The organism is Enterobacter sp. SECR19-1250 (genome assembly GCF_013391025.1).
GTDB lineage: Bacteria > Pseudomonadota > Gammaproteobacteria > Enterobacterales > Enterobacteriaceae > Enterobacter > Enterobacter cloacae.
Window position 1 is genome coordinate 1 of the sequence record NZ_JACASJ010000001.1, and the last position, 57,671, is coordinate 57,671.

Consider the following 57,671-nt stretch of genomic DNA (forward strand, 5'->3'; position numbering starts at 1 on the left):
TGGCAGCAAAGTGCGCCGGGGAACTGAACTGTTCCAGCAGATAGCATTCCAGCGGGTGAAGTATTGCCATTTTTATTCTCCTTATTACTCAAACCATTTATGTTTGTTTTCCAGAGCGGGTAGACCAAGATAGGGTTCAGCCAAATCTGACGGGGCATCCTGATAACCCCACCCCGTCCTCATACGCTTTCCTGTATACTCTTTATCCAAATTTTTTGGGTCTACCACAATCTGTACCGCACCACCTTCCAATGAATACTCCGGAGCTGTCTTGTTAATTTGCGTCCCCGCCCGCCCTTCCCACACCTTCAGCGGCTTACCGGGTGGTACGGTATACACCACATATTCACCATTCTCATTCCAGCTTTTCCATACCGCAAGACGGCGTCGCCAGTCGCTTTTCGATTTTAGCGAATTAAATACATCTTCCCGCATCCAGCAAATACTATTATCGCCGGAGGCAGGATCAAGAATACGATAAATTTTCTCGCCAGGAACAATTTCAGCAGCACGCATAGAAGCATCAAAGGTATTGAATTTACCATTCAGCGGGGACCTGCTATTTTCAACATAGCGAATATCAGGCCATTTATCTGCAATTTTATTCAAGTCTCTATCACGTAATTTTTCCAATGCAGGATATTGCGCCTCAATACCCTTATCTACCCATCCTGGTTTTTCATTCTCAAAAAACTGAATTTCTTTATTAGCCCGCTTTTGATAATTCCCTAAAACATGGGTATTATCTCCTACCCGCGCACGATAAAGGTTATCGCCTTCAATCCTCAGGCGGTTAGCCAGTTTTTCCAGATAGTCGCTTACCGGCCCCAGCGCTTTCGCCAGCATTCTATCCGCCTGCCCGCGCACCTCCATCAGCATATCCCAGAGATCTGCTATCGGACGGCGCAGTGATTCCGGCCCCCATGACATTACCGTATCCAGCAGACTACGAGTTGCAGATAATAGTTCATCAAATGCCTTCAGTAATGGGGCTACCGCAAGTGTACTTTTCAGCGCCCGTAACTGCTGCTCAAGATAGTGGTAGGCATTGTAAATTTTCTTCGATTTAAGCGTATAGCGTACTGCGGGTATCGACAGAAAATCATCCAACAAGCTGATACTCTTCTCAATAGATGCCGCAATCAGACTTTCATTAGTCGTTGCTTTTAGAAAACCTTTTCGCCCTGACAATAACAAAACTTTCACTCCTCCTTTTAGGAGGGAACCAAGTGTCGGGAAGAGTCCAAGTAGTGTCAGTACTAATGCCACCCACGACCAGATATTGTTGTTGTCCTCTTTAATCTTTTTACTGTTAGCTACCAGATCACGAATATCACAAATCTGATCCACTAAAGGGATCATTGATATAAGTGTCCCCGTCACCACCTGTCCGGTAGTCTGATTATCGTTAAAGTCACCCTGAATAGTTTCCCATACCCATACCCCTGCTGCTTCCATTTTCCGGGATAAGCCCGAAAACCAGCCATCCGGCGCAGGCTGATAAAATGCCAGCGCATTCTGAAGATCCTGATCCATGTTATCCTTCCAGTTAACCGATAAATGATGAAGAAGTGGCCTGAGTCAGCTTTGAATATGGAGGCCATGGGGTATCTGGTAATGGTTCGGGCAACTGATAAACAACTTTTGCCCCTTCTTCCGGAACATTTTTATGCAGAGCATAACCATTCTTATCAAGCTGTCCCTGTAGTACCTTTCCACCATCAAACGTCACCGTATAGGCAGCATCTGCTATCGGCTGATTACCCTGGTCAAAAAAATTCAGGGCAAGATTTACCATTCCGGTGATTTCACCTGGAAGCGTTGCCAGTGCCATTTTCTGGTTCGCTTTCTGCTGTCGATCATAATGCCCGGCTCTTGTTCGGTAATCCCCGAGCGTCGCAAATTCAATCGCGTTCGCATCCAGCGTGATATAACTTCCCCCTCCGTTCAGCGTGATCTTCTTCTTCGCAAGGATCTTGATTTCATCTTCCGTGCAGACGATGCTGATTTCTTTTCGTGCCATCAATTCCATCATATCGTTCTGAGCCTGCACCTGCACCGGCCCCTGGTTGGCGATAAGTTTTATACCGAGCTTTCTCACAAACACGCTCAGCGTGTTCCCCACCCCGATAAAGAAATCCTTCACCACGCTGAGATCGGCATTTTTCCCTGCCGCCGCTATCAGGTTCTGGCCCGCCGACAGTTGCAAGTGTTCACCGCTGGCTATCCCTGCCCCCTGTGGCGCGCTCAGCAGAATCACCGCCTGCTTCAGGTCCGCCAGCTTCTCCTCCAGCAATGTCACCTGCGCCTGTAAATCTGCCGGGTTTGCCGTCGCCATCTGCGCATCATCCGATATCGCCTGCATCTGCGCCCGGGCATTACTCAGCAGGGCTGTCGCCGCGGCCATCTCACGCACCTGGCCCTGCGCCTTCGGCTGCCCGTCCGCGCTGATGAAGATCCCCTTCTGCGCCCGTATCGCGCCCCACGCATCTGTACGCAGCTCAAATCCCTCGCCACGGGGCTGTTTTTCACCGTCAACCAGATGCCCCAGGTTCAGTTGGCTCTTGCCTCCGTACTCTGTGCTGACCTTGATATGCTCTTTTCCGCGCGTGTCATCGAGACGGATTTTATTGTTCGCTGGGGTGCGCAGGACGTTACGTCTGTAGTTCTGGATGGTGACGTGGTCGGCGTGCGCCGAGTCGTGCAGTACGCCAGCAATGTACGGCCGGTCAGGGTCACCCTGCTCAAAGGCTATCGCCACTTCCGTTCCTGCCAGCAGCGGCAGGTGCAGGCCATATGTGTCCCCCGCATACGGGCGTGCCTGACGCACCCACAGACTCTCCTCACCGGGCTGCCAGTGGTCGCGGTCCAGCAGCAGGTTCACCCGGTAGCGGCCGTCCCGGTCAATATGACCGTAGATATCGTTCTTCTTCGTGCTTGTCACCCGCGCCGGCAGCGTGCCCGCCATCACCGGTTTGTTACCCGACTGTGGGCGGAAGCAGTAATTCTCCGAATACGGGATTGCGTCAAATTCCACTTCATAACTGCGGTCGCGCCGGGCGAGGCAGTGCATGCCGGTAATCACCACGCCCTTGCGGAAGGTGTCCGTCACCTCCAGCCCGCCGGTCACCTTCAGCTCCAGGCCCGGTGCCAGCGTCGCGCAATTTGTTTTCCCGTTCAGCCGGGTCTGGTTGTTCAGGTAGCGCTCGTGACGTAGCCGGGCATACAACGCCCCGCTCTCTGGCGCCGGGTTGCGCTGCCCGACGCTGCCCGGGGTCAGGTAATTGTCACCCCAGTGGTACGCCTCGCCGTAGGTGGTGCTGTCGCCAGAAGTGACATCCGCGCTCAGGCTCATATCCTCAGGCGCGTTTCGGTAGTTGTAGTCGCGGGTGAATACCGACTGCTCCACCACGTTGTGGTGGCTCACTATCTCCCATACCGACTCCGTGCCGCTGTCGTGCTGCCCGGACGGCGGCACTGACGGCAGCGTAAGCCCCCGCTCGTAGTGCTGTGGGTCGTCGTGAAAAGCCACAACATCGATGTGAAGCCGGGTGTCAGCGGTGAAACGGAACCAGATACCCACCTCCCCGAGCAGGCGGGTGATAAAGCGCAGGTCGTCCTCGCCATACTGCATCACCTGTTCGCGCCTGGGATACTCATTCGCAAGGGTGAAGACAAAATCCTCCCCGCGCATGCCGTGGCGGGTGCGCAGGATATGCTCCACAATCTGTGGTACCGACATGTCCTGGTAAATCCGGTTCTGGTGGCTGCGTGAGAGCAGCGCAAGCCGCGGCTGAAGGGTCAGGGAGTAGCGGGTTTCATCTTTTGATGTTGAGAGACGTTCAAACGCCGTCACTACGCCCTGAATCGTGCGCACCGGCTGCCGGAATTTAATTCCGAAGCCCTGATCCACCGGTGCCTGAAGGATGAAGGTTGCGTCCTGCATCAGCATCTGCTGCGCCGTGATGGCGTGGTCGGTGCTGGTGAACTCTGTCACGTAACGGAACGGCTCGCTCAGTGCCTCATGGCCTTCAAAGGCCAGCACGTCCAGGGGAGAAGAACAGCCACGCACTGTTAACAGATGGTGGCTGTGATCGAAACTAATCTTATTAAGCATGGTGGATAATATTTCCCTAAAAATCCAACAGCTCATTTATAAGACTAAAAAAGTGCCAGGTAAATATAAAACTTAAATATTATCAAATATTTACGTGGTGCATGTTTATATAAAAAATATCACCATCAAGAATAATTTATTCAATGCTTTCAGCCTCTGCTCAAAAATAAATAATCAAGTTTAGTACTTGATTATGATATTAATCATATACAGGTGATTGATTTAACCGCCGCGGCAAAGCGGGTTAATCCATCTTCAATATCGTTCTCTTCGACCACCAGCGACGGCGCAAAGCGCATCACGTCCGGGCCAGCGTTGAGCACCATCACCCCTTCGTGAGCAGCGGCGTGCAGGAAATCGCGTGCGCGGCCTTTGTACTGCGGCTTCAGCTCAGCGCCAATCAGCAGTCCCATGCCACGGATCTCGCTGAAGACGTCGTAGGTTTCGTCGATCTGCTGCAGATGTTTCACGAACAGCTCGCGCTTCGCCTGAACGCCGCTTAATACCTCCGGCGTATTGATGATATCAAACGCCGCACCGGCGATGGCGCAGGCCAGCGGATTTCCGCCGTAGGTGGAGCCGTGTGAGCCGACATGGAACGCGGAAGCGATCTCCTGGGTGGTGAGCACCGCGCTGACCGGGAAGCCGCCGCCGAGCGCTTTGGCGCTGGTCAGAATATCCGGCGTCACGCCGTAGTGCATATAGGCGAACAGGGAGCCGGTACGCCCCATCCCGCTCTGGACTTCATCAAACACCAGCAGCGCCTGATGCTGATCGCACAGCGCGCGCAGCCCTTTGAGGAATTCCGGCGTTGCCGCCGTCACGCCACCTTCACCCTGAATCGGCTCAACCACGACCGCGCAGGTATGGTCATCCATCACCGCTTTCACCGCATGCAGATCGTTAAACGGCACATGAATGATATCGGCGGGTTTCGGACCAAAGCCGTCGGAATACTTCGGCTGGCCGCCAACGGAAACGGTAAACAGTGAACGACCGTGGAAAGCGTTATGGAAAGCGATGATTTTGGTTTTGTATGGGCTGTGGCGTGTGGAAGCGTAGTAGCGCGCCAGCTTGAAGGCGGTTTCGTTGGCTTCGGTCCCGGAGTTCATAAACAGCACGCGCTCGGCGAAAGTCGCGTCAATGATCTTGCGCCCCAGGCGCAATGCCGGTTCGTTGGTAAAGACGTTGCTGGTGTGCCACAGGGTTTCGCCCTGGGTTTTCAGTGCCTCGACCAGTGCAGGATGGCAATGCCCCAGCGCCGTCACCGCAATCCCCCCGGCGAAATCCACGTACTCTTTCCCCTGCTGATCCCAGACGCGGCTGCCTTTTCCCTTTACCGGGATAAACTCGGCCGGTGCATAAATCGGCAGAATGACTTCATCGAATGTCGCGCGGGTAATTGCAGATTGTTCAGTTGCCATGTCATGACCATCCATTTTATGTCACATTGATTGTGAAAATATAATCACAAAATATGCATAAAAAATCACAGCAAGGCAACAGATATTCAGCGATTGAGGAAATTAGCCAGCAGCTGGTGCCCCTGTTCGCTGAGAATACTCTCCGGGTGGAACTGCACCCCTTCGAGATCCCATTCACGATGGCGAATGCCCATGATCTCCTGCGTCTCGCTCCAGGCGGTCACCTCAAAGCAGTCGGGCAGCGTCGGCGGGTCAATCACCAGAGAATGGTAGCGCGTGACGGTTAACGGGTTATTTAACCCGCTAAACACGCCCGTGCCGGTGTGGGTAACCGGGGAGGTTTTACCGTGCATCACCCTGGCAGCACGGACGATGGTGGCGCCAAACACCTGCCCGATGGCCTGATGGCCAAGGCAGACGCCAAGAATCGGCAGCCTGCCAGCGTAGTGGCGGATCACATCCAGAGAGATTCCCGATTCCGATGGGGTACACGGCCCCGGCGAGATAACGATTTTCTTTGGGGCCAGCGCGTCAATCTCGGTCAGGCTGATGTCGTCGTTACGGCGGACAACCACCTCTGCACCCAGTTCACAAAAATACTGGTAAAGGTTCCAGGTGAAGGAATCGTAGTTATCAATCAGCAGAATCATGGCGGCTCCCGAAAAAAATGCCGCCCTATTCTACTCAGATTCCCGCGCTTCGCTCACTACTTTGGCAAAGATAGCGTTCAGGGCGGACAAATCTCCCGTTGCGCCGCTCTGGTTAGCCGCGACCCACTGCTCAGGATCGATATCGCGCCAGTCCAGCAGGTAACCCGCATGGATCGCCAGCTGTTCAAAGAAAACACGCTGCGCAATGCCATTACCGCTCGCAAAAGGATGCAGCATATTGATTTCACACTAGTAATGGCTTATCCGCTCGATAAACTCCTCTTTCTGAAGACCCACCAGGTACCGGTCGCTTTCCAGTGCCGACATCAATTCATTGCCCATCTTCTCAATGTATTCGAAATGACAAAAAGGAATGTCCCCTTTGAAAATATCGTCCGTACGGTATTCACCTGCCCGTTTCATCTCTCTGCGATACAGATGGCGGTGAATAAGGCACAGATGGGGCAACCCAGGCGCTGAAGGCCCAAGTTCCAGCGTCTCAATCTGGGGATCTGAAGGACCATGACCCTTTTCAAGGAGACAACTGGCCTGAAAATTGACGTTACGCTGCTGCTCCCAGAGACGGGATTTTTGCTTATCGGTGAGTTTTTTCACTTAACGCCTCCCTGAATATGTCCGTTTGCCAAAGTATAAGCAGCAAAACGCGCTTTCGCAGGGAGGGCTAACAACACGGGCGAGACGCGCCCGTGTCAAAGAGGATTACGGCAGTACTTTTGCAGAGAGGATCACGACCGGTTTGGATGGTACATTCTGGTATGGCCCAACGTCGTGGGTCTGTACCTGAGAAATCTTGTCCGCCACATCCATCCCTTTTACCACTTTACCAAACACCGCATAGCCGAAGTCACGCTGGCCGTGGTCGAGGAAGGCGTTATCCGCCACGTTGATAAAGAACTGGCTGGTAGCGCTGTCTTTATCCGCCGTACGCGCCATGGCGATGGTGCCACGGGTGTTCAGCAGGCCGTTGTCCGCTTCGTTTTTGATCGGTGGATTCGGCTGTTTCTGCTGCATCTGCTCGTTGAAACCGCCGCCCTGCACCATAAAGCCTGGGATCACGCGGTGGAAGGTGGTGTTGTTGTAAAAGCCGCTGTTTACGTAGTCGAGGAAGTTTTTCACAGAAACCGGGGCTTTCTGGCTATTCAGTTCCAGCTCAATATTCCCTGCGGAGGTGGTCAGCAGAACATGAGGGTCCCCTTTTGCTGCCAGCGCAGCCGGGGAAACGGCAGAAAGAGCAAACACAGCTGCGACAGCCGCCAGTGTTGATTTGAGCATGAGAATTCCTTAACAAAGCGCAGTATAAAAAGCGAATGGCTTGATTCTAAAGAGCAGTATGAACGGAGACCAGCCTTTTACCTAATTTTACGAAATTGAAACAGTTGTTACCGCGCAAACGATTGGTTGTGACGCAATTTTATGTGATCACGATCACATAAAAACCTGCAATGAAGCTCATATTTTCTTTAAAAGATATGAATGGATCACTTTCGCGACTAAAATCTGCCCGCTCTCAGCGCCTATCCGGCGCTTTTCTTTTCCTGAACAGGCCAGACATGACTAACAGCAATCGTATCAAGCTCACATGGATCAGCTTCTTCTCCTACGCCCTGACCGGCGCGTTGGTGATCGTCACCGGGATGGTGATGGGAAATATCGCAGACTACTTCCAGCTGCCCGTTTCCAGCATGAGTAACACCTTCACCTTCCTCAACGCGGGGATCCTGATCTCCATTTTCCTGAATGCCTGGCTGATGGAAATTGTTCCGCTGAAAACGCAGCTGCGTTTTGGTTTTGTGCTGATGGTCGCCGCCGTGGCGGGTCTGATGCTGAGCCACAGCATCGCCCTGTTCTCCGCCGCCATGTTCGTGCTCGGTCTGGTCAGCGGGATCACCATGTCGATTGGTACCTTCCTGATTACCCATATGTATGAAGGCCGTCAGCGCGGCGCGCGCCTGCTGTTTACCGACTCCTTCTTCAGCATGGCCGGGATGATTTTCCCGATGGTCGCGGCCGTTCTGCTGGCGCGCAGCATTGAGTGGTACTGGGTCTACGCTTGTATCGGCCTGGTTTACGTGGCCATCTTCATCCTGACCTTCGGCTGCGAATTCCCGGTTCTGGGTAAAAAAGCACAGACCACGGCAGAGCCTGTGGCGAAAGAGAAATGGGGTATCGGCGTACTGTTCCTCTCCATTGCCGCACTGTGCTACATCCTGGGTCAGCTGGGCTTTATCTCCTGGGTGCCGGAATACGCCAAAGGTCTGGGCATGAGCCTGAACGACGCGGGTAAACTGGTGAGCGATTTCTGGATGTCTTACATGTTTGGCATGTGGGCGTTTAGCTTCATCCTGCGCTTCTTCGATCTGCAGCGCATCCTGACCGTGCTGGCAGGCCTGGCTACCGTGCTGATGTATCTGTTCATCAACGGTTCCCCGGACCACATGCCGTGGTTCATTCTGACCCTGGGCTTCTTCTCCAGCGCCATTTATACGTCGATCATCACCCTGGGCTCCCTGCAGACCAAAGTGGCCTCGCCGAAGCTGGTGAACTTCGTACTGACCTGCGGCACCATCGGCACCATGCTGACCTTTGTGGTGACGGGCCCGATCGTCGCCCACAGCGGTCCGCTGGCGGCGCTGCACACCGCTAACGGCCTGTACGCCGTGGTGTTCATCATGTGCTTCATCCTGGGCTTTGTAACCCGCCACCGCCAGCATAACGCTGCAGCGGCGTCGCACTAATCCCTGCGCCCCTCTGCGCTACGCAGAGGGGCTGTTTCTGGCAAAACTTATCTCTTCTCCCCCGCTATCCATCTGGATCCAGGTCTGCGCCAGCTGCGTGGTGGCAATAATCCGCCCCTGTCGAATGGACCAGCGCACCGGCACCTGACAGCGTACCGCCTCAAACCCACTCTCTGCAGGCAAAATCACCAGGTTCGCCGGGTTCCCCGTCTCAATACCGTAATCGCTCAGGCCAAAGGTGCGGGCGCTGTTATGGGTGATCAGGTTCAGGCCGCTGTCAATTTGCGGATAGCCCATCATCTGACAGACGTGCAGTCCCATATGCAGTACCTGCAGCATATTGCCGGTACCGAGCGGATACCATGGATCAAACACATCATCATGACCAAAGCAGACGTTAATGCCCGCCGCCTGTAGCTCCTTCACGCGGGTAATGCCCCGACGCTTCGGATAGTCGTCAAAGCGCCCCTGCAGGTGGATATTCACCAGCGGATTCGCCACGAAGTTAATACCCGACATCTTCAGCAGGCGGAAGAGCCGCGAGGTGTACGCGCCGTTGTAAGAGTGCATGGCGGTGGTGTGGCTAGCCGTGACCCGCGCGCCAATGCCAGCTTCATAGGCCAGCGTGGCGACCGTCTCCACAAAGCGGGACTGCTCATCGTCGATTTCATCGCAATGAATATCCAGCTGACGGTCGTATTTCTTCGCCAGGTCAAAGGCGATATGCAGGGACTGCACGCCGTATTCCCGGGTGAATTCGAAGTGCGGGATGGCACCCACCACATCCGCGCCCAGCGTTAATGCCTCTTCCAGCAGCGCCGCGCCGTTCGGGTAAGAGAGAATGCCTTCCTGCGGGAATGCCACGATTTGCAGCGTCACCCACGGGGCGACCTCCTGTTTAACCTCCAGCATCGCCTTCAGGGCGGTAAGCGTCGGGTCGGAGACATCCACGTGGGTGCGGACAAACTGGATCCCGTTGGCAATTTGCCACTTCAGCGTTTTCCATGCGCGCGCTTTGACATCTTCATGGCTGAGCAGCGCCTTACGCTCCGCCCAGCGTTCAATCCCTTCAAACAGCGTGCCGGACTGGTTCCAGTGTGGCTCGCCCGCCGTCTGCGTGGTATCCAGGTGAATATGTGGCTCAATAAACGGTGGAATAGCAAGTCCGCCGCGGGCATTCAAGACCTCATAGCTTTCGCTGTGGGTCTCGTCCATGGGCGTGATAGCACCAAACCGACCGTTCTCGATGGCGATCTGCCACAGCCCTTCGCGATCCGGTAAACGAACATTCTGCACAAGCCAAAGCGGTGTTGTAGACATACCTTTCCCCTGAAAAACGCGGCTGAAATTAAGGAGTACCTGTTTTTCCAAAAATAGCCACTCTTTTTGTACATAAATCGACGACAACGAAAAGCCAGCGATTTCCATAACTTATAAAAATCCTGACAAATCATACATCTACCACCTAGGGAGTAGGCGAAGGCGTATTTGATTTGCATCAATAAGTGCCCCTGCTGAATCGTTAAGGTAGGCAGTAATAGAAAAGAAATCGAGGCAAAAATGAGCAAAGTCAGACTCGCTATCATCGGTAACGGCATGGTCGGCCACCGCTTTATTGAGGATCTTCTCGATAAAGCCAGCGCTGAGCAGTTCGATATTACCGTGTTCTGTGAAGAACCCCGCAAGGCGTACGACCGTGTGCACTTGTCTTCCTACTTCTCCCATCATACCGCCGAAGAGCTCTCTCTGGTGCGTGAAGGTTTCTATGAGAAGCATGGCGTAAAAGTGCTGGTGGGCGAACGCGCTATCACCATCAACCGTCAGGAGAAAGTGATCCACTCCAGCGCTGGCCGTACGGTTTTTTACGACAAGCTGATCATGGCGACTGGCTCATATCCATGGATCCCGCCTATCAAAGGTTCGGAAACGCAGGATTGCTTCGTTTACCGTACCATTGAAGATCTCAACGCCATCGAATCCTGCGCACGCCGCAGTAAACGCGGCGCGGTGGTCGGGGGCGGCCTGCTGGGTCTGGAAGCAGCCGGAGCGTTGAAAAACCTCGGCGTTGAAACGCACGTCATCGAATTTGCCCCGATGCTGATGGCCGAACAGCTGGACCACATGGGTGGCGATCAGCTGCGCCGTAAGATTGAAAGCATGGGTGTGAAAGTCCACACCAGCAAAAACACCAAAGAGATTGTGCAGGAAGGCACCGAAGCGCGTAAAACCATGCGCTTTGCCGATGGCAGCGAGCTCGAAGTTGACTTTATCGTCTTCTCAACCGGTATTCGCCCACGCGACAAGCTGGCCACCCAGTGCGGTCTGGCAGTTGCCCAGCGCGGCGGGATCATGGTGAACGATACCTGCCAGACCTCCGACCCGGATATCTATGCTATCGGCGAATGTGCCAGCTGGAATAACCGCGTGTACGGTCTGGTGGCGCCGGGCTACAAAATGGCGCAGGTCGCCGTTGACCATATCCTCGGAAACGAAAACGCCTTCGAAGGCGCGGACTTGAGCGCCAAGCTGAAGCTGCTGGGCGTGGACGTGGGCGGCATCGGCGATGCGCATGGCCGCACGCCGGGCGCGCGCAGCTACGTCTATCTCGATGAGAGCAAAGAGATCTATAAACGCCTGATCGTCAGCCAGGACAACAAAACCCTGCTCGGTGCGGTGCTGGTGGGCGACACCAGCGACTACGGCAACCTGCTGCAACTGGTGCTGAACGCCATCGAACTGCCGGAGAATCCGGACGCGCTGATCCTCCCGGCGCACGCTTCCAGCGGCAAGCCGTCTATCGGCGTCGATAAACTGCCGGACAGCGCGCAGATATGCTCCTGCTTCGACGTCACCAAAGGCATGTTGATCTCCGCCATCAACAAAGGCTGTCACACCGTTGCGGCGCTGAAAGCGGAAACCAAAGCCGGAACCGGCTGCGGCGGCTGTATTCCTCTGGTCACACAGGTGCTTAACGCCGAACTGGCGAAACAGGGCATCGAAGTGAACAACAACCTGTGCGAGCACTTCGCGTACTCTCGCCAGGAGCTGTATCACCTGATCCGCGTGGAAGGCATTAAATCCTTCGACGAACTGCTGGCCAAGCACGGCCAGGGCTATGGCTGCGAAGTGTGTAAACCGACCGTCGGCTCCCTGCTGGCCTCTTGCTGGAATGAGTACATCCTCAAACCAGAACATACGCCGCTACAGGACACCAACGACAACTTCCTGGCAAATATCCAGAAAGACGGGACTTACTCCGTTATCCCACGCTCTGCGGGCGGTGAAATCACCCCGGAAGGGCTGGTGGCCGTGGGCCGTATCGCGCGTGAATTTAACCTCTACACCAAAATCACCGGTTCCCAGCGTATCGGCCTGTTTGGTGCACAGAAAGATGACCTGCCGGAGATCTGGCGTCAGCTGATTGAGGCGGGCTTCGAAACCGGTCACGCGTATGCCAAAGCGCTGCGCATGGCGAAAACCTGCGTGGGCAGCACCTGGTGCCGCTACGGCGTGGGCGACAGCGTGGGCTTCGGCGTCGAGCTGGAAAACCGCTACAAAGGCATTCGTACCCCGCACAAAATGAAGTTCGGCGTCTCCGGCTGTACCCGTGAATGTGCCGAAGCGCAGGGGAAAGACGTGGGGATCATCGCCACCGAGAAAGGCTGGAACCTGTACGTCTGCGGTAACGGCGGGATGAAACCACGCCACGCTGACCTGCTGGCGGCCGATCTTGACCACGACACGCTGATTCAGTATCTCGACCGCTTCATGATGTTCTACATCCGTACCGCCGACAAACTGACCCGTACCGCTTCCTGGCTGGATAATCTGGAGGGTGGCATCGACTACCTGAAGTCGGTCATCATCGACGACAAGCTGGGGCTTAACGAACATCTGGAAGCCGAGATGGCGCGCCTGCGCGCGGCGGTGATTTGCGAGTGGACGGAAACCGTCAACACGCCAGCGGCACAGACACGCTTCAAACACTTCATCAACAGCACCCAGCGCGACCCGAACGTGCAGGTAGTAGCAGAGCGCGAACAGCATCGTCCGGCGACACCTTATGAACGTATTCCGGTGACGCTGGTGGAGGAAAACGCATGAGCCAGTGGGTAAACATCTGCAACATTAACGACATTCTGCCGGCAACCGGCGTCTGTGCGCTGCTGGGAAACGAGCAGGTCGCGATTTTCCGCCCTCGCCACGACGAACAGGTTTTTGCCATCAGCAATATCGACCCGTTTTTTGAGGCCAGCGTCCTCTCCCGCGGGCTGATTGCCGAGCATCAGGGTGAACTGTGGGTCGCCAGTCCGCTGAAAAAACAGCGTTTCCGTTTAAGCGACGGACTGTGCATGGAAGATGAAAGCTACTCGGTGAAGCACTACGACGTTCGCGTGAAGGACGGCCAGGTGCAGTTAAAAGCCTAACCCCCCGCCTTTCCTATAGGAAAGGCTTATGACCCCTTATGGGTAACGGCAGGAAAAACCGTATGTTTCCGGCGATTCCTGCTGTTATTCTGACGTCAATTCTTACCCCCTCCATGAATGCTGTGAGGTAATGTCGTGGACCACCTGCCGATTTTCTGTCAATTACGCCATCGCGACTGCCTGCTTGTGGGTGGCGGCGATGTGGCTGAACGCAAAGCCCGCTTGCTGTTAGAGGCAGGTGCCCGTCTTACGGTTAACGCCCTCGCCTTCGCACCACAGTTTGAAGCCTGGGCGAAGGAAGGGATGCTCACGCTGAATCAGGGGGAGTTTAACGAGTCCCTGCTGGATACCTGCTGGCTGACTATTGCCGCGACGGATGACGATGAAGTGAATCAGCGCGTTAGCGATGCCTGCGAAGCGCGCCGTATATTCTGCAACGTGGTGGATGCGCCGAAAGAAGCCAGCTTTATCATGCCGTCGATAATCGACCGTTCACCGCTGATGATTGCGGTGTCGTCAGGTGGCCGCTCGCCGGTTCTCGCCCGCCTGCTGCGGGAAAAACTGGAAGCACTGCTGCCGCAACATCTTGGACAAATTGCCCACTATGCAGGGCAACTGCGTTCACGAGTGAAGCAAACCTTCGCGACCGTGGGCGAGCGCCGTCGCTTCTGGGAAAAATTCTTCGTCAATGACCGGCTGGCCCAGTCGCTGGCCAATCAGGACGTGAAGGCGGTTGAAGAGACGACCGAGCAGTTACTCTCTGAACCGCTGGATCATCGTGGCGAGGTGGTGCTGGTAGGCGCAGGCCCCGGCGATGCGGGATTACTGACGCTGAAAGGACTCCAGCAGATCCAGCAGGCCGATACCGTTGTGTATGACCGTCTGGTCTCCGATGAGATCATGAATCTGGTACGTCGCGATGCGGACCGGGTGTTTGTGGGTAAACGTGCGGGTTATCACTGCGTGCCGCAGGAAGAAATTAACCAGATCCTGCTGCGGGAAGCGCAAAAAGGAAAACGTGTGGTGCGCCTGAAGGGCGGGGATCCGTTTATCTTTGGTCGCGGCGGCGAGGAACTGGAAACCCTGTGCAACGCAGGTATTCCGTTCTCTGTGGTGCCTGGCATTACGGCGGCATCCGGCTGTTCGGCATACTCCAGTATTCCATTGACCCATCGTGATTACGCGCAGAGCGTGCGTCTGGTAACGGGGCACCTGAAAACCGGCAGCGAACTGGACTGGCACAACCTGGCTGCCGAAAAGCAGACGCTGGTCTTCTATATGGGGCTGAATCAGGCCGCTACGATCCAGGCGAAATTACTGGAACACGGCATGGAAGCGCATATGCCCGTCGCGCTGGTGGAAAACGGCACCTCCATTAAGCAGCGCGTGGTAAATGGCGTGCTGACACAGCTGGGTGAGCTGGCGCAGCAGGTTGAAAGCCCGGCGCTGATTATTGTCGGCCGCGTGGTCGAGCTGCGCGATAAACTCAACTGGTTCTCAAATCACTAGCGCATATTCTCCCCCCTTCGAGTAGTCCTTAACCGGACTACTCCCCTGTTACCGCTGTCGATAACATACCTCCCGCGAAATGGAACTTTTCCATTTATTCCCTCGTGTTACATCCAATTTAGTTTTTTTAAGACAAGGAATGCGTATGTTCAAACTGGCTAAAGCTGCCGTTCTGGTAGGCCTGTTATCGACTCTGACGGCCTGCACTGGCCACGTGCAAAACACCAAAAACAACTGCAGCTACGATTACCTGCTGCACCCGGCGATCTCCATTTCGAAGATCATCGGGGGTTGTGGCCCGGCGGCACAGCAGTAAGCTGTTTTACAGGTGTAAAAAAACCGGGGATTCCCCGGTTTTTTTGTTTAGAAAAGTGCGGCGTGGGCCCTATCCCACAGGGAGAGGGTACAAACCCTAAAACGGTAACGCCGTTACCGTTTTGCTTTTACCTACGGCTTCGCAACAAACCCAATCGCTTCGTACACCGCTTTCAGGGTTTCTGACGCGCGCGCGCTGGCTTTTTCAGCGCCCTCTTTCATCACCTTCTGCAGGAAGGCTTCATCGTTACGGTAGCGGTGATAACGCTCCTGCAGCTCGGTCAGCATACCGGAAACGGCATCCGCCACTTCGCCTTTCAGGTGGCCGTACATCTTGCCTTCAAAGTGCTGCTCCAGCTCAGGAATGCTCTGGCCGGTCACACCGGAGAGGATATCCAGCAGGTTGGAAACCCCCGCTTTGTTCTGTACATCGTAGCGCACAACAGGCGGCTCGTCGGAGTCGGTCACGGCACGCTTGAGCTTTTTAACCACCGATTTCGGATCTTCCAGCAGGCCGATAACGTTGTTGCGGTTATCGTCAGACTTGGACATCTTTTTGGTCGGCTCCAGCAGCGACATCACGCGTGCACCAGATTTTGGAATAAATGGCTCTGGCACTTTGAACACTTCGCCATACAGGGCATTAAAGCGCTGGGCGATATCACGGCTCAGTTCAAGATGTTGCTTCTGGTCTTCACCCACCGGTACCTGGTTAGTCTGATACAGTAGAATGTCAGCCGCCATCAGCACCGGATAGTCAAACAGACCGGCGTTGATGTTCTCGGAATAGCGCGCGGATTTATCCTTGAACTGCGTCATACGGCTCAGTTCACCAAAGTAGGTGTAGCAGTTCAGCGCCCAGCCAAGCTGTGCATGCTCCGGCACGTGAGACTGAACGAAGATGGTGCTCTTTTCAGGATCGATCCCGCAGGCCAGATAGAGCGCCAGGGTGTCCAGCGTGGCTTTACGCAGCTTCTCAGGATCCTGACGGGCGGTAATAGCATGCAGATCCACAATGCAGTAAATGCATTGGTAGTCATCCTGCATGCTAACCCACTGACGTAACGCACCCATGTAGTTACCAATGGTCAATTCACCTGACGGCTGGGCGCCACTAAAAACGATGGGCTTAGTCATTTTTCAATTCCTGATGTTCACTGTATGAAAGCCCGAGTGCGGGCAACAAATCTTTGAAGCGATCGAACACGACGTCCGGCTCACTCAAGGTAATGGCCTCACCGTAGTTGTAGCCATAGGTTAACCCCACGGAGGGACAACCCGCCGCTCTGGCAGCCAGAATATCATTGCGTGAATCACCGACAAAGAGCAGCTCAGCAGGTGTTAAGGATAATTTTCCTGCCACCAGCAACAGCGGTTCCGGGTGCGGCTTTTTATTCTGTACGTCATCACCGCCCACAATCACGGTGAAGTATTTCGCGATATCCAGCGCGTCCAGCAATGGCGCAACAAACGGCGTCGGCTTATTGGTAACCAGCCCCAGCGGAATGCCTTTCGCATGCAGCGCGCTCAGCGTTTCCTTCACGTCCGGGAACAGGAAGCTGCCTTCTTCAACGGTTTCTTCGTAGAAACGGTCAAACAGTTTGCGCAGAATCCGTAGCTGTTCTTCCTGCGGGATATCCGCGTGATCAACGCTCGGTTTGCCCTGTGCGGAACGTTGTGACGCACGCTCCTGCCGAGCCCACGTCAGGGCGCGCTCCATCAGGACATCTGCGCCATTACCAATCCACGTCACGACGCGATCTTCGCCCGCGACGGGCAGTTCAAGGGCATACAGCGCCTGGTCGACGGCGCTCGTTAAGCCCGGCGCGCTGTCGACCAGCGTGCCATCGAGGTCAAATGCAATACCCCGGGTTGCCTGCAATTTATCCATGACTTACCTTCGCCAGCTCGCGGCGCATTTCATCAATGACTTTTTTGTAATCCGGTTGGTCGAAAATTGCCGAACCTGCAACGAACATATCCGCGCCCGCAGCCGCAATTTCACCAATGTTATTCACCTTCACGCCACCATCCACTTCCAGACGGATGTCATAACCGGACTCATCAATACGACGGCGCACTTCACGCAGTTTATCAAGCGTGTGAGGAATGAATGACTGCCCGCCAAAGCCCGGGTTAACGGACATCAGCAAGATAACGTCCAGCTTATCCATCACATAGTCGAGATAGCTCAGCGGCGTTGCAGGGTTAAAGACCAGGCCCGCTTTACAGCCGTTTTCTTTAATCAGCTGCAGCGTGCGGTCAACGTGTTCAGACGCTTCCGGGTGGAAAGTAATGATACTGGCGCCCGCCGCGGCAAAATCAGGCACGATGCGGTCAACCGGTTTCACCATCAGATGGACGTCAATGGGCGCGGTAATACCGTAGTTACGCAGCGCCTTGAGCACCATGGGGCCAATGGTCAGGTTAGGAACGTAGTGGTTATCCATAACGTCGAAATGGACGACATCCGCACCCGCGGCGAGCGCGTTAGCAGTGTCCTCACCCAGGCGGGCAAAATCGGCCGACAGAATTGAGGGAGCAATCAAAAACTGTTTCATCCGCATCTCCTTGAAATGTGTTTACCGGCGGGCAAAACGGCTCAGGGGCGATAAAGAGCCAGGAGTTCGTCCACCTTTTTACGTGTGCCGCCGTTGCTGCTAATGCTACGCCGCACTTTGACCTGAAAATGCTTCGCGGCTTTGTACCATTCGCGCGTATCAGGGGTATCGTGATTCGAAATTAACACCGGAATTCTTTTGCTGACCAGCTTTTCCGCCATCTCCGCCAGACGGGCCTGCTCGGCCGGACTGAAGCTGTTGGTGTGATAGGCGGTAAAATTCGCCGTCGCAGACAGCGGGGCGTAAGGCGGATCGCAGTAAACCACCGAGTCTACGCCCGCCAGTTCCATACACTCTTCATATGAGAGGCAGTGGAATTCTGCATTCTGCGCTTTTTCAGCAAAGTGATACAGCTCGTCCTGCGGGAAGTAAGGGCGCTTATAGCGGCCAAACGGCACGTTGAATTCCCCGCGCAGATTATACCGGCACAGGCCGTTGTAACCATGGCGGTTGAGATAGAGGAACAACAGCGCCCGACGGAACGGATCCTGGCTCTGGTTAAACTCAGTGCGCAGCTGGTAGTAAACATCCGGATGATTGTTCTCGGGCGTAAACAGCTTGCGCGCCTCTTCCACATACTCATCGGTACGCAGTTTGACGATGTTATAGAGGCTGATGAGATCGCTGTTGATATCCGCCAGGATATAACGAGAAAAATCGGTGTTCAGGAACACCGATCCTGCGCCCACAAAGGGCTCGATAAGACACTCGCCTTTAGGCAGGTGCTTTTTAATATCATCAAGCAGGGGGTATTTCCCCCCTGCCCATTTCAGAAAAGCGCGATTTTTTTTCATGCTGACTAACTGATTACACCTTCTCCGGCTGTGGAGAAAGCTCCGACAGCATCCTGCGCTTTAAACATTACTTAAGATCGGCCTGAACCTGATGAATGGGCTTCGCCCACGGGTTTTTCGCCTGAACGTCTGCTGGCAGTGTCGCCACGGCACGTTTCGCTTCATCTTTAGAAGCATACACACCGCTCACCAGCACATACCACGGCTGCCCGTTACGGGTCGTCTGATAAACCACGTAGTTTTTCAGATTCGATTTCTTCGCCCAACCGTTGAGGTTGTCATAGTTGGACGAACTGCTCAGCTGCAGCGTGTAGTTACTGGATGGCGCAGATTTCAGTGAACCGACGTTACCCGTCGTTTTACCGGCTGTGCCAGCCGATGCTGTGGCGGTTGCAGCTGGAGCCGTTGTCGCCGCAGGTGCAGTGGTGGTGGCCGTGGCTTTCGGTGCAGTCTGCGTCACTGGCGCTTTTGCAGGCTCGCTTGCCGCAGCGGTTTCAGTCCGTTTCGGCTGCGCCGGGGTCGCTTTGACTTCTGGTGCTTTTACCACAGCCTGAGGTTTGGTTTCACGCTTAGGTTCAATGACCGCCTGCTTACGTTCCTGACGTGGTGCAGTCTGAGTCTGACGCGGCTTGCTTTCGGTTGCTGCGGTTTGTGGCTGAGCGTTGCCACCGCGAACAGGCGCAACGGTTGCAGGTTCAGTTGGCAGCGTAGAGTTCACCACGACGTTATCCACCTGCTGCTGGTTTTGCGGCTGCATCAGCGCGTTGTTCAGATCGCCCTGAACTTCTACACGCTGCTGGCCTTCTGGCGTGGCAGGTGCCTGATTCTGAGCGGGAGTAGAAGAGACTGGCGGCAGGGAAACATCCTGCGGCGTCGTTGTGTTACTGGCGGTCTGCTCTGCGGAGGTGGTCCCCGGCGCTGGCTGTGCACCATTTGCCTGATCTGCCGCATCGTTACCGGAGAGGTTGATGCTCTTCTCAGTGGAAGCCGTTTGCTCGCCAGAATTCGTGGAAGGCGCTTTCAGCGCGGAGCCAATGCCGACAATCAGCAGCACAAGCACCAGAACGCCCAGTCCCATCATGATGTACTGGCGGGAGGCCGGTTTCTGCGCGGCCGCTTTTTTACGTTTACGCGGGCGACGCTCTACTGGCTCTTCGTCCATTGAATCTTCTTCGGACTCATAATCCTCTTCTTCTCGCTCATCACGCGCATTGCGGCTACGTGAAGGGCGACGATCGTCTGCATCCAGATCAACATCGTCAAAGTTGATCTGCGGCTCGTTATCACGTTCTGAAGATTGACGAGAACGACCAGTACGACGATCGCTGGGATCGGGTTTCAGCTCGTCTTCTGGTTTGAATTCATCCATTTAACACCCCACTCAAAGGCTTATGCCTACGACTTTGCATTTCGCCTGAAGCTAAACGACCACTGATAACAGTGGCCTGACCTTTCTAGTTGTTACGCCTGCTGACAATCAGCGATAGCGCCAAGAACGACATCGTGCGGCACTCCGCCGCGCACTTCACTCTTCCCTATTGCAAGCGGGAGTACAAGACGCATCTCACCTGCCAATACTTTTTTATCGCGCATCATGTGGGGTAAATACGCTTGCGCCGACATCTCCTGCGGCCCGGTTACCGGCAAGCCAGTACGTTCCAGCAGTGCGATGATACGTGCCGTCTCTTCCGGTTTGAACTGACCCAGACGTTCGGAGGTACGGGCAGCCATCACCATGCCAGCAGCGACAGCTTCACCGTGGAGCCAGTTTCCGTAACCCATTTCGGCTTCAATCGCGTGGCCAAACGTATGCCCAAGATTCAGTAAAGCACGTAAGCCCGTTTCACGCTCGTCTGCTGCAACAACTTCTGCTTTCAGCTCACAACAACGGCGAATGCAGTATGCCAGTTTAGCCTCATCCAGGCGCAGCAGCGCATCCATATTCTCTTCCAGCCAGTTAAAGAACTCGCCGTCGAGAATAATGCCGTATTTGATCACTTCAGCCAGGCCAGAGGCCAGTTCGCGTGCTGGCAGGGTTTTCAGACAGTCGAGATCCACCACCACCGAAGCAGGCTGGTAGAACGCGCCAATCATGTTTTTGCCGAACGGATGGTTGACCGCGGTTTTGCCGCCAACGGAAGAGTCGACCTGAGACAGTAAGGTGGTCGGAATCTGAATAAAACGGACACCACGTTGATAGCTTGCTGCCGCAAAGCCCGTCAGATCGCCCACAACACCGCCGCCGAGAGCAAGCAGTGTCGTATCGCGACCATGGGGTTTTTGCAGCAATGCGGTAAAGACGGTATCCAGTACCGTCAGGCTTTTATACTGCTCGCCATCGGGCAGAATTACACTGTCGACCTTCACGCCCGCCTGCTCAAGCAGGTGGCGAACGCGGTCAAGATAAAGCGGAGCTAGCGTCTCATTGGTGACCAGCATCGCCTGATCACCCGCTTTCAGTGGTAAAAAGGAAGCTGGGTCGTTAAACAAACCAGCCGCGATGGTGATAGGGTAACTACGTTCCCCGAGAGTAACTGTAATCCTCTCCATGACGCGACATCCACCTTTAATGCTTTTACCCGCAGGCGAGTGTATATAAAGCCAGAATCAGTTGCTTTCCAGCATATGAATAATCTGGTTTGCAACCACTTTAGCGCTCTGATCATCAGTACGAATGGTCACATCAGCAATCTCTTCGTACAGAGGATTGCGTTCATCGGCCAACGCTTCCAGAACTTCGCGTGGTGGCGTTTCAACCTGCAGCAGCGGGCGCTTTTTATCGCGCTGCGTACGTGCCAGCTGTTTTTCAATGGTCGTCTCAAGATAGACCACTACGCCACGGGCGGAGAGACGGTTGCGGGTTTCGCGAGATTTTACAGAACCGCCGCCGGTCGCCAGCACGATGCCCTGTTTTTCCGTGAGTTCGTTGATCACTTTTTCTTCTCGGTCACGGAAACCTTCTTCGCCTTCTACATCGAAGACCCAGCCCACATCAGCTCCGGTTCGTTTCTCAATCTCTTGATCAGAATCGTAAAATTCCATATTGAGTTGTTGAGCTAACTGACGCCCAATAGTGCTTTTGCCGGCACCCATAGGCCCAACCAGAAAGATATTGCGTTTCTCTGCCATTTTTTCGGTACTACTAAGACTATTCGTTAATGGTAATCCCCGCTTCGCAGACACCCGGCGTAGCAGGACATGAACTGAAACCTCATATGCAATAGAGCGAGAGTCAGACTAAAAATTATCTCAATACTCCGGCTTGTTTGGCAACTGATTAAATCACCGCACCAGACGCATAAGACAACAAGACGTCAGTCCAACTCAAATCGGTACTCCTTGTATGCTAATTCATGCCCCACGTCAAACATCTGCAACAAACTGAATGCAAAATCATTGCGGGGATCGTTACCCGTCAGTGAATAGCCACCAGACGTGGTGTTATAAACACCACTAATTCACGCCGTTCGTTGTCTTTACCGTCATGACGAAAAAGCTGCCCAAGCCAGGGGATTTTACCGAGCCCGGGTACGCTATCACTTCCGGTTTTATTCTTTTGCGAGAAAATACCGCCCAGCGCCAGCGTTTCTCCACTTTTTACCTCCACCTGAGTCTCTATTTCTTGTTTGTCGATAGCCAGCGTTTCGCCATCAGCCTGTTGCAACACCTGCCCCGGCATATTTTCACTAATATGTAATTTCAGGCGCACGCGCCCGCCCGGTAGCACCACTGGGGTGACCTCCATACCTAATACCGCCTCTTTGAACTCCACAGAGGTGGCCCCACTCTCCCCGCTGGAGACCTGGTATGGGATCTCACTGCCCTGTTTGATACTGGCTGGCTGCATGTGTGAGGCCAGCAGTCGTGGGCTGGCAATGATATCGACCTGCTGTTTTTGCTCCAGTGCTGACAGCTCCAGATCCAGCAGCCTGCCGTTAATACGCCCGATGTTAAACCCCACATGGCTGGTGGCGCTGGCCACGGACAAATCACTGCCAAGGGTTGTCATTTGCCCAACCTTGCCCACTTCAGTGGCCTCGGCAAGATTCCATTTCACCCCCAGCTCCCGCAGACTTTTTTCGTTGATGGTGACGATATGCGCCGCCAGTTCGACCTGCTCGACGGGAATATCCATCTGTGTTGCCCAGCGCTGTAGCGTCTCCAGTACGGCTTTATTATCCCTGACCAGCAGCCGGTTGGTGCGTTTATCAAGAGACAGACTGCCCTTCGGACTGAGCAGTTTTCCCGCTGCGTTTTGCAGCTCCCCGGCATCTGCGTATGAAAACGAAATGCTTTGCGAGAGCAGCGGAGCCTCAAGCTGCCTGCGGGCCCGGTCCTGTGCGTTACGCTCCTGCTGTTCGCGCTACCAGGCCGCCGTATTGACATAGAAAATGCCACCCTCCTCGCGCAGAACCAGCCCTGCGCTGGCGATCACCGTCTGTAAGGCCTGTCGCCACGGAACATGCGTCAGACTGAGCGATAATGTGCCGCTTACGTCGGGTGACACCACCAGATTACGATTCTCCTGCGCCACCAGCGCCTGCAGGACCTGAACCACAGGAACGTCATCCACCACCAGCGTGACCGGCTTCGGTGCGGCGGCCAGCGGAGTGACGATCGTCAGTAACAGCAGCGTTATCCTTAAATTCATATTTTTTCGTTCCTTCTCGTTGCCATGTCCATTGCGCTGGCTCACAGGTTTCACCCACGTTTATGAAGAGTTGCGTCTCATTCATTGCGCTGACCCGCCAGCCCGCCGGTAAACGTCCCTCTAAGCTCAGGCGATACCAGCGCTGTTTCCCGTCCTGCAACAGGCCAACCCCGCCGACCATGCCGCGATAGTGCCACTGCGTCAGCTCGCCAACGGCACAGGGATCGTCAGGCGGACGAAACGGATCGCGCATCCCGGTGAGTAACAGCACTGAGCAGAGCAGCAGGTAGCGCAGGCTATTTCGCATGGTCTTGCTCCAGCTGCACTCGCAGACGTAACGCCGCGCCCTGGGGCGCAAGCGTAAAGGCGGCAATCCGGACATCTTGCTGCGCCAGCCGGGCGAAAGCCGTCAGGATTGCTGGCCACTCGGCATCCAGCGCCAGCTCTCCACCGCCCGGAAGGGGTTTCCAGTGCACCAGCGTTGCGCCATCAGCCTGAAAATCCAGCGGGGAAAAGCGCACCACCGGGCGTGCGTCAGGCTCAGGTGTCCGGCGCGGCGCGTTGCTGGCGACAGGCCAGAGCGTCGCATGGCGCTGTACGGCGTCGGCCATTTGCTTCTGAAGCGCAGCAAGCTGTGAATTAAGCGGCCTCAGGAACAGGCCCCATGCGGTTCCCCACAACAAGGCAACGCCCAGCCCACCGCACAGGAGCCGGTACCGGCGACGGCTCTCAGACCAGCGTTCCAATATTCTGTTCACACGTTACCCCTGGCCTGTGAGCTGAAAAGTGAACATCCAGCGCCCGTGATTATCCTGCCGTATCTCCCCTGCTGACCCTGGGGTAAAACCCGCTATTTGTCGCAGAGCATCACCCATTGCCGACAGGGCGGGCAGTGCTGAGGCATAGCCGTTAATTATCAAAAAGGGCGGTTGGTAACGAAGCTCAGTGAACCATGCCTGCGCCGGAATGGCATCGGAGAGTGACGCCAGCACCGGGTGCCATGCCATACGCTGTGGCTGGCGCGTGGGAGCCGGTGTGGCAAGAGGTAGACGAGAAGACAGCGCGCGCTGCACGGTTTGCATGCCCGCCAGTTCAGCCTGTAGGGCGTGCAGTTTCAGGTGGGCGTGCATGCTCAGACTGAAGACCGTTGCCAGCGTCAGAATACAGGTGGCCGCAGACAGCCCTCCCCAGAACCGCAGGCGGCGCGCGCGTCGTTGCTGTCGCCACGGAAGAAGATTGGTCATGCTCATTCAGGCACCTCGCTCATGGCCAGCGCCAGCGCGACGGTATAATCGGCACCGCACTCCGGCAGCGGGGGCTGACAGCGAGAGAGGAGCTCCCACGGGTCGCGCTGGCTATCAAACAGCGCGATATCGTCCGGCGCGAGAGCCAGCAGTGCCGCCAGTTCAGCCACGCTTTTGGCCTCGGTAGCGAAGCGGCGCCCCCACTGGTGGCGCATTGCCCACAACCACTGATGTTCGTCTCGCCACGCGACACACTGCGCCGGTGCCACCGCAGGAAGAAAATTTGCCAGCGCGCTGGCATCCGGAGTAATCGTCACCAGCCGTAAATGCAGCGTTTTCGCGAGCGTCAGTAGTGTTTCAACCTCTTTGTTTTGTGCAGCGGTGACATGAAATGTGTTGCTGAACGTGTCCTGTGCGTAATCGAAGCACAGCGCATCAGGGGACATCTCCAGCTCACGCGAGAGCGCAGCCCCTAGCCAGGAGAGCTGTTCGCTGTCGCGCAGGGCGATAGCCGGGCGGGGCAACGATCTTTGCAGGGTACGCGCCGCCGGAAATGAGAGAAACACCCGGTGCTGATGCGGCAACGTACGCCGCCAGCCGCGTAATGCGTCAAACAATTGTTCTGGCTGACAAATTTTCCCGTCGAGGATGATGCCTTCCGTCAGCGGTATCGCCCACCAGCGGCGCAGACACCAGCTGAGACGCTCACGAACCAGCGCGACAATCAGCACCCTATCTTGTTGAATATGAACGCCCGTTTGCCATGTTTTGAAAGCCATGCTTCACGATCTCCTTATCGCCCGTCGCCGTGACGGCTATATCAATGAATCAGGCTTGCCTTTATACTACCGCGCGATTGTTTAGAAACTGCCCAAGTGAAACCAGATGGGAAATCTCCGGTGAAGTTCGTAAAGTATTTATTAATCCTTGCAGTGTGTTGCATTCTGCTGGGAGCAGGCTCGATTTATGGTTTGTACAAATATATTGAGCCGCAGCTACCTGATGTCGCTACGCTTCGTGATGTGCGGCTCCAGATCCCAATGCAGGTCTACAGCGCCGACGGCGAGCTGATGGCGCAGTACGGCGAAAAACGCCGTATCCCGCTGACCTTAAACCAAATTCCCCCTGTGATGGTGAAGGCCTTCATCGCCACAGAGGACAGCCGTTTTTACGAGCACCACGGCGTTGACCCGGTGGGGATTTTCCGTGCCGCAAGCGTTGCGCTGTTCTCCGGGCATGCCTCTCAGGGGGCAAGTACCATTACGCAGCAGCTGGCGCGTAACTTCTTCCTCAGCCCTGAAAAGACGCTGATACGTAAGATAAAAGAGGTGTTCCTCGCGATCCGTATTGAGCAGTTGCTGAGTAAAGACGAAATCCTTGAGCTTTACCTCAACAAGATCTATCTCGGTTATCGCGCCTATGGCGTGGGTGCTGCGGCACAGGTGTACTTCGGCAAGCCCGTGGAGCAACTGACCTTAAGCGAAATGGCGACCATTGCCGGCCTGCCTAAAGCCCCGTCCACGTTTAACCCGCTCTACTCGCTCGATCGCGCCACCGCACGTCGCAATGTCGTTCTGTCACGTATGCTGAGCGAAGGCTACATCAGCCAGAGTGAATATGAGCAGGCACGCAACGATGTCATCGACGCCAACTACCATGCACCGGAGATCGCCTTCTCTGCCCCGTATCTGACCGAAATGGTTCGCCAGGAAATGGTCAGCCGTTATGGGGATAAGGCCTATGAAGATGGTTATCGCGTATACACCACGGTTACCCGTAAAGGGCAGCAGGCAGCACAGGATGCGGTGAGAAATAACGTGATGGACTACGATATGCGTCACGGCTATCGCGGCCCGTCCAACGTGCTGTGGAAGGTGGGCGAAAGCGCCTGGGACAGTAAAAAAATCACCAGTACGCTGAAAGCGCTGCCTACCTACGGCCCGCTGCTGCCTGCGGTGGTGACGCAGGCCACGCCTCAGGAAGCCGTTGCAACGCTTGCGGATGGCACCTCAGTCTCCTTGCGCATGGACGGGATCCGCTGGGCGCGTCCGTACCGCTCTGACACCTTACAGGGACCAACGCCACGCAAAGTGACCGATGTCGTACAAACCGGACAACAAATCTGGGTGCGTCAGGTGGGCGATGCCTGGTGGCTGGCGCAGGTGCCAGACGTCAACTCCGCGCTGGTCTCCATTAACCCGCAAAACGGTGCCGTGCTGGCGCTGGTGGGTGGGTTTGATTTCAACCAGAGCAAATTCAACCGCGCGACGCAGGCGCTGCGTCAGGTCGGTTCGAATATCAAACCGTTCCTCTACACGGCGGCGATGGATAAAGGCTTAACGCTTGCCAGTATCCTCAATGACGTGCCGATCTCTCGCTGGGATGCCGGTGCCGGTTCCGACTGGCAGCCGAAGAACTCGCCGGCGGAATACGCAGGTCCTATTCGCCTTCGTCAGGGGCTGGGTCAGTCGAAAAACGTGGTGATGGTGCGTGCAATGCGTGCGATGGGCGTCGATTACGCGGCAGAGTATCTGCAACGTTTTGGCTTCCCGGCACAGAACATCGTGCGCACCGAATCGCTGGCGTTAGGTTCGGCATCGTTCACGCCGCTGCAAGTGGCGCGGGGGTATTCGGTCATGGCCAACGGCGGCTTCCTGATCGACCCGTACTTCATCAGTAAAATCGAAAACGACCAGGGCAGTGTGCTGTTCGAAGCGAAACCGAAAATTGCCTGTGCGGAGTGCGATATCCCGGTGATTTACGGCAATACGCCGAAGTCTGACGTGCTTGAAAACAAGGACATGGAAGATGTCGCCGTGTCGCAGGAGCAGCCGAACGGCGTGGTGCCGCAGCCACAGCTGGAACAGGCAAACCAGGCGCTGGTGGCGCAGAGCGGTACGCAGGAGTATGCCCCGCATGTGATCAACACCCCGCTGTCATTCCTGATCAAGAGCGCGTTGAATACCAACATCTTCGGTGAACCGGGCTGGCAGGGTACCGGCTGGCGTGCCGGGCGTGATTTACAGCGCCACGATATCGGCGGTAAAACCGGGACCACCAACAGCTCGAAAGATGCCTGGTTCTCCGGCTACGGTCCGGGCGTGGTGACTTCGGTCTGGATCGGCTTTGACGATCACCGCCGCGATTTAGGCCGCACCACGGCGTCTGGCGCGATCAAAGATCAGATTTCCGGCTACGAAGGTGGGGCCAAAAGTGCGCAACCGGCCTGGGATGCCTATATGAAATCCGTTCTTGAGGGCGTGCCGGAGCAACCGCTGACGCCACCGCCGGGCGTGGTCACGGTCAATATCGACCGCAGCACCGGGCAGTTAGCCAACGGTGGCAATAGCCGTGAGGAGTATTTCATCGAAGGTACGCAGCCAACCACGCAGGTGGTACATGAGGTGGGTACAGAGATTATTGATAACGGCGAGACGCACGAGCTGTTCTGACACCAAAGCAAAACGGCAACCTCGGGTTGCCGTTTTTGTGTTTGCTCCCTCTCCCGTGGAAGAGGGTTGGGGCATCAGGCCACTACAGCCGCCCCTGCCCCTTCAGCCATTCCCGCACCAGGAACAGCGCGCTCACGTTACGCGCCTCATTGAAGTCAGGATCTTCCAGCAAATCCATCAGGTGCGCCAGTGGCCAGCGAACCTGGGGCAGCGGCTCCGGCTCGTCACCTTCCAGCGATTCAGGGTAAAGATCTTCAGCCACCACAATATTCATTTTGCTGGAAAAATAGGAGGGAGCCATGCTCAGCTTTTTCAGGAACGATAGCTCTTTCGCGCCAAACCCAACCTCTTCTTTCAGCTCGCGGTTTGCTGCTTCAAAGACCGTTTCACCCGGATCAATAAGCCCTTTCGAGAAACCCAGTTCATAAGATTCCGTGCCCACTGCATACTCGCGGATCAAAATCAGATGGTCATCAACAATGGGGATGATCATCACCGCTTCACGCGATGAGGGGCGCATACGTTCATAAACGCGACGCACGCCGTTGCTGAACTCCAGGTCCACACTTTCGACATTAAACAGCCGGGATTTCGCGACAGTTTCAACACTCAGAATGGTGGGTTTTTGTAGTGGTTTGCTCATCTTGACGGGTCTTTGAAGTGTGAACTGACTTTATTGTGCGATACGCCGCACGGTTTCGGCAATGTCAATTGTTCTTTATTTACATTTGTGCAACCTGACAGGAATCAATCCTCAAATCAAAACAAATGTCAAGAGGTTGAAATGTTTCCAGGAATTTGCTGATATCGCGCCATGACAGGCTTTGCTATCATCATCGGTCACTGGGATGCGCTGCAGAATGCTCAAGTTCGACTCCATGCTTGCCGATAGCCAACCACAGACTCTCATTCATTGTTAAAGGTGCACTGACTACACCTGTAAGAAGATAAAGTAAGATGGGGAAAGCATGAGCACCATTTTGATCGTTCTCGCTGCTATGCTGGCCGGCGCTTTAGTTGCAGGGTGGGTATACAGGCGTCGCGTACAGCGTCGTTTCAGGCTGCCCTTTTTAACGGCCTTTGCCGGTGCCACAACGCGTAAACTCACGCAAGAAGAGCGCGATGCTGTTGAGAACTATCTCGAAACCCTCAACCGTTCCCAGTTAACGCCCGGGCCAACGGGGGCTACGGCTGCGCCTGTCACCCTCAATCTGAACGCACAAAGCGACACCGTGCTCTGCGTGACGCGCTCCATCACCCGTTATGGCATCACGACTGACGATCCCAATAAATGGCGTTACTACCTCGACTCCGTTGAAGTGCATCTGCCTCCCTCCTGGGAGCAGTACATTAATGACGAAAACAGCGTTGAGCTTATCCATACCGATTCGCTGCCGCTGGTCATCTCCCTGAACGGCCATACGCTGAATGAATACATTCATGAAGCACCGCGCTTTGCGCTGGAACGCGCGAGTTCAAAGCAGGCCTCCATTCGCGGTGAAGAGACCGAGCAAATTGAACTGCTGAACATTCGTCAGGAGACTCATGAAGAGCACGCCCTGAGTCGTCCGGATGGCATTCGCGAGGCGGTCCTGATTGTGGCCGCCTTCCTGCTCTTTTTCTTCTGTCTGCTGACGCCGGATGTGTTTGTCCCATGGCTCGCGGGCGGTGCGCTGCTGCTGTTGGCCGCCGGGCTGTGGGGGCTGTTTGCGCCTCCGGCCAAAACCTCTTTGCGTGAAATTCACTGCCTGCGCGGCACCCCTAAGCGCTGGGGCCTGTTCGGTGAGAACGATCAGGAACATATCAACAATATCTCCCTCGGGATTATTGACCTTATCTATCCACGCCACTGGCAGCCATGGATTGCACAGGATTTGGGGCATAAAACCGATATTGATATCTACCTTGACCGCCATGTTGTGCGTCAGGGGCGCTTCCTCTCCCTGCATGATGAAGTGAAAAACTTCCCGCTTCAGCACTGGCTACGCAGTACGGTTATCGCCGGGGGCGCAGCGCTGGTCTTTGCTCTGTTGCTGCTGTTCGTGCCGCTGGATATGCCCATCAAATTCACCCTGTCGTGGATCAAAGGGGCACAAACCGTAGAAGCCACCAGCGTTAAGCAGCTGGATGACGCTGGCGTGCGGGTGGGTGATACGCTCCGTCTGAAGGGGACCGGGATGTGTAACATCCACACCCCAGGGGCCTGGAATACCCGTCAAAACTCGCCATTCATGCCGTTCGACTGCTCGCAAATCGTCTGGAACGATGCGCCGCCGTTGCCGCTGCCGGAGTCAGATGTCGTCAATAAAGCCACTGCGCTCACCCAGACGCTCAACCGCCAGCTGCACCCGAAAACTGATGATGATTCACGCGTCAGCCCTGCCCTGCGTTCTGCCATTCAGAAATCCGGAATGGTACTGCTGGATGACTTTGGCGAAATCGTATTGAAAACGCAGGATTTATGTTCTGCACAGGATGAGTGCGTTCGCCTTAAAAATGCGCTCGTGAACCTGGGTAACAGCAAAGACTGGGACTCGCTGGTGAAGCGCGCCGAAGCGGGTCGTCTGGACGGGGTGAACGTGCTACTGCGCCCGGTGAGTGCCGAATCGCTGGATAACCTGGTGGCGACCTCTACCGCGCCGTTTGTGATGCGTGAAACCACCCGTGCGGCCCAGGCGCTGAATAGCCCGGCGCCTGGCGGTTTTGTGATTGTCAGCGATGAAGGCAGCGACCTGGTCGATCAGCCTTATCCGCAGATTGCCCTGTACGACTACCCGGCTCAGGAACAATGGGGGCAGTTCCAGCGTCTGGCGCAGATGCTGATGCAAACGCCATTCAGTGCCGAAGGGATTGTGACCAGTATCTTTACCGATGCCAACGGTACGCGCCATATCGGCCTGCACCGGATGCCTGACAGCGCGGGTTTATGGCGTTATATCGGTACATCACTGCTGATGATCGCCATGCTGGTGTCTATTTTCTGGAACGGCATTATGGCCCTGCGCCGTTACCAGCGTTCGCGCACCCGGCTTGCTGAGATCCAGCAATACTACGAAAATTGCCTTAATCCTAAGCTGGTCCCCTCCTCTGAGAGCCTGATCGGATAACATCGCTGCGCGACAAGTTGTGCTACCCTGTCGCGCACGTTTCTTCTGGCTGGAGTTCCCCTATGCATCTTGATATCGCCTGGCAGGAGGTTGATACCGTCCTGCTGGATATGGACGGCACGCTGCTCGATCTCGCCTTCGATAATTACTTCTGGCAAAAGCTGGTCCCGGAGACCTATGGCGAACAGCAGGGTATCTCCCCGGCAGAAGCGCAGGAATTCATTCGTTCGCAATATAGCGCGGTGCAACATACGCTAAACTGGTACTGTCTGGACTACTGGAGCGAACGACTCGGTTTGGATATTTGTGCCATGACCACCGCCCAGGGCCCGCGCGCCGTACTGCGTGAGGACACCGTGCCCTTCCTGGATGCGCTGAAAGCAAGCGGCAAGCGCCGTATTTTGCTGACCAACGCCCATCCGCATAATCTGGCCGTGAAGCTGGAACATACGGGTCTTGCGTCACACCTTGATTTATTACTTTCCACCCACACATTTGGTTATCCGAAAGAGGATCAGCGGTTGTGGCATGCGGTGAAGGAAGAGACCGGTTTACAGCCGGAACGCACGCTGTTCATTGATGACAGCGAGCCCATTCTGGATTCCGCCGCGGCGTTTGGCATTCGCTACTGCCTGGGCGTGACCAATCCTGACTCCGGCCTGGCGGACAAAAGCTATCTGCGGCATCCGGGGCTGGGTGACTATCGTCAGATGATCCCCTCACTGACCGTGAAGGAGACGCCATGAAAGAAAAACCCTCAGATGGGGTAAGACTGGATAAATGGCTGTGGGCAGCCCGTTTTTATAAAACGCGCGCCCTTGCCCGCGAGATGATCGACGGCGGAAAGGTGCATTACAACGGCCAGCGTAGCAAGCCGAGTAAGCTGGTTGAACTGAATGCCACCTTAACGCTGCGTCAGGGCAACGATGAACGAACGGTGGTGATTAAAGCCATTACCGAACAACGACGGCCCGCATCTGAAGCCGTACAGCTTTATGAAGAGACGGCTGAGAGCATTGAAAAGCGCGAAAAGACCGCGCTGGCGCGCAAAATGAATGCGCTGACCATGCCCCACCCGGACCGGCGACCGGATAAAAAAGAGCGCCGCGATCTGATGAAATTTAAACACGGTGAGACCGAGTAACCCTCACCTGCACGAGAGACTATTATGGCCCAACACGACCAATTACACCGCTATCTGTTTGAACAATTCGCCGTGCGTGGCGAGCTGGTCACCGTATCCGAAACCTGGAAACAGATTCTGGAAAACCACAACTACCCGCTGCCGGTGAAAACCCTGTTGGGCGAACTGCTGGTTGCCACCAGCCTGCTGACCGCCACGCTGAAGTTTGCCGGTGATATCACCGTGCAGCTGCAGGGTGATGGCCCGATGTCGCTGGCCGTGATCAACGGTAACAATCAGCAGCAGATGCGCGGCGTCGCGCGCGTTCAGGGCGACGTTCCTGAAAATGCCGACCTGAAAACGCTGGTGGGCAATGGCTACCTGGTGATCACCATCTCCCCGGAAGAAGGTGAACGCTATCAGGGCGTGGTCGGTCTGGAAGGCGATACCCTGGCCGCCTGCCTGGAAGATTACTTCATGCGTTCAGAACAGCTGCCAACTCGCCTGTTTATCCGTACCGGTGAAGTAGACGGGCAACCCGCTGCAGGCGGTATGCTGCTGCAAGTTCTGCCCGCACAGGATGCGCAGACCAATGATTTTGAGCACCTGGCGACGCTGACCGAAACCATCAAGGCGGAAGAGCTGTTCAACCTGTCGGCGACCGATGTGCTGTGGCGTCTGTATCATGAAGAAGAGGTGACGGTTTACGATCCGCAGGCCGTGGAGTTTAAGTGTACCTGTTCACGTGAACGCTGCGCTGGCGCACTGAAAACCCTGCCGGATGAAGAGATCGACAGCATTATGGCTGAAGACGGTGAAATCGATATGCACTGTGACTACTGCGGTACGCACTATGTGTTCAACTCGATGGATATCGCTGAGATCCGCAACAACGCCTCTCCGGCGGATCCGCAGGTTCACTGATCATAAAGCAACGGCTCCACAAGGAGCCGTTTTGTTAACGCACCAGCGCATTATCGTAGTTTATCTCTACGCGTTCACCGAAGATCTCAATATCTGCCCACGGCTTCACAACGGATTTCACCTTCCCCTGCTGCACTGCGCGTTCCAGCTCTTCCCGTGATAAACCATCAGGCATTTTCCAGGTATCGCCTGCCAGCTTCCAGCCGGTACCGGTTTGCGTGTACACCACAATCGTGCGGTCGCTAAACTGATAAATCACCGCTTCAGGCTTGCCGTCGCCGTTCAGATCCAGCGACATCAGTAAACAGGTTTTCCGCTCGCGGCTGCAGGAATCAAATCGGTACTGGTTATTCAGCATCGCCTGCCATAACCCCTTGTCGGGGCGAGACGTACCCGGTGCGAGTGTGAACTGCTTCTCAAGCATCCCGGCTGTCATCTTCCCTGCTCCGTCCCGGTTTCCACTGAGAAGGCCGTACAGCTCACGCTGGCGCTTTGGCTCAGCCATAAACTGCCGATCGTATTGCAGCGTCTGCATGGCTTCGCGTCCCTTACGCCCGCTGTTGCTGAGCATATACAGGCTGACCTGATCCGCGTTGATGCGTCCGTCGTGGTAGCGCGCCATATGGCTTTCAACGCTGATACGCCACGGATCAAGCACCGGCGTATGAATCAGGATCAGGAGAATAAGCGCAAGTAACCCCGTTAGCGGGATAACGGACGCCTGCAGCTTTTGTGCCTGGCGGCGACAGAAGACAACGCTTATGCAAAATCCTACCGCCCAGACCAGCGCCACCAGCGTAATGAGCACGCCATACAGACGCTCCGGCGACCAGCCATATTGCGAAATGCGCAGCCATAACGCCCACCCTGCTAACACCGGATAGGCGGGAACGATAGCGATGGCGAGACGAACCATCCCGTTGAGAAGCGCATAGTAAGGTAGCGTCTGACGCTGCGGATGCCAGACAATCGTCACCAGTAAAAGGAGCAGTAGCGCTAAGGCAGTCAGCAGGCCCGCTGCGGATATCCGTGCGGAAATGGCCTCAAAGCCCATCACGGGCAATGCGCCAATAAACAGCAGCGCTAAGGCCGCCATCAAAGGCAACAGGCCGGTGGCGATCAGGGTAAGCAGGTTTTGTAATGCGCGCATCAAGCGCACCTGCATACGCACCAGCACGGCGACACTGGCAGAAACCACGCCAATCGCCACTGAAATAAACCAGTCAGACTGGAAGAAAAGGCGATCAAAAAACTGAATGCCAATGAGTTTGAAGAGTTCAGCCCACAGGAAAAGCACCAGCCAGAAGAGGCCGTTGGAGATAAAAATAGTGAGTATAGTCAGCGCGTTGTGCCAGTGCTTATCGTAAAAATCACTGTAGAACGAGGCCGTCGTCGCAGGCGACAGACGCCTTTGCAGCCATGGCAACATCAATAGCATCATCAACAGAAGATGAAAGCCCCAGACAAGCACGGCCTCTTTAATTTCCCAGTGTTCAAGCCCGGACACGCTCCACTTAAGCCAGGCCCCCATACCGGCGACAACAGCGCCAACGATCGCGAGCGCCAGCCAGAGTAACGGTTTTCTGAATGACGTCACGGAAAGCGCGACAGTGGCGGTCATCGCCACCGTTGCAGGCATCACGCACAAAGACCACACCGTATCGGATGGCAATTTCGCATACGCGATGTACTCGCTAATCCCGTAGCAAATCAGCCCCTGTAGAGCGCCCACCAGCACGATGGCCAGGCGCGTTGAAGGGGATAACGTTTCACTGTTTTCCATCTCTCATCCCTTTTCCAGAAAAGCGTATTGTTTCATCAATCCGCGGACGACATGAATCGTTTTCATACTGTAACCCTTACGTAATTTTCTTACGTGTATGCGATTACATTCACATTCTTTCCGATAAAATCACCAGCCATTAACCTTTTCGGAACATTTTCCCCAACAAAAAAGCGATTCCTGCGATAATCCGCCTGCCCTGTGACTGGAGTCGCAGCGTTTTCCGTTAGTAAGGGTTTTGACCAGATACGTAAATCTATGAGCCCCGTCGCGGTTAACAACCTCAGAAAAACCCTACAATTTCAGGCAGTACATATTGGCTAAGGAGCAGTGATATGCGTGTTACTGGTTTAACCCCGCAAGATCTCAAGGCTTATGGTATTCACGACGTCCAGGAAGTCGTCTACAACCCCGATTACGATACGCTGTATCAGGAAGAGCTCAATCCAGCACTGGAAGGATACGAGCGAGGTGTGTTGACTAACCTTGGTGCTATCGCCGTCGATACCGGTATCTTTACCGGTCGTTCGCCGAAAGATAAGTATATCGTCCGAGACGAAACCACCCGCGATACGCTGTGGTGGGCTGACAAAGGCAAAGGGAAGAACGATAACAAACCGCTCTCCCCGGAAACCTGGCAGCATCTGAAAGGGCTCGTCACCCAACAACTTTCCGGCAAGCGTCTGTTCATTGTCGACGCTTTCTGCGGCGCTAACGCCGACACCCGTCTTTCCGTGCGTTTTATCACCGAAGTGGCCTGGCAGGCGCATTTCGTGAAAAACATGTTTATTCGTCCAACCGACGAAGAGCTGCAGACGTTCAAACCCGATTTCATCGTGATGAACGGTGCCAAATGCACCAACCCACAGTGGCAAGAGCAGGGCCTGAACTCCGAGAACTTTATCGCCTTTAACCTGACCGAGCGTATCCAGCTGATTGGCGGTACCTGGTACGGCGGCGAGATGAAGAAAGGCATGTTCTCGGTCATGAACTACCTGCTGCCGCTGCGCGGTATCGCCTCTATGCACTGCTCAGCGAACGTCGGTGAAAAAGGGGATGTGGCGGTGTTCTTCGGCCTGTCCGGCACCGGTAAAACCACCCTGTCTACCGATCCAAAACGTCGTCTGATTGGGGATGACGAACACGGCTGGGATGACGACGGCGTGTTTAACTTCGAAGGCGGTTGCTACGCGAAGACCATTCGTCTGTCTGAAGAAGCTGAGCCGGATATCTTCCATGCCATCCGCCGCGATGCGCTGCTGGAAAACGTCACCGTACGTGCCGACGGCTCTATCGACTTCGACGACGCATCCAAAACCGAAAACACCCGCGTTTCCTACCCGATCTACCACATCGACAACATTGTGAAACCGGTGTCGAAAGCAGGTCATGCGACGAAGGTGATTTTCCTGACGGCGGATGCGTTCGGCGTGCTGCCGCCGGTTTCCCGCCTGACTGCCAGCCAGACGCAGTATCACTTCCTCTCCGGTTTTACCGCCAAACTGGCGGGCACCGAGCGGGGCGTGACGGAGCCAACCCCAACGTTCTCCGCCTGCTTCGGCGCGGCCTTCCTGTCGCTGCACCCGACGCAGTACGCAGAAGTGCTGGTAAAACGCATGCAGGCCTCCGGGGCGCAGGCGTACCTGGTTAACACCGGCTGGAACGGTACCGGCAAGCGTATCTCCATCAAAGATACCCGCGCCATTATCGACGCCATTCTGGATGGTTCTCTGGATAACGCTGAAACCTTCACCCTGCCGATGTTTGATCTGGCTATTCCAACGGCGCTGCCGGGCGTGGATACGCATATCCTTGACCCGCGTAACACCTACGGATCCCCGGAACAGTGGCGTGAGAAAGCAGAAACGCTGGCGAAGCTGTTTATTGAGAACTTCGAGAAGTATACCGATACCCCGGCAGGTGAAGCGCTGGTGAGTGCGGGACCGAAGCTGTAGGTAAAAGCAAAAAGGCAACGAAAGTTGCCTTTTTTAATGGTTTCTCCCTCTCCCCATGGGAGAGGGCCGGGGTGAGGGCATCAGGCCGCACCCCGATTACCCCTCCTTCACTTGCCCCCGCGTCACCGGCACCGGCAACCAGGCGCGAATGCTCAACCCACCCCGCTCGCTGGTACCAATCTCCAGCAACCCGTTATGGTTATCAACAATACGCTGCACAATCGCCAGGCCTAAACCGGTTCCGCTGGTGCTGCGCGCGCTGTCGCCGCGCACAAACGTCTGGAACAGATGCTTACGCTGCTCGGGCTTGATACCCGGACCGTCATCTTCCACCTGGAACCAGGCGCGGTTGAGTTCCGATCCGCTGCTGACTTTAATCCAGCCATTACCGTAGCGGGCCGCATTCACCACCATGTTTGCCACCGCGCGCTTGATGGAGAGCGGGTGCATGCGAACCTGAATTTCACCGGCCTGAAGGTCGGTATCAATCTCACGCTCGTAGCCGCTTTCAGCCGCCACCACTTCGCCCAGCACCGCGTTCAGGTCAGCCATCTCCATCGGCATCTCCTGCCCGGTACGCAGGTAGTCAATAAACTGCTCAATGATGGCGTTACACTCTTCGATATCCTTGTTGATGGACTCGGCGAGATAACCGTCCTCTTCGCCCATCATCTCCGTCGCCAGTCGGATACGCGTGAGTGGCGTACGCAGATCATGGCTGACGCCCGCCATCAGCAGCGTACGGTCATCCGCCAGCTGTTTGACGCCAGCCGCCATATGATTAAACGCGCGCGTCACCGAACGCACCTCCGATGCGCCATATTCACGCAGCGGCGGCGGAATGATCCCTTTACCGACCTGGAGCGCAGCGTGTTCCAGGTCGACCAGCGGTCGGTTCTGTATACGGATAAACAGCCACGCGCCGCCTATCGCCAGCAGCATGATGGCAAGGGTGTAGCGGAACAGCGGCGAGAAGTCGCCCTGGTGGATTTCGGTCAGCGGAACGCGCACCCAGATATTGGGCGACAGCCAGGTTTTCAGCCAGACGACCGGCGAGCTTTTGTTGACCTCAACACGCACCTCCGTCGGGCCACCCAGCTGCTGCGCCATCTGCTGGCTGAGGAATTCATAGTGCTGCGCCCAGCGCAGACCCGCGTCTTCCGCCGCTTCATTCGAATAGAGCGAAATGCCCAGTTCACGGTAGATTTCACGGCGAAACGCCGGAGGAACCACTAACTGCGTGCCGTCCTCCAGCTGCAGTTTATCGGTCATCAGCATACGCACTTCGTACGCCAGGACCTTATTAAACTGCTGAAGGCTCGGCAGGATCGCAAAGTTCAGCACCACCAGGTAGGTTGTCACCAGGCTGACAAACAGCAAGGTGACAATCAAAAGCAGGGTACGGGCAAACGAGCTTCGCGGTGAGAAGCGCATTCGCCTCATGCTTTAGCGCCGTCCGGGACGAACACGTAGCCCAGACCCCACACGGTCTGAATATAACGAGGATGCGCCGGATCTTCTTCCACCATGCGGCGCAGACGAGAGATCTGCACGTCGATGGAACGTTCCATTGCCGAGTATTCACGGCCGCGCGCCAGGTTCATCAGCTTGTCACGGGAGAGCGGCTCACGCGGGTGGCTGACCAGCGCTTTCAGTACCGCGAACTCGCCGCTGGTGAGCGGCATTGGCTCGTCTTCACGGAACATCTCACGCGTGCCGAGGTTCAGCTTGAACTTCCCGAACGCAATCACCGCTTCTTCCTGCGACGGTGCGCCTGGCAGTTCGTTCGCCTGACGGCGCAGCACGGCCCGAATACGCGCCAGCAGTTCACGCGGGTTAAACGGTTTAGGAATGTAGTCGTCAGCGCCAATTTCGAGGCCCACGATACGGTCGACCTCTTCCCCTTTCGCCGTCACCATAATGATTGGCATGGGGTTGCTCTGGCTGCGCAGACGGCGACAGATAGAGAGCCCGTCTTCGCCCGGCAGCATCAGGTCGAGGACCATCAGATGAAAAGATTCACGGGTCAGCAGGCGGTCCATCTGCTCAGCGTTCGCGACGCTACGAACCTGGAAGCCCTGCTCGGTCAGATAACGTTCCAGCAGCGCACGCAGGCGCATGTCGTCATCCACGACCAGAATTTTGTAGTTCTCTTGCATTGTGTGTACTCCCAAAGGTTCGGATAGTCTAATAACGGCGTATTCTAAAAAAGTGCACGGGTTCGACCAGCGAATTCTGGTATAAATTCTAGTCGAAATTGTTACAAAGCATATTTAACAGCAGCTTATCTGCACAATTCATCACATAAATGATTATTAACGCTGTCTGATAGACTACGTGATACGTAATGTGCGCAATGTTTGCAATGAAGTCGAGTCTGAAGGTCACAGTATGAAAACGCCCCTGATCACCCGCGAAGGGTACGAAAAACTCAAAAAAGAGATGGATTACCTGTGGCGCGAAGAGCGTCCGGAAGTGACCAAAAAAGTTACCTGGGCGGCAAGCCTGGGCGACCGCAGCGAAAATGCTGACTACCAGTACAACAAAAAGCGGCTGCGTGAGATCGACCGTCGGGTACGCTATCTGACCAAATGTCTCGAGAATCTTAAAATTGTCGATTATTCACCGCAGCAGGAGGGCAAAGTCTTCTTCGGCGCGTGGGTAGAGATCGAGAATGATGATGGCAATACCCTGCGCTTTCGCATTGTCGGGTACGACGAAATTTTTGGCCGTAAGGATTACATCTCCATCGACTCGCCGATGGCCCGCGCGCTGCTGAAAAAGGAGGTGGGTGATTTAGCCGTCGTCCAGACGCCTGCCGGAGAAGCGAGCTGGTACGTCAATGAGATCACCTACGTAAAATAGTCCGAGAGCGCCCTCCACGGCTGGCATTTTACCGTGTCAGCCCGTATAACTATCCCCTGATTTTTGACCCACAAGATGATAAAGCCATGATGAAAGATTCGCTCTGCCGCATTATTGCGGGTGAACTTCAGGCCAGAGCCGAACAGGTAGAAGCTGCCGTTCGCCTGCTTGATGAAGGGAACACCGTGCCGTTTATTGCACGTTATCGTAAGGAAGTCACCGGCGGTCTGGATGACACGCAGCTGCGTAACCTGGAGACCCGTCTGGGCTACCTCCGTGAACTGGAAGACCGCCGTCAGGCAATCCTCAAATCCATCGGCGAACAGGGCAAACTGACCAGCGATCTGGAAAAGGCCATTAACGGCACCCTGAGCAAAACTGAACTCGAAGACCTCTATCTGCCCTACAAACCGAAGCGCCGTACGCGCGGGCAGATTGCAATTGAAGCAGGTCTGGAGCCGCTGGCCGAGCTGCTGTGGAACGAACCGTCACACGACCCGGAAACCGAAGCGGCCAAATTTATCGACGCTGACAAAGGCGTGGCAGACACCAAAGCGGCCCTTGATGGCGCACGCTACATTCTGATGGAGCGCTTCTCCGAGGATGCTGCCCTGCTCTCCCGTGTGCGTGATTATCTGTGGAAGAACGCCCACATCGTCTCTACCGTGGTGGCAGGCAAAGAAGAGGAAGGCGCGAAATTCCGCGACTACTTCGATCACCACGAACCGATTTCAACCGTGCCTTCTCACCGTGCGCTGGCCATGTTCCGCGGCCGTAATGAAGGCGTGCTGCAGCTCTCTCTCAACGCCGACCCGCAGTTTGATGAGCCGCCAAAAGAGAGCCACTGCGAGCAGATCATCACCGATCACCTCGGCCTGCGCCTGAATAACGCCCCGGCAGACAACTGGCGTAAAGGCGTGGTGAGCTGGACATGGCGCATTAAGGTGCTGATGCACCTCGAAACCGAACTGATGGGCACCGTGCGCGAGCGTGCGGAAGACGAAGCAATCAACGTCTTTGCCCGTAACCTGCATGATCTGCTGATGGCCGCACCTGCTGGCCTGCGTGCGACCATGGGTCTCGATCCGGGTCTGCGTACCGGCGTAAAAGTGGCGGTGGTTGACGGTACCGGCAAGCTGGTGGCAACCGACACCATTTACCCGCATACCGGTCAGGCGGCGAAGGCTGCTGTAGTGGTGGCCGCACTGTGCGAGAAATATAACGTTGAGCTGGTGGCTATCGGCAACGGTACGGCCTCCCGCGAAACCGAACGTTTCTACCTCGACGTGCAGAAACAGTTCCCGAAAGTGACGGCGCAGAAAGTGATCGTCAGCGAGGCCGGGGCGTCCGTCTATTCTGCGTCAGAGCTGGCGGCCCAGGAGTTCCCGGACCTGGACGTCTCCCTGCGCGGTGCGGTCTCTATCGCCCGTCGTCTGCAGGATCCGCTGGCGGAACTGGTGAAGATCGACCCGAAATCCATCGGTGTGGGCCAGTATCAGCACGACGTGAGCCAGACGCAACTGGCGCGTAAGCTGGATGCGGTGGTGGAAGATTGCGTAAACGCCGTGGGCGTGGACCTGAACACCGCCTCCGTTCCTCTGCTGACCCGCGTGGCAGGCTTAACCCGCATGATGGCGCAGAACATCGTTGCCTGGCGTGATGAGAACGGTCAGTTCCAGAACCGCCAGCAGTTGCTGAAGGTAAGCCGTCTGGGGCCGAAAGCGTTTGAGCAGTGTGCGGGCTTCCTGCGCATCAACCACGGCGATAACCCGCTGGATGCGTCAACCGTTCACCCGGAAGCCTACCCGGTGGTTGAGCGCATACTGGCAGCGACCCAGCAGGCACTCAAAGACCTGATGGGCGACAGCAACGCGCTGCGCAACCTGAAAGCGGTCGATTTCACCGACGAGCAGTTCGGCGTGCCGACCGTAACCGACATCATCAAAGAGCTGGAAAAACCGGGCCGCGATCCGCGTCCTGAGTTCAAAACCGCGACCTTTGCCGACGGCATCGAGACCATGAACGACCTGCTGCCGGGCATGGTGCTGGAAGGCGCCGTCACCAACGTCACTAACTTTGGCGCTTTTGTCGATATCGGCGTGCATCAGGATGGCCTGGTGCATATCTCATCGCTCGCCGATAAGTTCGTTGAAGATCCACATACGGTGGTCAAAGCGGGCGATATCGTGAAGGTGAAAGTGCTGGAAGTGGACCTGCAGCGCAAGCGAATCGCCCTGACCATGCGTCTGGACGAGCAGCCAGGTGAAACCAACGCGCGCCGCGGCAGTAACGGCGGTAGCCGTGAGCAGCAACGCCCTGCCGCTAAAGGCGCGAAGCCGCGCGGGCGTGATGCGCAGCCAGCGGGTAACAGCGCAATGATGGATGCGCTGGCGGCCGCGATGGGTAAGAAACGCTAAGGTTGTAAATGCCCCTCACCCTAACCCTCTCCCTTGGGGAGAGGGCCGGGGTGAGGGGACAAATTATATCGCAAGAGATGAAACCGATTGCATATCCATATTTAAACCACCATTTATCACCCCGTTAACAAATAATCCCCTTTTCGTTTTCCCGTCATTTCAGCAAATATTGAGCAAGGTCAAACAGGCCGTAAATTAATACGCTTAACAACATTCCGTCACAGTTTTCATATTGCTGATAAAAACTATTCTCATTATCATCCCATAGTAGATAATTTAACCTTTCGTGGAATCAGGCATTATGCAATTCACTCCAGACAGTGCATGGAAAATTACCGGTTTTACCCGCGAAATTAGCCCGGCCTATCGGCAAAAGCTGCTGTCGCTGGGCATGCTCCCCGGCTCGTCATTCCAGGTGGTGCGCGTGGCCCCATTAGGTGATCCCGTTCATATTGAAACCCGGCGCGTGAATCTGGTACTGCGTAAAAAAGACCTCGCATTAATTGAAGTCGAAGCCTTATCCCAATAACAAGCCAGCGGTTTCAGTGAGTCGAAAACAATGAAAAAATTAACTATTGGCTTAATTGGCAATCCTAATTCCGGCAAGACAACGTTATTTAACCAGCTCACCGGTGCACGCCAGCGTGTGGGTAACTGGGCGGGCGTAACGGTTGAACGTAAAGAAGGCCAGTTCACCACGACAGACAATCAAGTCACCCTGGTGGATCTGCCCGGCACCTACTCCTTAACCACCATTTCGTCACAAACCTCGCTCGATGAGCAGATTGCCTGTCACTATATTCTGAGTGGCGATGCGGACCTGTTAATCAACGTGGTCGATGCATCTAACCTGGAGCGTAACCTCTATCTGACGCTGCAGTTGCTTGAGCTTGGGATCCCCTGCATTGTGGCGCTCAACATGCTCGACATCGCAGAGAAACAAAAGCTGCGTATCGACGTCGACGCCCTCTCCGCGCGTCTGGGCTGCCCGGTAGTGCCGCTGGTTTCTACCCGTGCCCGCGGAATTGACGCACTGAAGCTGGCCATTGACCGCCACGCGGGCAACGCCGACGTTGAGCTGGTGCACTATGCGCAACCGCTTCTGCGCGAGGCCGGTCTGCTGGCGCAGGAGATGGACAACAGCATGCCCGCCAGACAGCGCCTGTGGCTCGGCCTGCAGATGCTGGAAGGCGATATCTACAGCCGCGCCTATGCGGGCCATGCCGCAGACAAACTGGACGTGGCGCTGGCGCGTCTGAGCGATGAGCTCGATGACCCGGCCCTGCACATCGCCGACGCGCGCTATCAGGCCATCGCCGCCATTTGCGACGTGGTCAGTAATGCCCTGACGGCCGAGCCAAGCCGCTTTACGGCCGCCGTGGACAAGATTGTGCTTAACCGCTTCCTCGGTTTGCCGATCTTTTTACTGGTCATGTACCTGATGTTCCTCCTCGCCATTAACATCGGTGGCGCGCTACAGCCTATTTTCGATGCTGGTTCTGTGGCGATATTTGTCCACGGTATTCAGTGGCTGGGCTACACCCTGCACTTCCCGGAATGGCTGACCATTTTCCTCGCCCAGGGGATCGGTGGTGGTATCAACACCGTTCTGCCGCTGGTACCGCAAATCGGCATGATGTACCTGTTCCTCTCGTTCCTTGAGGACTCCGGTTACATGGCGCGTGCGGCTTTCGTGATGGATCGTCTGATGCAGGCCCTGGGTCTGCCGGGTAAATCCTTCGTCCCGCTGATTGTCGGCTTCGGCTGTAACGTGCCGTCGGTAATGGGTGCGCGCACGCTTGATGCCCCCCGCGAACGTCTGATGACCATCATGATGGCGCCATTTATGTCCTGCGGGGCGCGACTGGCTATCTTTGCGGTCTTTGCCGCGGCCTTCTTTGGTCAGGAAGGGGCGCTGGCGGTCTTCTCGCTGTATGTGCTGGGCATCGTGATGGCGATCCTGACCGGGCTCATGCTTAAACACACCATCATGCGCGGGGAAGCGTCGCCGTTTGTGATGGAACTGCCGGTGTATCACGTGCCGCATCTGAAAAGCCTGGCGATCCAGACCTGGCAGCGCCTGAAAGGTTTTGTTCTGCGCGCCGGTAAAGTGATTGTTATCGTCAGCATCTTCCTGAGCGCGCTGAACAGTTTCACCCTGAGCGGGCAGGCGGCGGATAACATCAACGACTCCGCCCTCGCCTCCGTGAGCCGCGTCATTACCCCGGTGTTTAAACCGATTGGCGTGCATGAAGACAACTGGCAGGCGACCGTTGGCCTGTTCACCGGCGCGATGGCAAAAGAGGTGGTGGTCGGCACCCTGAACACGCTTTACACCGCTGAGAATATCCAGGAAGAAGAGTTTAACCCGGCAGCGTTCCACCTCGGTGATGAACTGCTCGGCGCGGTGGAAGAGACCTGGCAGAGCCTGAAAGACACCTTCAGCCTGAGCGTACTGGCGAACCCGATTGAAGCCAGCAAAGGCGACGGCGAAATGGCCACCGGTGCCATGGGCGTGATGAGCGAGAAATTTGGCAGCGCGTCAGCGGCCTACAGCTACCTCATCTTTGTCCTGCTCTATATTCCGTGCATCTCGGTGATGGGGGCGATAGCCCGTGAGTCCAGCCGCGGCTGGATGGGGTTCTCCATCCTGTGGGGCTTAAACATCGCCTACTCGCTGGCGACGCTCTTTTACCAGACCGCTAACTTCAGCCAGCATCCGCGCTACAGCCTGGTCTGCATCCTGGCGGTTGTGCTGTTTAACGTGCTCGTTCTCGGTCTGCTACGCCGGGCACGCAGCCGCGTCGATATCAACCTGCTGGCAAACCGTAAAACCGCCGCGACCTGCTGCAACAGCCCGGCGGGCGACTGTCACTAGGGGGAGCCATGGCATCGTTGATTCAGGTTCGTGATTTACTGGCGTTGCAGGGGCGTATGGAGGCAAAACAGCTAAGCCTCAGCCTGCATACGCCGCAGCCGATGATCGATGCCATGCTGGAAAGACTGGAAGCGATGGGGAAAGCCATACGTATTCAGGAAGAGCCGGACGGTTGTCTGTCCGGCAGTTGTAAACATTGCCCGGAAGGGAAAGCCTGTCTCAGGGAGTGGTGGGCACTTCGTGACTGAAGGCGATCAACGCTGAACAAAACTCGGCAGGATGCGAGATAAACGGCGCATGGGCCGCTTTGGCGATTGTCAGCGATTGACTCTCTGGCCACAGTTCATCCAGCAGTGGCACCACTTTGCGTGGAACCAGCCCATCCAGATAACCATAAATGCGCAGGTGCGGCACCGCCAGCGCGGTCATCGGCTCACGCAGGTCGACCGTTTTCAGTAATTCGAGTCCCCCGTTCAGCACCTCCACATCCGGCATCGGCAGCGACAGCACGGTTTGCTTCAGCAGACGAGCATCCTTACGGGCGCTCTCTGTCCCCATCGTCTGCAGGGCCAGGAAGCGTTCTACCGTTCGCTGGTAATCTTCGCTCAACTGCCGCTGGAAGTTGCTCAGTACGTCCGGCTTAATACCCGGCCACTCCTCCTGCGCACTGAAGTTCGGCGACGAGGCCACCGTTACCAGCGCCTGCACGCGTTCAGGGTTCGTTAATGCAACCTCACTTGCCACCAGCCCGCCCAGACTCCAGCCGAGCCAGATGGCCTGTTGCGGTGCGGCGGCCAGAACCTGCTGCGCCATTTCGTCAAGCGACATCGCCCCATAGCCCCGGCTGCGGCCAAAACCGGGTAAATCCACCAGATGCAGCGTGAAATGCGAGGCAAGTTCCTCATTTACGCAATGCCATACTTCCGCATTCAGTCCCCATCCGTGCAGCAGCACAAGATGGCGATTTCCCGTCCCTACGGTCTGCCACCACAGCGTCTTCATCAGTTACTGTTCTCTTTTTTACATGGAGGTTGTCTATGCTAACAGTGCCCGGCTTGTGCTGGCTATGTCGAATGCCACTTGCGCTGAGCGCGTGGGGAGTCTGTTCCGTCTGCACGCGTTTGCTGGCAAGCCGCATCACGACCTGCCCGCAGTGCGGTTTACCGGCGTACAGTCCACAGTTTCCCTGCGGTCGCTGCCTGAAAAAGCCACCACCGTGGAGCGCCCTGGTGGCGGTCGATGATTACGTTCCACCGTTAAGCAGGCTTATCCACGCGCTGAAGTTTTCCGGCCAGATTGCGCTGGCTCGCCCTCTCGCCCGCCTGTTATTGCTAGCGGTGTTGCAGGCACGGCGCACGCGCGCGCTGCCGAAAGTGGATATGGTGCTGAATGTGCCCTTATACCGGCGCCGTCACTGGCGACGCGGCTACAACCAGAGCGACCTGCTCTGTCGCCCGCTCGCCCGGTGGCTCGGCTGTCAGTACCCAGCCGCTGCGCTGACGCGCCGCCATGCCACCGCCATTCAGCATCAGCTGAGCGCCCGGCTTCGCAAAAGGAACCTCAAAAACGCCTTTCGCCTTGAATTCGCCGTCAAAGGGCTCCATATCGCGATTGTGGATGATGTCGTCACCACAGGCAGTACCGTTGCTGAACTTTCCCGACTGCTTTTGCAAAGCGGCGCCGCGTCGGTTCAGGTATGGTGTCTGTGCCGTACCTTGTAGCCCTTCTCCAATGGGCGTATGATTATACCCAGGTAATTTAGTCAACTATTAGGCCAAAGCTATGATCCGTATTTCCGATTCTGCACAAGCGCACTTTGCCAAACTGCTGGCAAATCAGGAAGAAGGGACGCAGATCCGCGTGTTTGTGATCAATCCAGGCACTCCGAATGCAGAATGTGGTGTCTCCTATTGTCCGCCAGACGCGGTGGAAGCAACTGACACTGCCCTTAAATTTGACCAGCTCACGGCATATGTTGATGAGCTGAGCGCGCCGTATCTTGAAGATGCGGAGATCGACTTCGTCACCGACCAGCTGGGCTCGCAGCTGACGCTGAAAGCGCCAAACGCCAAAATGCGTAAAGTGTCCGACGATGCCCCGCTGATGGAGCGCGTAGAGTATCTGCTGCAATCCCAGATCAACCCGCAGCTGGCCGGTCACGGTGGTCGCGTTTCCCTGATGGAAATCACCGACGAAGGCTACGCAATTCTGCAGTTTGGCGGCGGCTGTAACGGTTGTTCCATGGTCGATGTGACCCTGAAAGAAGGGATCGAGAAGCAGCTGCTGAACGAGTTCCCTGAACTGAAAGGCGTGCGTGACCTGACCGAACACCAGCGCGGCGAGCACTCTTACTACTGATTCATTGCCCGTCTGTATTGCCCGGTGGCGCTGCGCTTACCGGGCCTACAAAAATAGTGCGGTCTGATGCCCTCACCCCGCCCTCTCCCACGGGAGAGGGTGAAAACATTAAAAACGGTAACCTTGCGGTTACCGTTTTGCGTTTACCTCCATATGTTGACCTGCGTCTCATAATTTAAATTTTGCCCTCCAGGGTGATTCTCAATCACGTCATGTTACCCGTATCATTCTCATGGGCACTAAACACACTCATAACAGCCGACTAAACTAAATAGTTTCCAAGGTATCAGTATTAGTGCCGTTAACCACTCTGTTCCCAGTTGGGACAACCGGAACGTGTCGTTGAAACAATGACGTTACCCATAACAATTCAAAGGCCAGGTAAATCATGCCATTAGTCATCGTTGCTATCGGTGTTGTGTTATTACTGCTCTTGATGATCCGTTTCAAAATGAACGGGTTTATCGCTCTGGTTCTGGTGGCACTTGCAGTCGGTCTGATGCAAGGGATGCCGCTGGTCAAAGTTATTAGCTCCATTAAAGCGGGTGTCGGCGGCACGCTCGGCAGCCTGGCGTTGATCATGGGCTTTGGCGCCATGCTCGGCAAAATGCTGGCGGACTGCGGTGGTGCACAGCGTATTGCCACCACGCTTATCGACAAGTTTGGTAAGAAGAACATCCAGTGGGCAGTTGTGTTAACCGGTTTTACCGTCGGTTTCGCACTGTTCTATGAAGTGGGCTTCGTGCTGATGCTGCCGCTGGTCTTCACCATTGCGGCGGCGGCGAGCATTCCGCTGCTGTATGTCGGTGTGCCAATGGCAGCAGCGCTGTCCGTGACGCACGGCTTCCTGCCACCGCACCCGGGCCCAACCGCTATCGCCACCATTTTCCACGCCGATATGGGTAAAACCCTGCTGTTCGGTACGATTCTGGCCATCCCAACCGTGATTCTGGCAGGCCCTGTTTATGCCCGCTTCCTGAAAGGCATTGATAAGCCGATTCCGGAAGGTCTGTACAGCGCGAAAACCTTCACCGAAGAAGAAATGCCTGGCTTTGGCGTCAGCGTCTGGACCTCTCTGGTCCCGGTGATCCTGATGGCGATGCGCGCCGTGGCAGAGATGGTTCTGCCGAAAGGTCACGCGTTCCTGTCCGTTGCTGAGTTCCTCGGCGACCCGGTGATGGCCACGCTGATTGCGGTGTTGATCGCGATGTTCACCTTCGGCCTGAACCGCGGCCGTTCCATGGATCAGATCAACGACACGCTGACCTCTTCCATCAAAATCATTGCCATGATGCTGTTGATCATCGGCGGTGGCGGTGCGTTCAAGCAGGTTCTGGTCGATAGCGGTGTGGATAAATACATCGCGGCCATGATGCATGAAACCAACGTGTCGCCGCTTCTGATGGCCTGGTCTATCGCCGCAGTTCTGCGTATCGCGCTGGGTTCTGCAACCGTTGCGGCAATCACCGCGGGCGGTATCGTTGCGCCACTGATTGCCACCACGGGCGTCAGCCCTGAGCTGATGGTTATTGCCGTCGGTTCCGGTAGCGTGATTTTCTCACACGTGAACGACCCGGGCTTCTGGCTGTTCAAGGAGTACTTCAACCTGACTATCGGTGAAACCATCAAGTCCTGGTCCGCGCTGGAAACCATTATTTCGGTGTGCGGTCTGGTCGGGGTGCTGCTGTTGAATATGGTGGTCTGATGCCATAAGTCGGGTGGCGGCTTCGCCTTACCCGACCTACTCGCTCCATGTAGGCCCGGTAAGCGTAGCGCCACCGGGCAATAAAAACCCGCCACTGGCGGGTTTTTTTATCACTTCTTCGCGACTGCTTTTCGCCGCTTATCCAAATCCTTAATCAGCCTGTTCACCCCGTCATCAGCAAACATCGTCTCAAGCGTAGTGGATAACTTGCGGCGCCAGTTCTTGTACTGATAGCTGGTGCCCGGGATGTTCACCGGCTCCGCCATATCAATCCAGTCTTCCGGCTGCAGGCCCAGCAGGGCGCTGTTGCTGTCGGCAATGTAGCGCTGCAATCCGCGGTTGAGCGTCGGCGTCATCGACATCAGCGACGCTTTATGCCCGGCGCGTTTCGGCAGACAGCCGTGCTTATGCAGTGCATCCAGCAGACCCTGCTTCGCCAGCTCGCGATCCTGATACAGGCCGCGAAGGACATCTTCATCCGGATAGAGACCCAGGGTTTTACCGAGCGTCAGATCGCCGCTTTCCCAATAGCCACGAAGCGTAGGAAGGTCATGCGTCGTCGCGACTGCCATTGACTGTTCAGGGTACGCTTGCGGCGCGCGGAAGGTTTTCTCATGGTCGTTTTCAAAATAGAGCACTTTATAGGAGTAAACGCCGCTGTCGCGAAGCTTACTGACGATTTCTACCGGCACGGTACCGAGATCTTCGCCGATCACCATGCACTGATGGCGCTTGCTTTCCAGCGCCAGGATCGACAGCAGATCGTCAACCGGATACTGAACATACGCCCCGTGATCGGCCGTCTCACCGTAGGGGATCCACCACAGGCGCAGCACCGACATCACGTGGTCGATACGCAGCGCGCCGCAGTTCTGCATGTTGGCGCGCAGCAGATCGATAAACGGCTCGTAGGCACGCGCCGCCATCACGTGCGGATCCATCGGCGGCAGGCCCCAGTTCTGGCCGAGCGGGCCCAGAATATCCGGTGGTGCGCCTACGGAGGCCTTCAGGCAGTACAGCTCACGGTCACACCAGGTTTCCGCCCCGCCTTCTGCCACGCCAACGGCCAGGTCGCGATACAGGCCGATCGGCATCTTATAGCCCTGGCTCACCTGCCAGCAGTCGGCAAACTGGCTGTACGCCAGCCACTGCAGCCACAGGTAGAAGTCCACTTCATCGGCGTATTTTTTACAGAACGCTTTGACTTCAGGCGTGTCGACGGATTGATACGCCTCCGGCCAGACCGGCCAGCCCCAGCGCATTTCGTCCTCTTTCACCTGATACGCATGCAGCGCATCGAACGCCGCCTGCCAGTAGAGGCTCTCGCCCTCCTGCGCCACAAACTGACGGAAGGCGGCCATCTCCTCGTCATCACGCTGAGAAAAGCCTTTCCACGCCAGACGCAGGGCAGCCATCTTCAGCGCCGTCACGGTGGAATAGTCCACCCAGTCTGCTTCGCGCGCCTGCTTCAGCGCCTGCTGAGTGGTGCTAAGTGCCCACCACGCCTGCGCTTCCGGGCTGTTTTTGAAATCGTCTAACGCATTCACGTCGATGTAAATCACGTTCAGCCAGCGACGAGACGACGGGCTGTACGGGCTGGCACTCTCCGGGTTAGCCGGATAGAGGGCGTGGATCGGGTTGAGGCCGATAAACGCGCCGCCGCGCTCCCCCACCGATGCCAGCATCTTTTTCAGGTCACCAAAATCGCCGATGCCCCAGTTGCTGTCAGAGCGCAGGGTGTAGAGTTGCACGCAGGCACCCCACAGCTTTTTGCCTTCGAGCAACGCCTGCGGCTCATAACAACGTTTTGGCGCCACGATCAACCGGCAGTGAAAGCGCAGCTCGTCCTGGGTGAGCGTTAGGGTGTGGTAACCCTCCGGCAGCTTCGCCGGAAGGGTGAATGCTTTGCCGCCAGTGGCGTGACCCTTGTGCTGATGTCCCTCTTCGGTGGTCAGCAGCCAGGTAAACTCGCCGCGTCCTTCCACCGCCAGCGACATCTTTTTGCCCGCGGTGAAGACTTTAACGTTCGGTACCGGCGTGGCCGACGCTTTCGCGTCGGTTTTGTGCATGGCATCCAGCAAACGTCTTTTGGTGTCGGCGCCAATAGACTGTGGTTTGCCGTGAGCATTAATGTAACTGAGGCTGATCCCCGCCGCCTGCGCGGCACTGTCCAGACGTTTACTCTCCATCGCGCTTCCTTAGCGTTTTGCCTGCCAGATACGAGCCTGATAATCACGGATTGAACGGTCAGAGCTGAACATTCCGCAGCGGGCGGTGTTCAGAATGCACGCCCGGGTCCACGCTTCCTGGTCACGGTACAGCACGTCGACCTGTTTTTGCGCTTCCACGTAGGCCGTGAAGTCCGCCATCACCAGATACGGGTCGCCGCCGTGTTTGTCCATACTGTGCATCATCTGGTCAAACGCGTGCTTATCGCCATCGCTGTATTTACCGCTTTCCAGCTCTTTCAGCACCGCATCCAGCACTTTGTCCTTCTTACGCCATTTCACCGGATCGTAGCCTTTGGCCTTGAGGGCTTTCACTTCTTCAACCGTATGACCAAAGATAAAGATGTTCTCTTCTCCAACCTTCTCGGCAATCTCTACGTTCGCACCGTCTAGCGTACCAACAGTCAGCGCGCCGTTCAGCGCCAGCTTCATGTTGCCGGTACCGGACGCTTCTTTACCCGCGGTCGAGATCTGCTCGGAGATATCCGCCGCCGGGATCAGCATCTCTGCAGCAGAGACGCAGTAGTCCGGCAGGAACACCACTTTCAGCTTGTCGCCCACTTTCGGATCGTTGTTGATAGCCGCCGCCACTTTATTGATGGCGAGGATAATGTTTTTCGCCAGGTAGTAGCCCGGTGCCGCCTTCGCGCCGAACAGGAACACGCGCGGCACGCGGTCAGCCTGCGGATTCTCGCGGATCTCTTTGTACAGCGCGAGGATATGCAGCAGGTTCAGATGCTGACGTTTATATTCGTGCAGACGCTTAATCTGGATGTCGAAAATGGCGTTCGGGTTAATCTCGATCCCGGTACGCGCTTTCACAAACGCCGCCAGACGCACTTTGTTATCCCGCTTGATGGCGCGGTATTGTTCGCGGAATTTCGCGTCGTCCGCGTATTTTTCCAGGTTGATCAGCTGGTCCAGATCGTTGGCCCACTCTTTCTTCAGCGTTTTGTCCAGCAGACCGGCCAGCAGCGGGTTGCACTGTTTGATCCAGCGACGCGGCGTGATGCCGTTGGTCACGTTATGGAATTTGGTCGGCCACAGCTGGTGATATTCCGGGAACAGGTCTTTCACCACCAGATCCGAGTGCAGCGCCGCCACACCGTTCACCGCAAAGCCGCTCACCACGCACATATTTGCCATGCGCACCTGTTTGTCATGCACCACGGCCAGCTTCGCCCAGACCGCTTTGTTGCCCGGCCAGGTTTTATCCACCAGCGTTTTAAACTGGTCGTTAATCTTGTTGATGATCTGCATATGGCGCGGCAGCAGCGTTTTCACCAGCTTCTCGTCCCAGCACTCCAGCGCTTCAGGCATCAGGGTGTGGTTGGTGTAAGCAAAGGTGCGGCTGGTGATCGCCCAGGCATCATCCCAGCTCAGCTGGTGCTCGTCGATCAGCACACGCAGCAGTTCAGGAATAGCGATGGTCGGGTGCGTGTCGTTAAGTTGAATCACTTCAAAGTCAGGCAGCTGTGCCAGCTTGCGGCCCGCCAGGTGGTGACGACGCAGAATATCCGCCACGGAGCAGGCGCACTGGAAGTACTGCTGCATCAGACGCAGTTTCTTGCCCGCCAGATGGTTGTCGTTCGGGTAGAGCACTTTGGTCAGCTTCTCGGCGTCGATGCCCTGCTGTTCGGCACGCAGGAAATCGCCGTCGTTAAATTTGGTCAGGTTAAACGGATGCGCATGCTTCGCCTGCCACAGACGCAGCGGTTGCGCCACGCCGTTACGGTAACCCAGCACCGGCAGGTCCCAGGCTTCGCCGATAAACGTAAATGCCGGTTCCCAGAGACCCTGTTTTGATACTTTACCGCCAATGTTCACCTGCACATCCAGCTGCGCGTTGTGGCGGAACCACGGGTAGGTGTTACGGTGCCAGTCGTCCGGCGCTTCCATCTGATGCCCGTCTGCAAATGACTGACGGAACAGACCGTATTGATAGTTCAGGCCGTAACCAATGGCCGACTGCCCAACCGTTGCCATCGAATCGAGGAAACAGGCCGCCAGACGTCCCAGACCACCGTTGCCCAGCGCCGGGTCAATCTCTTCTTCCAGCAGGTCGGTCAGGTTAATGTCGTGTTCTTTCAGCACATCCCCAATCTCCTGATACCAGCCGAGGTTCAGCAGGTTGTTGCCGGTCAGACGACCGATCAGGAATTCCATCGAGATATAGTTGACGTGGCGCTGACCTTTTACCGGTTTTGCCAGAGGTTGAGCATCCAGCTGCTCTGCGAGCGCACCGCTCACCGCCTGCCACCACTGGTGAGGCGTCATCTCGTTTGCAGCATGAAGGCCAAAACGCTGCCACTGACGCGTCAGGGCAGCCTGGAATTGAGCTTTGTTGAAGGTAGGCTGTGACATAGGGGATCGGCATCCTTTAGAAAGAAAACACAAGTTGGCGCTAGTGTGCCTGGCTCATTTCTCCTCTTCCTCCTCCCGCAGGGGATTAGGCAGGGAGGAGTAGCGGGGATGAGCATAAAAGTGTGATCGAGGCCACTCTGAGAGCATAGTCGGAGTGTGTCAGGAAGATAAAAAGATAACCGGGAAGCGTGTCAGGAAAATGAAATGCAGTTTCGGGTGAAATTAAAACGCGCTGAAATGATTACTTACGTAGAATAATATTTCCGCAACCGGGTCAGAACGAAGAAGATTATTAATTTCACTAAACTTTACCCCGCGTTTATTAAATTTGACGTCACTATACCTTTCTGAAACCAGTTTCAGCGCAGCCGCAGCACAGCCATACAAGCCAGCATTGACGCGGCATCACAGCCCTTTCCAGAAAGTTCCATCATCTGTCTGAATGTTTTGTGACAGAGTGCAAATTCAGAGCCACCAAAACCAGACATAACTTGCAATAGTTCTCTTTCTGGCCGACCTTATATCTATTAATTACGAAGCGCAAAAAAATAAATTCTCTCGTTCCCCACAGTGAAGTGAAACCTATGTTGATTCCGTCTAAATTAAGTCGCCCGGTTCGTCTTGACCATACAGTGGTCCGCGAGCGTCTGTTGGCTAAACTTTCCGGCGCGCATAATTTCCGACTGGCGCTGGTTACGAGCCCTGCAGGTTATGGAAAAACAACGCTCATTTCGCAATGGGCCGCAGGTAAAAGCGATCTTGGCTGGTGCTCCCTTGATGAGGGCGATAACCAGCAAGAACGTTTTGCCAGCTATCTGATTGCCGCCATTCAGCAGGCCACCAACGGGCACTGCGTGGCCAGCGAAGTGATGGTGCAAAAGCGCCAGTACGCCAGCCTGTCCTCCCTTTTCTCTCAGCTGTTTATTGAACTGGCCGAGTGGCACCGCCCGCTTTACGTGGTCATTGATGATTATCATCTGATCACTAACCCGGTGATCCATGAGTCCATGCGCTTCTTCCTGCGCCATCAGCCGGAAAACCTGACCCTGGTGGTGCTGTCGCGTAACCTGCCGCAGTTGGGCATTGCCAACCTGCGCGTGCGCGATCAACTGCTGGAAGTGGGTAGCCAACAGCTGGCCTTTACCCATCAGGAAGCCAAACAGTTCTTTGACTGCCGCCTGAACTCACCGATTGAGGCCGCTGAAAGCAGCCGCCTGTGCGACGATGTCGCCGGTTGGGCGACAGCGCTGCAGCTGATTGCCCTCTCCGCCCGGCAAAACAACAGCCCGACGCATCAGTCCGCGCGTCGCCTGGCGGGGATCAACGCCAGCCATCTTTCCGATTACCTGGTGGATGAGGTGCTGAACAGCGTCGATCCTTCGACCCGCCATTTCCTGCTGAAGAGCTCCCTGCTGCGTTCCATGAACGACGCGTTGATTGTGCGCGTGACCGGCTGCGAAAACGGTCAGCTGCAGCTTGAAGAGATTGAACGCCAGGGGCTGTTCCTGACGCGGATGGACGATCCCGGTGAATGGTTCAGCTATCACCCGCTGTTTGGCAGTTTCCTGCGCCAGCGTTGCCAGTGGGAGCTGGCGACTGAATTGCCGGACATCCACCGGGCTGCCGCTGAGAGCTGGATGGCGCAAGGCTTCCCGAGCGAGGCTATCCATCATGCGCTCGCCGCCGGTGATGCCGGCATGCTGCGCGATATCCTCCTCAACCACGCGTGGGGGTTGTTTAACCACAGCGAACTGACGCTGCTGGAAGAGTCGCTGAAAGCGCTGCCGTGGGAGAGCCTGCTGGAGAACCCGCGTCTGGTGCTGCTGCAGGCCTGGCTGATGCAGAGCCAGCACCGCTACAGCGAAGTGAATACCCTGCTGGCGCGTGCCGAGCAGGAGATGGAAAGCGATATGGATACCACCCTGCACGGCGAATTTAACGCCTTGCGGGCCCAGGTAGCGATCAACGATGGCGATCCGGAAGAAGCAGAGCGGCTGGCAATGGTCGCGCTGGATGAGCTGCCGCTGGCCAATTTCTACAGCCGCATTGTGGCGACGTCGGTACACGGCGAGGTACTGCACTGCAAGGGTGAGCTGACGCGCTCCCTGTCGCTGATGCAACAGACCGAACAGATGGCCCGCCGTCATGATGTCTGGCATTACGCGCTGTGGAGCCTGATCCAGCAAAGCGAAATTTTATTTGCTCAGGGGTTCCTGCAGGCGGCCTGGGAGAATCAGGAAAAGGCGTTTCAGCTGATTCGCGAACAGCATCTTGAACAGCTGCCAATGCACGAGTTCCTGTTGCGTATTCGCGCCCAGCTTCTGTGGGCGTGGTCACGCCTGGATGAAGCAGAGAGCTGTGCCCGTCAGGGCGTAGAGGTGCTTTCCGGCTTCCAGCCGCAGCAGCAACTGCAGTGCCTGGCCCTGCTGGTGCAATGCTCGCTGGCGCGTGGGGATCTGGATAATGCCCGCAACCACCTGAACCGTCTGGAGAACCTGCTCGGCAATGGTCAGTATCACAGCGACTGGGTTTCGAACGCCGATAAGGTGCGGGTGATTTACTGGCAGATGACGGGTGATAAGAAATCCGCCGCCAACTGGCTGCGCCAGACGCCAAAACCTGAATTTGCAAATAACCACTTCCTGCAAAGTCAGTGGCGAAACATTGCACGCGCGCAGATCCTGCTCGGTGAGTTTGAACCGGCTGAGATTGTGCTGGAAGAGCTGAACGAGAACGCCCGCAGCCTGCGTCTGATGAGCGATCTCAATCGTAACCTGCTGCTGCTTAACCAGCTCTACTGGCAGGCCGGGCGTAAAAATGATGCCCAGCGCGTACTGCTGGAGGCGTTGCAGCTGGCGAACCGTACCGGGTTTATCAGTCACTTTGTGATTGAGGGCGAAGTGATGGCTCAACAGCTGCGTCAGCTTATTCAGCTCAACACGCTGCCGGAGCTGGATCAGCACCGTGCCCAGCGCATCCTGCGCGAGATTAACCAGCACCATCGCCACAAGTTTGCCCACTTCGACGAGAACTTCGTTGAACGCCTGCTGAACCATCCGGAAGTACCTGAACTTATTCGCACCAGCCCGCTGACGCAGCGCGAATGGCAGGTGCTGGGGCTTATCTATTCAGGCTACAGCAATGAGCAGATTGCCGGTGAGCTGGCGGTGGCGGCAACCACCATCAAAACGCATATCCGCAATCTGTATCAGAAGCTGGGCGTGGCGCACCGTCAGGATGCGGTGCAGCATGCGCAGCAGTTGTTGAAGATGATGGGGTATGGGGTGTAGGTTTGTGCGGGCTGATGCCCTCACCCCGGCCCTCTCCCCGTGGGAGAGGGAGAATGGCTTCTCAACATAACTCTAACTGCACATTATTATCTTTAATCACCTGCATCACGCCCGCCGGTGGCATCACATCGGTATAAACCGCATTTACCATGCTGATGCTGCCCATGTTGACCATCGCGTTACGGCCAAATTTGGAGTGGTCCACCACCAGCATCACGTGACGTGAGTTTTCAATGATCGCGCGCTTGGTGCGCACCTCGTGATAATCAAATTCCAGCAGTGAGCCGTCGCTGTCGATGCCGCTGATCCCCAGAATGCCGAAGTCGAGACGGAACTGAGAGATAAAATCGAGCGTCGCTTCACCAATGATGCCGCCGTCGCGGCTGCGCAGTTCGCCCCCGGCGAGGATGATGCGGAAATCATCTTTCTGCATCAGGGTATTGGCCACGTTCAGGTTGTTGGTCACGATGCGCAGGTTTTCGTGATCCAGCAGCGCATGGGCGACCGCTTCAGGCGTGGTGCCGATATCAATAAACAGCGTCGCCCCGTTGGGGATTTGGCTCGCCACTTTACGGGCAATGCGCTCTTTCTCTGCCGTCTGCGTGGCTTTGCGGTCATGCCACGAGGTGTTAACCGAACTGGACGGCAGCGCCGCCCCGCCGTGATGGCGCAAAATACGGTTTTGATCGGCAAGATCGTTCAGGTCGCGGCGGA

General features: G+C 55.9%; 45 protein-coding genes and 2 pseudogenes (1 of these 47 running past the window's edge). 20 read left to right on the forward strand and 27 right to left on the reverse strand.

What is annotated here, in order from left to right; all coding sequences use genetic code 11:
- Window positions 1-84: 84 nt before the first annotated feature.
- From HX884_RS00005 to ppiA, 6 genes and pseudogenes are all read right to left on the reverse strand, one after another.
- Window positions 85-1,536, reverse strand: a complete 1,452-nt coding sequence (locus tag HX884_RS00005) for a hypothetical protein (RefSeq protein ID WP_178327429.1) — start codon at window positions 1,534-1,536, stop codon at window positions 85-87.
- A 13-nt stretch (window positions 1,537-1,549) separates the two neighbouring features.
- Window positions 1,550-4,117 carry a type VI secretion system Vgr family protein gene (locus HX884_RS00010; protein WP_178327430.1) on the reverse strand — a complete coding sequence of 856 codons (2,568 nt, stop codon included), beginning with the start codon at window positions 4,115-4,117 and terminating at the stop codon, window positions 1,550-1,552.
- Between the two features lie 203 nt (window positions 4,118-4,320).
- Window positions 4,321-5,541 (reverse strand): aspartate aminotransferase family protein, encoded by a 1,221-nt coding sequence (locus HX884_RS00015; protein ID WP_178327431.1) that lies wholly within the window; start codon window positions 5,539-5,541, stop codon window positions 4,321-4,323.
- An 86-nt stretch (window positions 5,542-5,627) separates the two neighbouring features.
- The gene (pabA, locus tag HX884_RS00020; RefSeq protein ID WP_013099059.1) at window positions 5,628-6,191 is read right to left on the reverse strand and encodes an aminodeoxychorismate synthase component 2; all 564 of its coding nucleotides are present in this window, start codon (window positions 6,189-6,191) and stop codon (window positions 5,628-5,630) included.
- 30 nt (window positions 6,192-6,221) lie between these two features.
- A pseudogene (locus tag HX884_RS00025) lies at window positions 6,222-6,806 on the reverse strand (putative adenosine monophosphate-protein transferase Fic).
- 105 nt (window positions 6,807-6,911) lie between these two features.
- Entirely contained in the window at window positions 6,912-7,484 is a 573-nt protein-coding gene (ppiA, locus tag HX884_RS00030; RefSeq protein WP_013099061.1) for a peptidylprolyl isomerase A, read from the reverse strand.
- A 278-nt stretch (window positions 7,485-7,762) separates the two neighbouring features.
- On the opposite strand from ppiA, the gene tsgA reads away from it, so the two are divergent.
- Window positions 7,763-8,947 (forward strand): MFS transporter TsgA, encoded by a 1,185-nt coding sequence (gene tsgA, locus HX884_RS00035; RefSeq protein ID WP_013099062.1) that lies wholly within the window; start codon window positions 7,763-7,765, stop codon window positions 8,945-8,947.
- An 18-nt stretch (window positions 8,948-8,965) separates the two neighbouring features.
- Here tsgA and HX884_RS00040 read toward each other — a convergent pair whose 3' ends face one another.
- A complete protein-coding gene (locus tag HX884_RS00040) occupies window positions 8,966-10,267 on the reverse strand; it encodes a cytosine deaminase (protein WP_178327432.1) in 1,302 nt (433 codons plus the stop codon).
- A 240-nt stretch (window positions 10,268-10,507) separates the two neighbouring features.
- Between HX884_RS00040 and nirB the strand changes: the two genes are divergently transcribed.
- The 4 genes from nirB (at window position 10,508) to HX884_RS00060 (ending at window position 15,199) form a co-directional block, all read left to right on the forward strand.
- Window positions 10,508-13,051, forward strand: coding sequence for a nitrite reductase large subunit NirB (nirB, locus tag HX884_RS00045; protein WP_013099064.1), 2,544 nt, complete (start codon window positions 10,508-10,510; stop codon window positions 13,049-13,051).
- Window positions 13,048-13,374 (forward strand): nitrite reductase small subunit NirD, encoded by a 327-nt coding sequence (nirD, locus tag HX884_RS00050; protein WP_013099065.1) that lies wholly within the window; start codon window positions 13,048-13,050, stop codon window positions 13,372-13,374. Before nirB ends, nirD begins: the two co-directional genes overlap by 4 nt.
- Window positions 13,375-13,509: 135 nt before the next feature.
- Window positions 13,510-14,883, forward strand: coding sequence for a siroheme synthase CysG (gene cysG / locus HX884_RS00055; protein ID WP_178327433.1), 1,374 nt, complete (start codon window positions 13,510-13,512; stop codon window positions 14,881-14,883).
- A 145-nt stretch (window positions 14,884-15,028) separates the two neighbouring features.
- The gene (locus HX884_RS00060) at window positions 15,029-15,199 is read left to right on the forward strand and encodes a YhfL family protein (RefSeq protein WP_008503029.1); all 171 of its coding nucleotides are present in this window, start codon (window positions 15,029-15,031) and stop codon (window positions 15,197-15,199) included.
- A 131-nt stretch (window positions 15,200-15,330) separates the two neighbouring features.
- Here HX884_RS00060 and trpS read toward each other — a convergent pair whose 3' ends face one another.
- The 12 genes and pseudogenes from trpS to HX884_RS00120 all read right to left on the reverse strand — a co-directional run bounded on the left by trpS (window position 15,331) and on the right by HX884_RS00120 (window position 25,287).
- Entirely contained in the window at window positions 15,331-16,335 is a 1,005-nt protein-coding gene (gene trpS / locus HX884_RS00065; protein ID WP_178327434.1) for a tryptophan--tRNA ligase, read from the reverse strand.
- On the reverse strand, window positions 16,328-17,089 hold the full coding sequence (gene gph, locus HX884_RS00070; protein ID WP_013099068.1) for a phosphoglycolate phosphatase: 762 nt from the start codon (window positions 17,087-17,089) through the stop codon (window positions 16,328-16,330). Before gph ends, trpS begins: the two co-directional genes overlap by 8 nt.
- Entirely contained in the window at window positions 17,082-17,759 is a 678-nt protein-coding gene (gene rpe / locus HX884_RS00075) for a ribulose-phosphate 3-epimerase (RefSeq protein WP_008503032.1), read from the reverse strand. Before rpe ends, gph begins: the two co-directional genes overlap by 8 nt.
- A 41-nt stretch (window positions 17,760-17,800) precedes the next feature.
- Window positions 17,801-18,613 (reverse strand): adenine-specific DNA-methyltransferase, encoded by an 813-nt coding sequence (dam, locus tag HX884_RS00080; RefSeq protein WP_013099069.1) that lies wholly within the window; start codon window positions 18,611-18,613, stop codon window positions 17,801-17,803.
- 67 nt (window positions 18,614-18,680) lie between these two features.
- Window positions 18,681-19,982, reverse strand: a complete 1,302-nt coding sequence (gene damX, locus HX884_RS00085; protein ID WP_108453760.1) for a cell division protein DamX — start codon at window positions 19,980-19,982, stop codon at window positions 18,681-18,683.
- Window positions 19,983-20,074: 92 nt separating this feature from the next.
- Window positions 20,075-21,163 carry a 3-dehydroquinate synthase gene (gene aroB / locus HX884_RS00090; RefSeq protein WP_178327435.1) on the reverse strand — a complete coding sequence of 363 codons (1,089 nt, stop codon included), beginning with the start codon at window positions 21,161-21,163 and terminating at the stop codon, window positions 20,075-20,077.
- A gap of 57 nt (window positions 21,164-21,220) precedes the next feature.
- Window positions 21,221-21,742 carry a shikimate kinase AroK gene (gene aroK / locus HX884_RS00095; RefSeq protein ID WP_003861630.1) on the reverse strand — a complete coding sequence of 174 codons (522 nt, stop codon included), beginning with the start codon at window positions 21,740-21,742 and terminating at the stop codon, window positions 21,221-21,223.
- A 286-nt stretch (window positions 21,743-22,028) separates the two neighbouring features.
- Window positions 22,029-23,264: pseudogene (gene hofQ / locus HX884_RS00100) on the reverse strand (DNA uptake porin HofQ).
- Window positions 23,179-23,571 carry a HofP DNA utilization family protein gene (locus HX884_RS00105; protein WP_178327436.1) on the reverse strand — a complete coding sequence of 131 codons (393 nt, stop codon included), beginning with the start codon at window positions 23,569-23,571 and terminating at the stop codon, window positions 23,179-23,181. Before HX884_RS00105 ends, hofQ begins: the two are co-directional and overlap by 86 nt.
- On the reverse strand, window positions 23,561-24,022 hold the full coding sequence (locus tag HX884_RS00110) for a type II secretion system protein M (protein WP_178327437.1): 462 nt from the start codon (window positions 24,020-24,022) through the stop codon (window positions 23,561-23,563). Before HX884_RS00110 ends, HX884_RS00105 begins: the two co-directional genes overlap by 11 nt.
- A 3-nt stretch (window positions 24,023-24,025) precedes the next feature.
- On the reverse strand, window positions 24,026-24,514 hold the full coding sequence (locus HX884_RS00115) for a PilN domain-containing protein (protein WP_151347820.1): 489 nt from the start codon (window positions 24,512-24,514) through the stop codon (window positions 24,026-24,028).
- On the reverse strand, window positions 24,511-25,287 hold the full coding sequence (locus HX884_RS00120) for a DNA utilization protein HofM (protein WP_129327955.1): 777 nt from the start codon (window positions 25,285-25,287) through the stop codon (window positions 24,511-24,513). The genes HX884_RS00115 and HX884_RS00120 overlap by 4 nt, the downstream gene beginning before the upstream one ends.
- 120 nt (window positions 25,288-25,407) lie before the next feature.
- Here HX884_RS00120 and mrcA point away from each other — a divergent pair, with 120 nt between their 5' ends.
- Complete coding sequence (gene mrcA / locus HX884_RS00125) at window positions 25,408-27,960, forward strand: peptidoglycan glycosyltransferase/peptidoglycan DD-transpeptidase MrcA (protein WP_178327438.1); 2,553 nt, start codon at window positions 25,408-25,410, stop codon at window positions 27,958-27,960.
- An 82-nt stretch (window positions 27,961-28,042) separates the two neighbouring features.
- Here the strand turns inward: mrcA and nudE are convergent, their stop codons facing one another.
- Complete coding sequence (gene nudE / locus HX884_RS00130; protein WP_029882167.1) at window positions 28,043-28,603, reverse strand: ADP compounds hydrolase NudE; 561 nt, start codon at window positions 28,601-28,603, stop codon at window positions 28,043-28,045.
- A gap of 325 nt (window positions 28,604-28,928) precedes the next feature.
- Here nudE and HX884_RS00135 point away from each other — a divergent pair, with 325 nt between their 5' ends.
- The 4 genes from HX884_RS00135 (at window position 28,929) to hslO (ending at window position 33,114) form a co-directional block, all read left to right on the forward strand.
- Entirely contained in the window at window positions 28,929-31,067 is a 2,139-nt protein-coding gene (locus tag HX884_RS00135) for an intracellular growth attenuator family protein (RefSeq protein WP_013099081.1), read from the forward strand.
- Window positions 31,068-31,129: 62 nt separating this feature from the next.
- A complete protein-coding gene (gene yrfG / locus HX884_RS00140) occupies window positions 31,130-31,813 on the forward strand; it encodes a GMP/IMP nucleotidase (RefSeq protein ID WP_013099082.1) in 684 nt (227 codons plus the stop codon).
- Window positions 31,810-32,211 (forward strand): ribosome-associated heat shock protein Hsp15, encoded by a 402-nt coding sequence (gene hslR / locus HX884_RS00145; RefSeq protein WP_013099083.1) that lies wholly within the window; start codon window positions 31,810-31,812, stop codon window positions 32,209-32,211. Before yrfG ends, hslR begins: the two co-directional genes overlap by 4 nt.
- 24 nt (window positions 32,212-32,235) lie before the next feature.
- A complete protein-coding gene (gene hslO / locus HX884_RS00150) occupies window positions 32,236-33,114 on the forward strand; it encodes an Hsp33 family molecular chaperone HslO (protein WP_013099084.1) in 879 nt (292 codons plus the stop codon).
- Window positions 33,115-33,148: 34 nt separating this feature from the next.
- On the opposite strand, the gene HX884_RS00155 is transcribed toward hslO, so the two are convergent.
- Complete coding sequence (locus HX884_RS00155) at window positions 33,149-34,897, reverse strand: DUF4153 domain-containing protein (protein WP_178327439.1); 1,749 nt, start codon at window positions 34,895-34,897, stop codon at window positions 33,149-33,151.
- A gap of 335 nt (window positions 34,898-35,232) precedes the next feature.
- Between HX884_RS00155 and pckA the strand changes: the two genes are divergently transcribed.
- Window positions 35,233-36,852 (forward strand): phosphoenolpyruvate carboxykinase (ATP), encoded by a 1,620-nt coding sequence (gene pckA, locus HX884_RS00160; RefSeq protein WP_013099086.1) that lies wholly within the window; start codon window positions 35,233-35,235, stop codon window positions 36,850-36,852.
- A 96-nt stretch (window positions 36,853-36,948) separates the two neighbouring features.
- Here the strand turns inward: pckA and envZ are convergent, their stop codons facing one another.
- The gene (envZ, locus tag HX884_RS00165) at window positions 36,949-38,295 is read right to left on the reverse strand and encodes a two-component system sensor histidine kinase EnvZ (RefSeq protein WP_178327440.1); all 1,347 of its coding nucleotides are present in this window, start codon (window positions 38,293-38,295) and stop codon (window positions 36,949-36,951) included.
- Window positions 38,292-39,011 (reverse strand): two-component system response regulator OmpR, encoded by a 720-nt coding sequence (gene ompR / locus HX884_RS00170; protein ID WP_006177890.1) that lies wholly within the window; start codon window positions 39,009-39,011, stop codon window positions 38,292-38,294. The genes envZ and ompR overlap by 4 nt, the downstream gene beginning before the upstream one ends.
- A 232-nt stretch (window positions 39,012-39,243) precedes the next feature.
- Here ompR and greB point away from each other — a divergent pair, with 232 nt between their 5' ends.
- The 5 genes from greB (at window position 39,244) to feoC (ending at window position 45,260) form a co-directional block, all read left to right on the forward strand.
- On the forward strand, window positions 39,244-39,717 hold the full coding sequence (gene greB, locus HX884_RS00175; RefSeq protein WP_013099090.1) for a transcription elongation factor GreB: 474 nt from the start codon (window positions 39,244-39,246) through the stop codon (window positions 39,715-39,717).
- Between the two features lie 86 nt (window positions 39,718-39,803).
- On the forward strand, window positions 39,804-42,134 hold the full coding sequence (locus tag HX884_RS00180; protein WP_178327441.1) for a Tex family protein: 2,331 nt from the start codon (window positions 39,804-39,806) through the stop codon (window positions 42,132-42,134).
- Window positions 42,135-42,435: 301 nt separating this feature from the next.
- Window positions 42,436-42,663 carry a ferrous iron transporter A gene (feoA, locus tag HX884_RS00185; RefSeq protein ID WP_010436417.1) on the forward strand — a complete coding sequence of 76 codons (228 nt, stop codon included), beginning with the start codon at window positions 42,436-42,438 and terminating at the stop codon, window positions 42,661-42,663.
- A gap of 30 nt (window positions 42,664-42,693) precedes the next feature.
- The gene (feoB, locus tag HX884_RS00190) at window positions 42,694-45,012 is read left to right on the forward strand and encodes a Fe(2+) transporter permease subunit FeoB (RefSeq protein WP_040022727.1); all 2,319 of its coding nucleotides are present in this window, start codon (window positions 42,694-42,696) and stop codon (window positions 45,010-45,012) included.
- Between the two features lie 8 nt (window positions 45,013-45,020).
- The gene (feoC, locus tag HX884_RS00195) at window positions 45,021-45,260 is read left to right on the forward strand and encodes a [Fe-S]-dependent transcriptional repressor FeoC (RefSeq protein WP_013099093.1); all 240 of its coding nucleotides are present in this window, start codon (window positions 45,021-45,023) and stop codon (window positions 45,258-45,260) included.
- On the opposite strand, the gene bioH is transcribed toward feoC, so the two are convergent.
- Window positions 45,232-46,014, reverse strand: coding sequence for a pimeloyl-ACP methyl ester esterase BioH (gene bioH, locus HX884_RS00200; protein ID WP_038981426.1), 783 nt, complete (start codon window positions 46,012-46,014; stop codon window positions 45,232-45,234). The two genes, feoC and bioH, sit on opposite strands and share 29 nt — an antisense overlap.
- A 35-nt stretch (window positions 46,015-46,049) precedes the next feature.
- On the opposite strand from bioH, the gene gntX reads away from it, so the two are divergent.
- The 3 genes from gntX (at window position 46,050) to gntT (ending at window position 49,075) form a co-directional block, all read left to right on the forward strand.
- Complete coding sequence (gntX, locus tag HX884_RS00205; RefSeq protein ID WP_178327442.1) at window positions 46,050-46,733, forward strand: DNA utilization protein GntX; 684 nt, start codon at window positions 46,050-46,052, stop codon at window positions 46,731-46,733.
- 61 nt (window positions 46,734-46,794) lie between these two features.
- Window positions 46,795-47,370: a Fe-S biogenesis protein NfuA gene (gene nfuA / locus HX884_RS00210; RefSeq protein ID WP_013099096.1), complete on the forward strand. Its 576-nt coding sequence runs from the start codon at window positions 46,795-46,797 to the stop codon at window positions 47,368-47,370.
- A gap of 388 nt (window positions 47,371-47,758) precedes the next feature.
- Window positions 47,759-49,075 carry a gluconate transporter gene (gntT, locus tag HX884_RS00215; RefSeq protein WP_013099097.1) on the forward strand — a complete coding sequence of 439 codons (1,317 nt, stop codon included), beginning with the start codon at window positions 47,759-47,761 and terminating at the stop codon, window positions 49,073-49,075.
- Window positions 49,076-49,185: 110 nt separating this feature from the next.
- On the opposite strand, the gene malQ is transcribed toward gntT, so the two are convergent.
- Entirely contained in the window at window positions 49,186-51,264 is a 2,079-nt protein-coding gene (malQ, locus tag HX884_RS00220) for a 4-alpha-glucanotransferase (RefSeq protein WP_038420752.1), read from the reverse strand.
- A gap of 9 nt (window positions 51,265-51,273) precedes the next feature.
- On the reverse strand, window positions 51,274-53,667 hold the full coding sequence (gene malP, locus HX884_RS00225; RefSeq protein ID WP_178327443.1) for a maltodextrin phosphorylase: 2,394 nt from the start codon (window positions 53,665-53,667) through the stop codon (window positions 51,274-51,276).
- A 584-nt stretch (window positions 53,668-54,251) separates the two neighbouring features.
- Here malP and malT point away from each other — a divergent pair.
- Window positions 54,252-56,957, forward strand: a complete 2,706-nt coding sequence (gene malT, locus HX884_RS00230; protein WP_178327444.1) for an HTH-type transcriptional regulator MalT — start codon at window positions 54,252-54,254, stop codon at window positions 56,955-56,957.
- 61 nt (window positions 56,958-57,018) lie between these two features.
- Here malT and HX884_RS00235 read toward each other — a convergent pair whose 3' ends face one another.
- On the reverse strand, window positions 57,019-57,671 hold the 3' portion of the coding sequence (locus tag HX884_RS00235) for a DeoR/GlpR family transcriptional regulator (protein WP_013099103.1). It continues 106 nt past the right edge of the window; 653 of the gene's 759 nt are visible here — the last part of the coding sequence; the start codon falls outside the window, past its right edge; it ends in the stop codon at window positions 57,019-57,021.

Excerpts from the sequence above, each read along its gene's own strand:
- malQ (WP_038420752.1), bottom strand. The coding sequence starts at position 51,264 with ATGGAGAGTAAACGTCTGGACAGTGCCGCGCAGGCGGCGGGGATCAGC.
- HX884_RS00060 (WP_008503029.1), top strand. The coding sequence starts at position 15,029 with ATGTTCAAACTGGCTAAAGCTGCCGTTCTGGTAGGCCTGTTATCGACT.
- HX884_RS00010 (WP_178327430.1), bottom strand. The coding sequence starts at position 4,117 with ATGCTTAATAAGATTAGTTTCGATCACAGCCACCATCTGTTAACAGTG.
- gntX (WP_178327442.1), top strand. The coding sequence starts at position 46,050 with ATGCTAACAGTGCCCGGCTTGTGCTGGCTATGTCGAATGCCACTTGCG.
- dam (WP_013099069.1), bottom strand. The coding sequence starts at position 18,613 with ATGAAAAAAAATCGCGCTTTTCTGAAATGGGCAGGGGGGAAATACCCC.
- pabA (WP_013099059.1), bottom strand. The coding sequence starts at position 6,191 with ATGATTCTGCTGATTGATAACTACGATTCCTTCACCTGGAACCTTTAC.
- ppiA (WP_013099061.1), bottom strand. The coding sequence starts at position 7,484 with ATGCTCAAATCAACACTGGCGGCTGTCGCAGCTGTGTTTGCTCTTTCT.
- damX (WP_108453760.1), bottom strand. The coding sequence starts at position 19,982 with ATGGATGAATTCAAACCAGAAGACGAGCTGAAACCCGATCCCAGCGAT.
- nirD (WP_013099065.1), top strand. The coding sequence starts at position 13,048 with ATGAGCCAGTGGGTAAACATCTGCAACATTAACGACATTCTGCCGGCA.
- ompR (WP_006177890.1), bottom strand. The coding sequence starts at position 39,011 with ATGCAAGAGAACTACAAAATTCTGGTCGTGGATGACGACATGCGCCTG.
- trpS (WP_178327434.1), bottom strand. The coding sequence starts at position 16,335 with ATGACTAAGCCCATCGTTTTTAGTGGCGCCCAGCCGTCAGGTGAATTG.
- HX884_RS00180 (WP_178327441.1), top strand. The coding sequence starts at position 39,804 with ATGATGAAAGATTCGCTCTGCCGCATTATTGCGGGTGAACTTCAGGCC.
- aroK (WP_003861630.1), bottom strand. The coding sequence starts at position 21,742 with ATGGCAGAGAAACGCAATATCTTTCTGGTTGGGCCTATGGGTGCCGGC.
- yrfG (WP_013099082.1), top strand. The coding sequence starts at position 31,130 with ATGCATCTTGATATCGCCTGGCAGGAGGTTGATACCGTCCTGCTGGAT.
- nirB (WP_013099064.1), top strand. The coding sequence starts at position 10,508 with ATGAGCAAAGTCAGACTCGCTATCATCGGTAACGGCATGGTCGGCCAC.
- HX884_RS00120 (WP_129327955.1), bottom strand. The coding sequence starts at position 25,287 with ATGGCTTTCAAAACATGGCAAACGGGCGTTCATATTCAACAAGATAGG.
- tsgA (WP_013099062.1), top strand. The coding sequence starts at position 7,763 with ATGACTAACAGCAATCGTATCAAGCTCACATGGATCAGCTTCTTCTCC.
- hslO (WP_013099084.1), top strand. The coding sequence starts at position 32,236 with ATGGCCCAACACGACCAATTACACCGCTATCTGTTTGAACAATTCGCC.
- malP (WP_178327443.1), bottom strand. The coding sequence starts at position 53,667 with ATGTCACAGCCTACCTTCAACAAAGCTCAATTCCAGGCTGCCCTGACG.
- greB (WP_013099090.1), top strand. The coding sequence starts at position 39,244 with ATGAAAACGCCCCTGATCACCCGCGAAGGGTACGAAAAACTCAAAAAA.
- HX884_RS00105 (WP_178327436.1), bottom strand. The coding sequence starts at position 23,571 with ATGCGAAATAGCCTGCGCTACCTGCTGCTCTGCTCAGTGCTGTTACTC.
- bioH (WP_038981426.1), bottom strand. The coding sequence starts at position 46,014 with ATGAAGACGCTGTGGTGGCAGACCGTAGGGACGGGAAATCGCCATCTT.
- malT (WP_178327444.1), top strand. The coding sequence starts at position 54,252 with ATGTTGATTCCGTCTAAATTAAGTCGCCCGGTTCGTCTTGACCATACA.
- gph (WP_013099068.1), bottom strand. The coding sequence starts at position 17,089 with ATGGATAAATTGCAGGCAACCCGGGGTATTGCATTTGACCTCGATGGC.
- feoB (WP_040022727.1), top strand. The coding sequence starts at position 42,694 with ATGAAAAAATTAACTATTGGCTTAATTGGCAATCCTAATTCCGGCAAG.
- rpe (WP_008503032.1), bottom strand. The coding sequence starts at position 17,759 with ATGAAACAGTTTTTGATTGCTCCCTCAATTCTGTCGGCCGATTTTGCC.
- envZ (WP_178327440.1), bottom strand. The coding sequence starts at position 38,295 with ATGAGGCGAATGCGCTTCTCACCGCGAAGCTCGTTTGCCCGTACCCTG.
- HX884_RS00155 (WP_178327439.1), bottom strand. The coding sequence starts at position 34,897 with ATGGAAAACAGTGAAACGTTATCCCCTTCAACGCGCCTGGCCATCGTG.
- gntT (WP_013099097.1), top strand. The coding sequence starts at position 47,759 with ATGCCATTAGTCATCGTTGCTATCGGTGTTGTGTTATTACTGCTCTTG.
- HX884_RS00135 (WP_013099081.1), top strand. The coding sequence starts at position 28,929 with ATGAGCACCATTTTGATCGTTCTCGCTGCTATGCTGGCCGGCGCTTTA.
- HX884_RS00040 (WP_178327432.1), bottom strand. The coding sequence starts at position 10,267 with ATGTCTACAACACCGCTTTGGCTTGTGCAGAATGTTCGTTTACCGGAT.
- nudE (WP_029882167.1), bottom strand. The coding sequence starts at position 28,603 with ATGAGCAAACCACTACAAAAACCCACCATTCTGAGTGTTGAAACTGTC.
- aroB (WP_178327435.1), bottom strand. The coding sequence starts at position 21,163 with ATGGAGAGGATTACAGTTACTCTCGGGGAACGTAGTTACCCTATCACC.
- pckA (WP_013099086.1), top strand. The coding sequence starts at position 35,233 with ATGCGTGTTACTGGTTTAACCCCGCAAGATCTCAAGGCTTATGGTATT.
- feoA (WP_010436417.1), top strand. The coding sequence starts at position 42,436 with ATGCAATTCACTCCAGACAGTGCATGGAAAATTACCGGTTTTACCCGC.
- HX884_RS00015 (WP_178327431.1), bottom strand. The coding sequence starts at position 5,541 with ATGGCAACTGAACAATCTGCAATTACCCGCGCGACATTCGATGAAGTC.
- hslR (WP_013099083.1), top strand. The coding sequence starts at position 31,810 with ATGAAAGAAAAACCCTCAGATGGGGTAAGACTGGATAAATGGCTGTGG.
- HX884_RS00115 (WP_151347820.1), bottom strand. The coding sequence starts at position 24,514 with ATGAGCATGACCAATCTTCTTCCGTGGCGACAGCAACGACGCGCGCGC.
- feoC (WP_013099093.1), top strand. The coding sequence starts at position 45,021 with ATGGCATCGTTGATTCAGGTTCGTGATTTACTGGCGTTGCAGGGGCGT.
- HX884_RS00005 (WP_178327429.1), bottom strand. The coding sequence starts at position 1,536 with ATGGATCAGGATCTTCAGAATGCGCTGGCATTTTATCAGCCTGCGCCG.
- nfuA (WP_013099096.1), top strand. The coding sequence starts at position 46,795 with ATGATCCGTATTTCCGATTCTGCACAAGCGCACTTTGCCAAACTGCTG.